Source organism: Micromonospora sp. HM5-17, assembly GCF_003762835.1.
In the GTDB taxonomy this organism is placed as follows: Bacteria; Actinomycetota; Actinomycetes; order Mycobacteriales; family Micromonosporaceae; genus Plantactinospora.
Window position 1 is genome coordinate 115,344 of the sequence record NZ_RJWA01000003.1, and the last position, 57,671, is coordinate 173,014.

The 57,671-nt window shown below is 72.4% G+C and carries 43 protein-coding genes and 4 pseudogenes (2 of these 47 cut by a window edge); 19 read left to right on the top strand and 28 right to left on the bottom strand.

Going from position 1 to position 57,671, the window contains the following annotated elements; translation table 11 throughout:
* On the top strand, window positions 1–742 hold the 3' portion of the coding sequence (locus EF879_RS09940; RefSeq protein ID WP_123557162.1) for a VWA domain-containing protein. The gene continues 551 nt to the left of window position 1, outside the view; only the last 742 of its 1,293 coding nucleotides appear in the window; its start codon lies beyond the left edge, outside the window; its stop codon occupies window positions 740–742.
* Window positions 739–3,132 carry a CHAT domain-containing protein gene (locus tag EF879_RS09945; RefSeq protein ID WP_123557164.1) on the top strand — a complete coding sequence of 798 codons (2,394 nt, stop codon included), beginning with the start codon at window positions 739–741 and terminating at the stop codon, window positions 3,130–3,132. Before EF879_RS09940 ends, EF879_RS09945 begins: the two co-directional genes overlap by 4 nt.
* On the opposite strand, the gene EF879_RS09950 is transcribed toward EF879_RS09945, so the two are convergent.
* Both EF879_RS09950 and EF879_RS09955 read right to left on the bottom strand, forming a co-directional pair.
* The gene (locus EF879_RS09950) at window positions 3,120–4,607 is read right to left on the bottom strand and encodes a CATRA conflict system CASPASE/TPR repeat-associated protein (RefSeq protein WP_123557166.1); all 1,488 of its coding nucleotides are present in this window, start codon (window positions 4,605–4,607) and stop codon (window positions 3,120–3,122) included. The genes EF879_RS09945 and EF879_RS09950 overlap by 13 nt on opposite strands.
* Window positions 4,597–5,001: a CATRA system-associated protein gene (locus tag EF879_RS09955; RefSeq protein WP_123557168.1), complete on the bottom strand. Its 405-nt coding sequence runs from the start codon at window positions 4,999–5,001 to the stop codon at window positions 4,597–4,599. The genes EF879_RS09950 and EF879_RS09955 overlap by 11 nt, the downstream gene beginning before the upstream one ends.
* A 245-nt stretch (window positions 5,002–5,246) precedes the next feature.
* On the opposite strand from EF879_RS09955, the gene EF879_RS09960 reads away from it, so the two are divergent.
* Window positions 5,247–6,602, top strand: a complete 1,356-nt coding sequence (locus EF879_RS09960) for a hypothetical protein (protein WP_123557170.1) — start codon at window positions 5,247–5,249, stop codon at window positions 6,600–6,602.
* A gap of 441 nt (window positions 6,603–7,043) precedes the next feature.
* On the top strand, window positions 7,044–8,087 hold the full coding sequence (locus tag EF879_RS09965; protein WP_123557172.1) for a LacI family DNA-binding transcriptional regulator: 1,044 nt from the start codon (window positions 7,044–7,046) through the stop codon (window positions 8,085–8,087).
* Window positions 8,088–8,185: 98 nt separating this feature from the next.
* Here EF879_RS09965 and EF879_RS09970 read toward each other — a convergent pair whose 3' ends face one another.
* On the bottom strand, window positions 8,186–9,214 hold the full coding sequence (locus tag EF879_RS09970; protein ID WP_233604362.1) for an alpha/beta fold hydrolase: 1,029 nt from the start codon (window positions 9,212–9,214) through the stop codon (window positions 8,186–8,188).
* Between the two features lie 76 nt (window positions 9,215–9,290).
* Here EF879_RS09970 and EF879_RS09975 point away from each other — a divergent pair, with 76 nt between their 5' ends.
* Window positions 9,291–10,196, top strand: coding sequence for an AraC family transcriptional regulator (locus tag EF879_RS09975; RefSeq protein WP_123557174.1), 906 nt, complete (start codon window positions 9,291–9,293; stop codon window positions 10,194–10,196).
* A 160-nt stretch (window positions 10,197–10,356) separates the two neighbouring features.
* Here EF879_RS09975 and EF879_RS28075 read toward each other — a convergent pair.
* Both EF879_RS28075 and EF879_RS09990 read right to left on the bottom strand, forming a co-directional pair.
* A pseudogene (locus EF879_RS28075) lies at window positions 10,357–10,488 on the bottom strand (DUF397 domain-containing protein); the annotation flags it as partial.
* Window positions 10,489–10,841: 353 nt separating this feature from the next.
* Window positions 10,842–11,900 (bottom strand): LacI family DNA-binding transcriptional regulator, encoded by a 1,059-nt coding sequence (locus EF879_RS09990; protein WP_233604363.1) that lies wholly within the window; start codon window positions 11,898–11,900, stop codon window positions 10,842–10,844.
* Between the two features lie 103 nt (window positions 11,901–12,003).
* On the opposite strand from EF879_RS09990, the gene EF879_RS09995 reads away from it, so the two are divergent.
* Window positions 12,004–13,215 (top strand): MFS transporter, encoded by a 1,212-nt coding sequence (locus EF879_RS09995; RefSeq protein WP_233604364.1) that lies wholly within the window; start codon window positions 12,004–12,006, stop codon window positions 13,213–13,215.
* 165 nt (window positions 13,216–13,380) lie between these two features.
* Here the strand turns inward: EF879_RS09995 and EF879_RS10000 are convergent, their stop codons facing one another.
* The 3 genes from EF879_RS10000 to EF879_RS10010 form a co-directional block, all read right to left on the bottom strand.
* Window positions 13,381–16,218: a cation-translocating P-type ATPase gene (locus EF879_RS10000; RefSeq protein ID WP_123557182.1), complete on the bottom strand. Its 2,838-nt coding sequence runs from the start codon at window positions 16,216–16,218 to the stop codon at window positions 13,381–13,383.
* A gap of 169 nt (window positions 16,219–16,387) precedes the next feature.
* Window positions 16,388–19,225 (bottom strand): adenylate/guanylate cyclase domain-containing protein, encoded by a 2,838-nt coding sequence (locus tag EF879_RS10005; RefSeq protein WP_123557184.1) that lies wholly within the window; start codon window positions 19,223–19,225, stop codon window positions 16,388–16,390.
* Window positions 19,226–19,514: 289 nt separating this feature from the next.
* The gene (locus EF879_RS10010; RefSeq protein WP_123557186.1) at window positions 19,515–19,733 is read right to left on the bottom strand and encodes a zinc ribbon domain-containing protein; all 219 of its coding nucleotides are present in this window, start codon (window positions 19,731–19,733) and stop codon (window positions 19,515–19,517) included.
* A gap of 38 nt (window positions 19,734–19,771) precedes the next feature.
* On the opposite strand from EF879_RS10010, the gene EF879_RS10015 reads away from it, so the two are divergent.
* Window positions 19,772–21,127: a lytic transglycosylase domain-containing protein gene (locus EF879_RS10015; RefSeq protein ID WP_123557188.1), complete on the top strand. Its 1,356-nt coding sequence runs from the start codon at window positions 19,772–19,774 to the stop codon at window positions 21,125–21,127.
* 72 nt (window positions 21,128–21,199) lie between these two features.
* On the top strand, window positions 21,200–22,249 hold the full coding sequence (locus EF879_RS10020; RefSeq protein ID WP_123557190.1) for a GNAT family N-acetyltransferase: 1,050 nt from the start codon (window positions 21,200–21,202) through the stop codon (window positions 22,247–22,249).
* 54 nt (window positions 22,250–22,303) lie between these two features.
* Here EF879_RS10020 and hemB read toward each other — a convergent pair whose 3' ends face one another.
* The 5 genes and pseudogenes from hemB to EF879_RS10045 all read right to left on the bottom strand — a co-directional run.
* Window positions 22,304–23,287 (bottom strand): porphobilinogen synthase, encoded by a 984-nt coding sequence (gene hemB / locus EF879_RS10025; protein ID WP_123557191.1) that lies wholly within the window; start codon window positions 23,285–23,287, stop codon window positions 22,304–22,306.
* A 94-nt stretch (window positions 23,288–23,381) separates the two neighbouring features.
* The gene (locus tag EF879_RS10030; protein ID WP_123557193.1) at window positions 23,382–24,962 is read right to left on the bottom strand and encodes a uroporphyrinogen-III synthase; all 1,581 of its coding nucleotides are present in this window, start codon (window positions 24,960–24,962) and stop codon (window positions 23,382–23,384) included.
* Window positions 24,959–25,957: a hydroxymethylbilane synthase gene (hemC, locus tag EF879_RS10035; protein WP_123557195.1), complete on the bottom strand. Its 999-nt coding sequence runs from the start codon at window positions 25,955–25,957 to the stop codon at window positions 24,959–24,961. The genes EF879_RS10030 and hemC overlap by 4 nt, the downstream gene beginning before the upstream one ends.
* A 164-nt stretch (window positions 25,958–26,121) precedes the next feature.
* Window positions 26,122–27,420 (bottom strand): annotated as a pseudogene (locus EF879_RS10040) (glutamyl-tRNA reductase); the annotation flags it as partial.
* 62 nt (window positions 27,421–27,482) lie between these two features.
* Window positions 27,483–28,292, bottom strand: a pseudogene (locus EF879_RS10045) (redox-sensing transcriptional repressor Rex); the annotation flags it as partial.
* Window positions 28,293–28,814: 522 nt separating this feature from the next.
* Here EF879_RS10045 and EF879_RS10050 point away from each other — a divergent pair.
* Both EF879_RS10050 and EF879_RS10055 read left to right on the top strand, forming a co-directional pair.
* Window positions 28,815–30,119, top strand: coding sequence for a sensor histidine kinase (locus tag EF879_RS10050; RefSeq protein ID WP_123557199.1), 1,305 nt, complete (start codon window positions 28,815–28,817; stop codon window positions 30,117–30,119).
* Window positions 30,120–30,184: 65 nt separating this feature from the next.
* On the top strand, window positions 30,185–30,850 hold the full coding sequence (locus EF879_RS10055) for a response regulator transcription factor (RefSeq protein WP_123557201.1): 666 nt from the start codon (window positions 30,185–30,187) through the stop codon (window positions 30,848–30,850).
* 33 nt (window positions 30,851–30,883) lie between these two features.
* On the opposite strand, the gene EF879_RS10060 is transcribed toward EF879_RS10055, so the two are convergent.
* Both EF879_RS10060 and EF879_RS10065 read right to left on the bottom strand, forming a co-directional pair.
* Window positions 30,884–31,534: an HAD family hydrolase gene (locus tag EF879_RS10060; RefSeq protein WP_123557203.1), complete on the bottom strand. Its 651-nt coding sequence runs from the start codon at window positions 31,532–31,534 to the stop codon at window positions 30,884–30,886.
* Between the two features lie 218 nt (window positions 31,535–31,752).
* Complete coding sequence (locus tag EF879_RS10065) at window positions 31,753–32,010, bottom strand: glutaredoxin family protein (RefSeq protein WP_123557204.1); 258 nt, start codon at window positions 32,008–32,010, stop codon at window positions 31,753–31,755.
* Between the two features lie 1,106 nt (window positions 32,011–33,116).
* Here EF879_RS10065 and EF879_RS10070 point away from each other — a divergent pair.
* The 3 genes and pseudogenes from EF879_RS10070 to EF879_RS10080 all read left to right on the top strand — a co-directional run bounded on the left by EF879_RS10070 (window position 33,117) and on the right by EF879_RS10080 (window position 36,360).
* Entirely contained in the window at window positions 33,117–34,040 is a 924-nt protein-coding gene (locus EF879_RS10070) for an ECF subfamily RNA polymerase sigma factor, BldN family (RefSeq protein ID WP_233604421.1), read from the top strand.
* A 248-nt stretch (window positions 34,041–34,288) separates the two neighbouring features.
* Window positions 34,289–35,176 (top strand): annotated as a pseudogene (locus tag EF879_RS10075) (DUF5667 domain-containing protein); the annotation flags it as partial.
* A gap of 296 nt (window positions 35,177–35,472) precedes the next feature.
* Entirely contained in the window at window positions 35,473–36,360 is an 888-nt protein-coding gene (locus EF879_RS10080) for an HAD family phosphatase (protein WP_123557209.1), read from the top strand.
* A 45-nt stretch (window positions 36,361–36,405) separates the two neighbouring features.
* Here EF879_RS10080 and EF879_RS10085 read toward each other — a convergent pair whose 3' ends face one another.
* From EF879_RS10085 to EF879_RS10110, 6 genes are all read right to left on the bottom strand, one after another.
* Entirely contained in the window at window positions 36,406–37,353 is a 948-nt protein-coding gene (locus tag EF879_RS10085; protein WP_123557211.1) for a lysophospholipid acyltransferase family protein, read from the bottom strand.
* On the bottom strand, window positions 37,346–38,446 hold the full coding sequence (locus EF879_RS10090) for an NAD-dependent epimerase/dehydratase family protein (RefSeq protein WP_123557213.1): 1,101 nt from the start codon (window positions 38,444–38,446) through the stop codon (window positions 37,346–37,348). Before EF879_RS10090 ends, EF879_RS10085 begins: the two co-directional genes overlap by 8 nt.
* A 123-nt stretch (window positions 38,447–38,569) precedes the next feature.
* Window positions 38,570–38,671: a 30S ribosomal protein bS22 gene (locus EF879_RS10095; RefSeq protein WP_007465623.1), complete on the bottom strand. Its 102-nt coding sequence runs from the start codon at window positions 38,669–38,671 to the stop codon at window positions 38,570–38,572.
* A 240-nt stretch (window positions 38,672–38,911) separates the two neighbouring features.
* On the bottom strand, window positions 38,912–39,124 hold the full coding sequence (locus EF879_RS10100; protein WP_123557215.1) for a helix-turn-helix domain-containing protein: 213 nt from the start codon (window positions 39,122–39,124) through the stop codon (window positions 38,912–38,914).
* Window positions 39,125–39,462: 338 nt separating this feature from the next.
* Window positions 39,463–40,812, bottom strand: coding sequence for a basic secretory family protein (locus tag EF879_RS10105; protein WP_233604365.1), 1,350 nt, complete (start codon window positions 40,810–40,812; stop codon window positions 39,463–39,465).
* 348 nt (window positions 40,813–41,160) lie between these two features.
* The gene (locus EF879_RS10110; protein ID WP_123557217.1) at window positions 41,161–41,889 is read right to left on the bottom strand and encodes a permease prefix domain 1-containing protein; all 729 of its coding nucleotides are present in this window, start codon (window positions 41,887–41,889) and stop codon (window positions 41,161–41,163) included.
* Between the two features lie 531 nt (window positions 41,890–42,420).
* Between EF879_RS10110 and EF879_RS10115 the strand changes: the two genes are divergently transcribed.
* Window positions 42,421–44,292: a hypothetical protein gene (locus tag EF879_RS10115; protein WP_233604366.1), complete on the top strand. Its 1,872-nt coding sequence runs from the start codon at window positions 42,421–42,423 to the stop codon at window positions 44,290–44,292.
* A gap of 261 nt (window positions 44,293–44,553) precedes the next feature.
* On the opposite strand, the gene EF879_RS10120 is transcribed toward EF879_RS10115, so the two are convergent.
* The gene (locus EF879_RS10120; protein ID WP_123557221.1) at window positions 44,554–45,474 is read right to left on the bottom strand and encodes a proline dehydrogenase family protein; all 921 of its coding nucleotides are present in this window, start codon (window positions 45,472–45,474) and stop codon (window positions 44,554–44,556) included.
* Between the two features lie 238 nt (window positions 45,475–45,712).
* On the opposite strand from EF879_RS10120, the gene EF879_RS10125 reads away from it, so the two are divergent.
* Genes EF879_RS10125 through EF879_RS10135 form a run of 3 tightly spaced genes read left to right on the top strand, consistent with a single transcriptional unit; the run spans window position 45,713 to window position 47,736 of the window.
* Window positions 45,713–45,949 (top strand): hypothetical protein, encoded by a 237-nt coding sequence (locus EF879_RS10125; RefSeq protein WP_233604367.1) that lies wholly within the window; start codon window positions 45,713–45,715, stop codon window positions 45,947–45,949.
* A 2-nt stretch (window positions 45,950–45,951) separates the two neighbouring features.
* Window positions 45,952–47,136 carry a glutathionylspermidine synthase family protein gene (locus EF879_RS10130; RefSeq protein WP_123557225.1) on the top strand — a complete coding sequence of 395 codons (1,185 nt, stop codon included), beginning with the start codon at window positions 45,952–45,954 and terminating at the stop codon, window positions 47,134–47,136.
* 18 nt (window positions 47,137–47,154) lie between these two features.
* Window positions 47,155–47,736, top strand: coding sequence for a CGNR zinc finger domain-containing protein (locus tag EF879_RS10135; protein WP_123557227.1), 582 nt, complete (start codon window positions 47,155–47,157; stop codon window positions 47,734–47,736).
* A gap of 210 nt (window positions 47,737–47,946) precedes the next feature.
* Here EF879_RS10135 and EF879_RS10140 read toward each other — a convergent pair whose 3' ends face one another.
* The 3 genes from EF879_RS10140 to EF879_RS10150 form a co-directional block, all read right to left on the bottom strand.
* Entirely contained in the window at window positions 47,947–49,311 is a 1,365-nt protein-coding gene (locus tag EF879_RS10140) for a DUF2079 domain-containing protein (protein ID WP_158624149.1), read from the bottom strand.
* Window positions 49,312–49,668: 357 nt separating this feature from the next.
* On the bottom strand, window positions 49,669–51,336 hold the full coding sequence (locus EF879_RS10145; RefSeq protein ID WP_123557231.1) for a glycoside hydrolase family 10 protein: 1,668 nt from the start codon (window positions 51,334–51,336) through the stop codon (window positions 49,669–49,671).
* 273 nt (window positions 51,337–51,609) lie between these two features.
* Entirely contained in the window at window positions 51,610–51,855 is a 246-nt protein-coding gene (locus EF879_RS10150) for a hypothetical protein (protein ID WP_123557233.1), read from the bottom strand.
* Window positions 51,856–52,149: 294 nt separating this feature from the next.
* On the opposite strand from EF879_RS10150, the gene EF879_RS10155 reads away from it, so the two are divergent.
* The gene (locus EF879_RS10155) at window positions 52,150–53,175 is read left to right on the top strand and encodes a TrkA family potassium uptake protein (protein ID WP_123557235.1); all 1,026 of its coding nucleotides are present in this window, start codon (window positions 52,150–52,152) and stop codon (window positions 53,173–53,175) included.
* Between the two features lie 201 nt (window positions 53,176–53,376).
* On the opposite strand, the gene EF879_RS10160 is transcribed toward EF879_RS10155, so the two are convergent.
* Window positions 53,377–54,444 (bottom strand): 2-oxoacid:ferredoxin oxidoreductase subunit beta, encoded by a 1,068-nt coding sequence (locus EF879_RS10160; protein WP_123557237.1) that lies wholly within the window; start codon window positions 54,442–54,444, stop codon window positions 53,377–53,379.
* A complete protein-coding gene (locus EF879_RS10165) occupies window positions 54,437–56,284 on the bottom strand; it encodes a 2-oxoacid:acceptor oxidoreductase subunit alpha (RefSeq protein WP_123557239.1) in 1,848 nt (615 codons plus the stop codon). The genes EF879_RS10160 and EF879_RS10165 overlap by 8 nt, the downstream gene beginning before the upstream one ends.
* 342 nt (window positions 56,285–56,626) lie before the next feature.
* Between EF879_RS10165 and ndhC the strand changes: the two genes are divergently transcribed.
* Window positions 56,627–57,007 (top strand): NADH-quinone oxidoreductase subunit A, encoded by a 381-nt coding sequence (ndhC, locus tag EF879_RS10170; RefSeq protein WP_123557241.1) that lies wholly within the window; start codon window positions 56,627–56,629, stop codon window positions 57,005–57,007.
* A gap of 34 nt (window positions 57,008–57,041) precedes the next feature.
* Here the strand turns inward: ndhC and folP are convergent, their stop codons facing one another.
* Window positions 57,042–57,671: the 3' portion of a dihydropteroate synthase gene (gene folP / locus EF879_RS10175; protein WP_123557243.1), read on the bottom strand. The gene runs 240 nt beyond the window's last position; only the last 630 of its 870 coding nucleotides appear in the window; its start codon lies beyond the right edge, outside the window; its stop codon occupies window positions 57,042–57,044.

The following is a 57,671-nucleotide window of genomic DNA, read 5'->3' on the forward strand; positions in this document are numbered from 1 at the left end:
GCTGGCCCGACGGGATCTGCGTACCCTCACCGACGCCGAACGCGCCGAGATCCTCGCGCTGATCGCCCGGCTGGCCCGAACCCGCCCGGACCACCCGTCCCGTCGGCACCGCCCGGGCGGGCGACGACGGCTCGACCCGGCCGGCACGCTCCGGACGATGCTGCGCGACGGCGGCGAGCCAGCGCACCCGCGGTACCGGCGCCGGAAGGTCAGGCCCCGGCGGCTCACCCTGCTGGTCGACGTCAGCGAGTCGATGACCGGCTACCGCGAGGCGCTGCTGCGGTTCGCCCACGCCGCGCTGGTCGCCGCCCCGACCACGACCGAGGTCTTCACCCTCGGCACCCGGTGCACCCGGGTCACCCGGGCGCTCGCCGTTCGCGACCCGCGGCGGGCCATGGCGGCGTTGGCCGAGGTGGAGCCGTACCAGGGTGGCGGGACCCGACTCGGCCGGTGTCTACGGGAGTTTCTCCGCGCGTACGGCGGAGACCGTCGGGTCCGTTCCGCGACGGTCGTGATCGCCTCCGACGGGCACGACTCGGGTCCGGCGGCGCTGCTGGCCGGCCAGGTCGAGCGGCTGTCCCGGCTGGCGTACCGGTTGATCTGGGTGAACCCGCAGCAGGGCTGGCCCGGCTTCCGACCGATGGCGCCCGGGCTGGTGGCCAGCCTGCGGTACGTCGACGACGCGCTGCCCGGGCACAGTTTCGCGGCCCTGCGGGACCTGGCGGAGGTAATGCGACGATGACCGAACGGACGGTACGGCCATCGGACGCCGACGCGGCGAGCGCCGCGTCCGTGGACGTCGACCGGGCGCTGGCCCGGGACGACCTGTTGCAGTTGGCCCGAGACGCGGAGCAGGCGGTCGGCATCGTCCGCCAGCGGGAGAGCCTGGCGCGGCGGGCCGAGAACGAGCCGGACGTCTTCGGGCTGGCGCTGCGCCACTACCTGGCGGAGACCTCGTCCCGCCGACGCGCGATCCGCGCCCAGGCGTGGTCGTACGCGGCGACCATCGTCTGCTTCTGCGAACGGCTCGGCATCCCGGTCTCCAGCCCGCACCCGGCCGAGGAGATGTACGCGTTCGCCGCCGAGGAGCTCGACGGCGCCCCGGGCGGGGTGCTCGGGGGTGACGGGCTCGACCACGACCTGACGCTCGGGGTCTTCAACACCTACCAGCGGGCCCGGAACCTCCGCCTGCACGGCCGGTACGCCGAGGCACTCCAACTCGTCGTGGTCCCGGCCGAGGAGCTGTTCGGCACCGGGGCCGAACCGCACCTCGCGCACTACCTCTACGAGACCGGCGCCTGCCTGATCGCCGCCGGTCAGGCCGCGCAGGTCCCGAGCGCGCTCGGGGAGCGGGACCGGTACTGGACCGAGACCCGCGCGGCCGGCTTCTCGACCCGGCACCGCCTGGACCTGGTCCGGGGCCTGGCCGCCTGGCGACAGGGCGACCACCCGACGGCGCTGCGCGGGCTGCGGTCGGCACTGCGGCAGCTCCGCGCCGCCGCGCACCCACCGGACCCGGTGACCGGGGTGCTGCGGTCCTGGCTGGACGAGGCGCGGGCGGTACATCTCCTGTCGGTGACCCTCAGCCTCGCCGAACTGCTCGCCGCCGTCGGGCGGGACGGCGACGAGCCGGACGATCCCGGGGCGTCGGCGGATGCGGACCGGAGGCGCGAGGCGATCATCCTCGGCGGACAGGCACTCGCCATCGCCGAGCGGATTCGCGGGCGGTGGCGGGTCATCGCCCGATCCCGGGCGCCGCTGGCCGTGGTGTTTCGCCGGGTGTACGGCGACATCGCCCTGCTCGCGGCGCGGGTGCCCGGTCAGCCGGCGGCCCGGCTCGGGCTGCGGGTCGCGCTGTCGGCGAAGCAGACCGGATTCGCCAGCCGGATCCGGGAGGGCCGACTGCTGATGAGCCCGCACCTCGGCGGCCTGCTCGACGAGGTGATCAACGCCGAGGACCCGCCGGTGGCGTCGTTCGCCGCCGGTGACGAGGCGGCCCGGGAGGAACGGCTCGAACACCTGCGGTTCCGGCTTGAGGAGGAGGTGTCGCCGATGCTCGCCGACACCGTCCTGCCGGCACGGGTTCGGCTCCGTCGGCTGCTCAGGACCCTCGGCCGACGCCACGCCCTCGACGTCGTCGCGCTGCCGGACACGCTCGGCGGCGGGCGGACGAACTGGTTCCGTTCGCTGGTCCGGCCGGACCGGCGCATCAGCTTCGAACGGTTCACGACCGGAGCGGCGTACCAGGCGTTCTTCGAGGGGAGCGCCGACCAGCCGCCGTGGCTGGGCCGGCTGCGCGAGGCCGCGGAGGGGGCGGGCCCGGACTGGTACGGGCTGGCCCGTGAGATCCTTCCGGCCGCGCTCGTCGAGGACGCGTTGGCGGCCACCGTGGACCGCCCGATCGAGCTGCTGATCTCGGCGCACTCGGCGTTGAGCCTGCTGCCCTGGGCGGCGCTGCGGCTCGACCCCGACACGGCGCTGGTCGAACGAGCCGTCATCGCCCAGTGCCCGGTCCTGACCTGTCTCTCCGACCGGCGGCTGCCGCCGGTGACGGGATCGGCGCTGGTCCGGCTCGTCTCCACCGCCGAGCAGGGGGTCGATGTCGTCCAGGAGCGACTCGCCTGGGACCTGCCGGAGGAGCATGGCCGGGTGCCGTTGAGCCGGTGCGTGATCGGACCGGACAGCGCGCCCGTTCCGATCGGCGGCGACCTGCCGAGCGCGCTGGCCGACGCCCCGGACGACGTACGGTTTCTGCACGTCGCCTCGCACGGCGGCGGCCGGGGACTGGCACAGTACCTGCTGTTGCCCGAGCGGCTGCTGGCCGCGCAGGCACTGGCGATGACCTGGCCGACCTCGGTGCTGATCGCCTCCTGCCACGTGGGCCGGCTGGTCAACCCGGAGGACGCCGAGCCGTTGAACTTCGTGATGGCCCTGCTCACCGGCGGATCGCGGTGTGTGGTCGCCGCCATCGACGAGGTTCCGGACGTCCGGACCAGCCGGATGACCGCCCAGATCGTGGACGCCGTCCGGGAGGGGCCGGTCCGGCTCGACGTCGCGCTGCGCGAGGTGCAGTTGGCGTACCCGAAGGAGGCCGCGCCGACCTGGGCGCTGCTGGCCGCCTACGTCCGCTGACCCGCCCGCGCGGCGGCCCGGATGCTCCGGTCCCGCAGCAGCGCCACTCCCACGGCGGCCAGGCCGACGGCGAGGCTGACGGCCAGGGTCCAGCCGACCGGGAGCAGGTGCCCGTACGCCAGGCGGGCCACCCCGGTGCCGCCGAGCCAGCCGGCGCTGGCGCCGGTGAGAAAGGCCGTGACGAAGTCGACGGTACGCAGCGGAAGGTCCTGCGGGACGCGGCGCGACCAGCGCAGGACGGCGGTCGGCAGCGCGAGCGCCAGGCAGCCCAGGAAGATGATGAGCGGGGTCTGCAGCGACGCCGGGATCGGCAGTTTCGCCTCGAAGGCCTGGACGGCGGCGAGGATCATCAGGATCGCGCCGACGACCGAGGCCTGGACGAGGAGCAGTTGCTGCTGCGCCGCGCCGAGCCCGCGCTGCACGACCGAGGCGGTGAGCGCCGAGACCCGCTCCGCCTGGTCCCGCGCGATCTCCAGCTCGGTGATGTCGTCGGAGACCTGCTCGCGCAGTGCCTCGCCGAGAATCTGGTCGTCGGCGAGCGGTCCCTGCCAGCCGGGGGCGAGTGGCGCCAGCCGGCGGAGGTTGCCGAGGACGGCGTCGGCGTTGCGGGCGACCTTGCGGAGCCGGGCGTGCGTGGTGATCACCCCGGTCGAGTTCACCTGGAGGTGGGTGAGTTCGATGTCGGCGGTGACCAGGTCGGCGGCGGCGACCGGGGTGGTCCGGTGCAGCGCCAGGAGTCGGTCCACCGCGCTGTCGGTCCCGTGGCGAAGCTGCCGGATGGCGGACCCGCTGGCGTGGTAGATCCGACGTTGCTGGCGGAGCTTCGCGGCGTCGAGCAGGTAGTGCACGAACGGCCCGAGCCGGCCCCCGCCGGGGGTCCAGGAGAAGGCGTCCAGCTCGACCTCGGCCGAGGCCGCGCCGACGAGGACGAGTCGCCGCTGGTGGGGCCGGGTCGGTGGTGCCTCCCACAGCAGGAAGCCGTGGGTGGTCAGGGACGGCCGCCGGATCCAGGTGCCGTCTCCGGCGTCGGGGACCTCGGCGGCGAGCACCGGGGCGAGGGCCTCGGCGGTGGCCCGGTCCACGGCACCGTCGACGAGCCCGAGGTAGACCCGGGCGCCGCCGAGGTCGGTGGGGGGAGACGCCGGTTCGGTACGGTCGAGTTCGGCCTCGATCGAGGCCCAGCCGCGGGCGTTGTCGTTCGGGGCGAGCAGCACGGTCAGGCAGGCCGCGTCGCCGGAGCTGGAGAGCACGGCCTGGTACAGGGCGTCACCCTCGACGGCCCGGTGCGCGTGGCCGAGCACGGTGAGGCTGCCGGTCCCGACCCCGTCGCCGAGGGGGAGCGCGTCGACGTCGACCGCGGATCGCATCCCCAGCGTGGTGGTGACCCCGTGCCACGCCGCGCGGAGTCGCGGCGGTAGCACGGGACCGTCCAGTGGGGCGAACTCGTGCGCCAGCAGCCAGGGCCTAATGAGCATGACTGGGGCCCCGGCCGGATCCGTCGTACCGGGGGTGGTCACCCCTCGCCGGTGGGGCGGGGCCGCCGGAGGTGTCGGATCCGCTGCCGTCGAGCCAGGCGAGCTGCTCCACGATCACCGGGACCAGCTCGACGACCCTGGTGTACAGCGGCTCCGGCACGCCGACCCGGCGCGGGTCGTCGATTCGGGTGACCACCCGCGAACCCGGCTCGACGTCCTCGATCTGCCGCAGGACGGCGTCGATCCCCCGCTCGTCCCGTGCGGCCAGGTGCCGGGCCAGCTCCTCGACCGCCCGGCTGGTGCGCTCCCACTGCGCCAGGGTGAGCCGCCAGTTGGCGCACTCCGTCAGCAGTCGTCGCAGCGTCAGCAGGTTCCGGTAGAGCTGGTTCGGCATCCGGGCCCTCCACAGTGACCGTCATCGCCGGCTCAACGGTACGGAACAGCGGCAACCCGGTCCGCCGCCGTCGTCCGGGCCGGACTGGTCGCGTGGCCGTACGGTGAACCGTCCCCCGGCGGCTCGGCGGTCCGCGGGGTTGGACACGTCGCGTCAGCGTCACGCCGCTCAGGGTTGACGAGGTTCAATGGACAACAAGGCATCCGATTTGGTCTGGGCGTTTCTCGACGAGGGGCGGGCCCGACATGCTGAGCGCCGACGAACTGCGCAGCTACGCGCGGAGCATCCGCGACGAGGAGTTGGTCGTCGACGAGCGGCTGCTCGCGATGATCGAGTCCGACGTGGCCGCGTACCGGGAGTTCCTGCGGGAGCCGCGACCGCAGCTTCCGCCGCCCGAGATCGCGGATCTGCTGCCGCTGATGGGCTGGCTGCTGCTGGAGGCGTCGCTGGCGCCGCTGTGGATCGTGGAGGCGGGGTACGAGAGTCTCGACGGTGAGCGGCGGGCGCGCAGCGAGGCCGCCGCCGCGCTGATCGACCGGGCGGCCGACGCCGCCCGTGCGCTGCCCTGGCCGGAGTTCGCCCCGCGTGCCCTGGGAGCGATCCGTGCCCAGGCCCTGGTGGCGTCGAAGCGGGACACCGAGAGCGGCTACGACGACGCCTGGATCCTGCACCAGGAGGCGGCGAGGAAGCACGCGAGCTTCCTGGACAGCCACGGGTCGGACCCGTCCCGCGAGCGGTACGTCCGGGATCTCGGGGAGGTCCTGCTGCAACTGGCGCTCGCCGAGACCGGTACGGCGTGCCGCACCGCCGAGCGGGTGCTGAGCCGGTGGGCCGAGGGAAAGGAGGCCGGCACCTGGGACGAGCAGGACAGCGCGCAATGGACCCAGCGGATGTTCCGGCGGCTCGCCGAGGGGGTGGAGACCGGGATGCGGGCCCTGGACGTGGCGGCTGGGATCGCGCAGCGGTGGGGCTTCACGGACCGGGTGACCGAGGAACGGCTGGCCCTCCCGACAAGCCATCGCCTGCCGGCGATCATGACCGCTCGGGCCAACCTGCTGATGCTCTCGATGTGTCCGGAGATGGCGGACCTGGGCCGGATGCCGGACGGCTTCGACACCTGGGCGGAGGCTCGGGGCGACCTGATCGCGCGCTTCCAGGAGTGCTACCGGCACATCGAGCGCCCGGTGCTGCGCGAGGACGGCCGTCCCTGGCCGATGCGGCCCGAGCACGAGCGCTCGATGGTGCAGCTCCGGCTCCACCTGGCGCTGGCCGTACCGGGGCACGACTTTCCGGCCGAACTGGTCTTCGACCCGTGCGTCGGGATCAACCCGCTGACCGAGGAGGCGGTCGAGGCGATGTCGGGCTGGCTCGCCACACCGGACGCGACGGGGACGCGGCGCGGCGACGCCAATGTCATCGGCTCCGCCACCAAGCCGAGCTTCCTGCGCTCGATGGCGGCGCTCCGCACGACGTACGGCGGGACGGGCGGCGGGTACGTCGAGTGGCGCCGCGCGTGGTTCGTTCTTGACCGCCACGCCGACGAGCCGGGGCGCCGGGAGCGGGTCGAGCGGGCGCTCGCCGAGGCCGACGCCGCTTCCTGACCGGTCCCTGACCCACCGCCTCCGCCACCGCGTGTCTACGTCAGCACCGGTAACGGTCTCCGTGAGTGGTCGGCCGCCCCGGCCGGGTCGGGCACGCGGCGACGCCGCAGCGCCGGGCCGGGAGGTCGGTCGACGGCACGGCAGTGGCGCGGGTGCCCGCCGTCGAACCGCACGACGTGCGCCCGCGCCACCGGCCCGGTTTCCTGGACCGCTCAGCCAGGTGACCGAGGTTCGCGCCGCGGCTTCGGCCGGTCCGGAGACCGGAGTGGACCCGGCGAACATACTGATATCTATCGACGTCATCGTACTGGGCGCGTCGAGGATCGCAACGGTATGTTTCGATCTTTCGGGTGGTGGGGGACTGTGCGGTGTCGGTCGGGGTGATGGATCCGGCACTGACGGATATGGATCGGTGGCCGCCTGTCTGCGTACACTGCCGCCGTGACGGGGAAGGTCTCGGGCGGCTCGCGACGGGGGCGTCGGCGCGGTGAGCCGACCGTCGCCACCATCGCCGAGCTGGCCGGGGTCTCCAAACCGACCGTGTCGAAGGTACTGAACGGCCGGTCAGGAGTGGCGCTGGAGACCCGCCGCCGGGTGGAGGCGCTGCTGCGCGAGCACGGGTACCGGCGCCCGGAGGCCGTACCGGCCACGGCCAGCATCGAGGTGGTCTTCTACAAGCTGGAGAGCCACCTGGCGATCGAGATCATGCGCGGCGTCGAGCAGGTGGCCCGCCGGCACGAACTCGCCGTCGGCTTCACCGAGGTCGACGGACGGACATCGCCGGGCCGGTCCTGGACGGAACAGCTCCTGGCGCGGCGGCCGGTCGGCGTGATCGCCGTCTACGCGAGGTTCACCCCGGAGCAGCACGCCCAGCTCGCCACCGGTGGGATCCCGCTGGTCGCCCTCGACCCGACCGGGGAACCGCTGCACAGCACGCCGTCGGTCGGGGCGACGAACTGGAACGGCGGGATCGCCGCCACCCGGCACCTGCTCGACCTCGGCCACCGCCGGATCGCGGTCCTCAGCGGACCCCTCGACTACCTGGCGGCCCGGGCGCGGCTGGAGGGCTGCCGCGCGGCACTCGACGTCGCCGGAGTTCCGCTGGACGAGCGGCTGGTGCGCAGCGGGCGGTTCTACTTCGAGGACGGCCGTGACTTCGGCCGCGAGCTGTTGAGCCTGCCGGACCGACCCACCGCCGTGGTCTGCGGCAACGACCTTCAGGCGCTCGGCGTCTACGCGGCGGCCTGGCAGCTCGGCCTCCGCATCCCGCAGGACCTGAGCGTGATCGGTTTCGACGACATCGAGAACACCCACTGGTGCTGCCCGCCGATGACCACGGTGCGGCAGCCGTTCGCCGAGATGGGGGCCACCGCCGCCAGCATGGTCCTCCAACTCGCGGCGGGGGAGAGCCTCGTCCAGCACCGGGTCGAGCTGGCCACCACCCTCGTCGTACGCGGCAGCACCGCGCCCCCGGCCCGGGCCTGACCGGACGGACCGGGAGCGCCGCGCGCGACGGGGGTCTCAGGTCGGGGCGGCCGGCCTGCGGGCCAGGACGTACGCCTGCGGGACGCGAGCCGGCCCGCTCAGTCCGGCGCCGGGGCGTGGAGCGCGGTGAAGTCGAGGAGCAGCTCGGCGGTCCGCGGCGGGTCCTCCAGCATGGGGGAGTGTCCCACCCCGGCCAGCAGTTCGACCCGCGCCCCCGGGACGGTGCGGTACTCGGCGGCGGCGGAGGAGCGCCACCGCTGGTCCTCCACGCCGAAGATCACCAGCAGCGGCGTGCCGAGGGCCGCGAGCCGGGCCGGGAGCGTGCGCTGCGCCAGGTAGTCGTCGGCGGCCCGCGAGGTCGCGGTGAGCGCGGTGTACGTCATGGCGCGTACGTCGTCGACGAGCTGCTGGGGGATCTCGTAGCCGGGCCGGCTGAATCCGGTGGCCAGGCCCTGCCGGACGACCGTGTCGGTCCGGAACCGCCACAGCAGCTGCCCGACGACCGGGACGAACAGGAGCCGGCCGACGAAGCCGTCCGAGATGAAGGCGTCGAGCCGGGGTCCGGAGTCGATGAGTGCGAGCGCGGTCACGAGGTCGCGTCGTTGCTCGGCGAGCGCGGTGGCGACCGAGCCGCCGGTGGAGTGGCCGATCATGATGGCCCGCCGTACGCCGAGCCGGTCCAGCGCCGCGCCGACCCGCCGTCCCTGTTCCGGGATCGTGTAGTTCCCGCCGGCCGGCTTGGCCGACCGGCCGTGCCCGAGCAGGTCGATCCGGATGACGCGGTGGGACCTCGCCAGGAACGGGACCAGCGGGTCCCACCAGTGGACCGATCCGGCGAGGCCGTGGATCAGCACGAGTGCCGGGGCGTCGCGGGGGCCGTCCTGGCGTACGTGGACGGTCCCGCCGTCGAGGGCCAGGAGCGAGTCTCCGGTGGCCTCGGCGTCCTGCCGGGACACCGCCACGGCGTTCGTCAGGAGCAACCCGGCGACCGTGAGGAGGACGGCCGAGGCGACGAGGCGGCGCGGGCGGCGGCGTCCGCCGCGCTCGCCGGTCGGCTTCCCCGTGGGGAGCCGCGGGCCGGTGTCGGCCATCTGGCGGGGTTCGTCGACCGCGTGGACATCAACCATGGAGCCACTGTCGCCGGTCGCGTGCCCGGACGGCTTGGACGAATGTTCCGGTCGCCGGCCCGCCTAGCATGGGGGGATGCGGTCCACCGGTCCCGAACGTGCCGCCGCGGCGGTGTGGGAGGTCGTACCGCCCGCACGGGCCAGCCGGGTGAGCGGGGTCAGCATGGCCGGGTTCCGTGACCGTGGCACACCCTCGGCCGGTCAGCGGGCGGTGCCGCACCCGGGCGTGACGATCGCCCTGGAGTGCGGCGCCGGCCCGCTCGTCGTGACCGACGGCACCGGGCGGGAGCGGCGCGGCAGTCTCGTCGCCGGGCTCGGCTTCGGACCGGGCGCGGTCTGGGTGCGGGGCGGAAGCTTCGAGGCCGTACAGGTGCGGCTCTCGCCGGTGGTCGCCGGCGCGGTTCTCGGCGTCTCCCCGGCCGAGCTGGACGGCGCGGTGGTGGCGCTCGACGACCTGTGGGGCCGGGAGGCGTCCCGGCTCCGTGAACGGCTCGGCGATGCCGCCTCGTGGGAGGAGCGGTTCGGGTTGACGGAGGCGGTGCTGGCCCGCCGGCGCCAGGTAGGGGCGTCGGTGGACCCGGAGGTGGCCTGGGCCTGGCGCCGGATCGTCGTCACCCGAGGCATGGTCCGGGTCGACAGGCTGGCGGCCGAGGTTGGTTGGAGCCGCAGGCGTCTCTGGTCCCGGTTCCAGTCGCAGCTCGGCCTGCCGCCCAAGCGCGCCGCGAGGCTGGTCCGCTTCGACCACGCCGCTCACCGGCTGGCCGCGGGTGACGGCGTGGCCCGGGTCGCGGCGGAGAGCGGCTACGCCGACCAGTCCCACCTGCATCGGGACGTCGTGGCGTTCACCGGGGTGACCCCGGTGGCCCTGGCCCGGGAGCCGTGGCTGGCGGTCGACGACATCGCGTGGCCCGGCCAGGGAAGACGGCCCGAACCGGCGCAGGTTGGCGGTCGTCCAGACCCGACGGCGTGCCGTGGCTGGTAGCACGGCGGGGTCGAAGGCCGGCGTCGCCGCCCTTCGACCCCTCAGCACGCCGGTACGACCTGATTCCGCGCCCCGGCCCTAGGCTAGGTGCGGGGCGGCGTCGGCCCGGGTCCGGAACCCCGGACATGCGGCACGACCCGCTGCCGGACGCCCGTTAGCGTCAGCCGCGCTTTGCCCGGATGACGAACGCGCGCCACGCCTCCGGCCCGAAGATCGGTATGGGGCCGGTCTGGTCCTTGCTGTCCCGGACCAGGACGCGGCCGGGAAGGTCGGCCACCTCGACACAGTCCCCCCGCTCTGGCCGCTCCGGCCGGACTTGTGCCCGCTAGGCCGCGTCGCGGCCCGGCCCGCCGACAACAGCGCCGCACCTTCAACCAGCCCGACTGACACCTGTCTCAAGCACTCACACAGGGTGTCCACATCTTAGGAGGAAGACCACACCCAGTCGGCCAACCGATGCAGGACGCCGGCCGTTCGTGACCGCACGACGTGGACGGCGACGATTCGGCTGCCGTTCCGGAGCGGCGGATCATCGACGACGGGCGCATCCGGACGTGCAGATCCGACGTGTTCGCGTACGGCGGCAAGAGCCAAGAGTGCTCCCAGGCACGTTTCCACGCGTCCTCCCCGGCGGTCGCGTCGTCGTCAGCGGACCGGGGCGGTCGAGCCCCGGACGACGAGTTCGGTGGTCAGCAGTACGGGGTTGGACGGCCTGTCGTCGCGTAGCAGCAGGTTGACCGCTTCGATGCCCTTGGCGGTGTGGGGCTGCCGGACGGTCGTCAGGGGTGGAGCGGCGGTGGCGGCCTCCGGGATGTCGTCGAATCCGACGACGGACAGGTCGTCGGGCACCGCGAAACCCTGAGCGACGGCGGCCCTGATGGCGCCCAGGGCCAGCCGGTCGCTCATGGCGAGGATGGCGGTGGGCGGCGTCGGCAGCGCGAGCAGCGCGGCGGCCGCCGCAGCGCCGTCGCGTTCCTGGACGCCGGCGGCCGAAACGACCACGGTCGTGCCGCCGGCGTCGAGCGCGGGCGCCAGGCCGTCGCGGTAGCCGTCCAACCGGGCCCGGTTCGCGACGTACGCGGTGGCCGCGGCCAGTCCGGCCGCGGCGATGCCCGGCGAGGACCCGGGGCCCAGAGCGAAGCTGATCACGCCGAACCGTCGATGGCCGAGGCCGACGAGGTGGGTGGCGGCGGAGCGGGCGGCGGCTCGGTCGTCGATACCGACGTACGGCTGACCCTCGGCGACCGGCGCGTCGAGGCCGACGACCGGCAGCCGACGGGCCCGTAGCAACTCCCGGCGCTCGGGTTCCAGCGGGTCGCAGAACGCTACGAAACCGTCCACCAACGCCGAGGAGACGATGTCCGGCTGGCCCGGTTCAGCCCGGGGCACGAGGACCAGCGACGAGCCCTGCTCAGCACAGGCCCGGGCGACGCCGGCCATGGTGAGGCGCGCCGCGGCGTCCTCGAACAGGTAGTTGAGCGGCTCGTGCACGATGAACCCGACGGCGCCGGTGCGCCCGCGACGGAAGGTGCTCGCCAGCGGATCGGGCCCCGGATAACCGGCCTCCCGGGCCGCCGCCAGGATCCGCTGTCGCAGGTCGGGGCTGAGCTGGTCGGGTCGGTTGAACGCGTTACTGACCGTCGCTTGACTCACGCCGAGGGCGCGGGCGAGATCGGTCATGCGTGGTCGTGGATCGGTGGGCATCTGATCACTCTCTGAACTTGTGCGGCCCTCCTGATACGTATAAGTTTACCGCGTGGCCGTGGCGATGGGGAGAGCGACGGGGGGCGTACGGTTCGTCGACTGGATGCGTCCAGGCATCGCGTTCGCCGTCAACGGTGCCCTCTACGGCAGTCTGCTGGCCCGATTTCCGGAGATCGCCGACCGGGTGTCGGCCAGCGAGAGCCAGTTCGGGGTGGCACTGTTCGCTGCCGCCATCGGCGGGCTGTTGGGCTCGCTGGCGGCGCCGAGGTTGACCCGTGCCGTCGGCGATCTCCGGGCGGCCCTCGTCGCTGGCACCGGTTACGCGGCACTAGCCGTGGCCGTCGCCTGGGCACCCGATCTGACCCTGCTCGGCTGCGCGCTGCTTCTTGTCGGGATCCTCGACGGGGCACACGACGTGACGATGAACGCCGCCGCCGTGCGGGCCCAGCAACAACTCTCCACCGTGCTGATGGGCCGCCTGCACGCCACCTGGTCGCTGTCGCTCGTCGGCGCCGGGGCGCTCGGTGCCGCCGCCGCGGGGCTGGCGGTGCCGGTGCCGCTGCACATCAACCTGGTCGCGGTCGCCGCGATCGCCCTGCAGTTGATCGTGGCCGGGCGACGGGAGTCGGTGCCGGCCGGGCGCAGCACGGTGCCGGTGGCCGCGGTGCCGCCAGAGTCAGCGGAGTCGGCGGAGCGGGATCCGGCGTCAGCCGTTCGGCCGGTGCGCCTGCGCCACGTCCTGCCGGTGCTCGGTCTGGCGGCGCTCGCGGCGAGCTACGTCGAGAGTCCGGGACAGGAGTGGACCGGGTTGCTCCTCAGCCGCGGTCTGCACGCCGAGGCTCAGGTCGCCGCGTCGGCGCCCGTGCTGTTCGCCGCCGGGCTGGTGGCGTCCCGGCTGGCGCTCGACAGTGCCCAGCGACGCTTGGGCTCACGCGCGGTGGCCATCGCGAGCGGAGTGACCATGCTGCTGGCGGTACTCGCCGGGACGCTGTTCACCGCCGTCCAGGCGGCGCCGGTCTGGGCCTTGGCCGCCATCGCCGTCGCGGGCGTCGGTGCTGGTCCGGTCTTCCCGCTGCTGTTCGGAGCCGCGGACCACCTCTCGGTGCGCCACGGCATACCCGCTGCCCGGACCGCGTCGATCGTGTCGGCGCTGTCCCGGATCGGCGCCATCTCCGCCCCGGTCGTGGTGGGACCGCTCACCGAGACGCTGGGGATGGCGATGGTCTTCGCCGTCATGGCGACCGGAGCGCTACTGGTGTTGCTCGCTCTCCCCCGCGCCGCCGGTGACCCGCCAGCGGTACGCAACGGCCGATGACCGAGACGAACGGAGATCGACGATGGATTACTGCCGACTCGGCGGGACCGGCATGACCGTCTCTCGGCTGTGCCTCGGCGGCATGAGCTTCCGGGAGCCTGGTCGGGGTGCCGGCCCGGACCACTCGCGGTCGGCGGTGTATTGATCATCGCCCCATCCGACACGTCAGTGTCGCCGCATGCCACGAACTGCTCGTCGTTCCGCCGGCAGAGGTCGGCCCACCATCTGTCGCAGGACGAGCTTTCGCACCTCCTCCGCGCAGAGCACGAGGCTGCCGAGGAGCGCGCAGAGTGCCCACTGCCCCGGGGTGAGCGGCGCGGTCTCGAACGCCCGGTTGAGCAGGGGAACGTGTACGACCGCCACCTGGAGCAGCAGCGAGACGGCGATGGCCGCCCAGAGCAACCTGTTGCTGAACATGGTCGGGAAGGCGCTGTGCCGCGCCGACCGGGAGTTGAAGCAGTTGCAGAGCTGCGCCAGTACCAGCGTGGTGAACGCGGCGGTCCGGGCCTCGGCCTGGGACTCCGTACCCTCGATGAGTCCGCCCGGATGGTGGATGTCGAACGCCAGCAGCGCCACCACCGCCATGACCAGACCGACGAAGCCGACCGCCCACCACATCGCACGGTTGAGGACCCGTTCGGTTGGTGGTCGCGGCGGATGGCGCATCACGTCGTCCGGCGGCGGGTCCACCCCCAGGGCCAGCGCCGGTCCGGTGTCGGTCAGCAGGTTGATCCAGAGGATCTGGGTGGCCAGCAGCGGTGCCGCGATCTCCTCTCCCTGGGCCAGGCCGATCACACCGGCCAGCACCACGCCGAGGAGCATGGTGAGGACCTCACCGATGTTCGACGACAGGAGATAGCGAAGGAACGTACGGATGTTGGTGAAGATTCCGCGCCCCTCGCGGACCGCCCGAACGATGGTGGCGAAGTTGTCGTCGACGAGGATCATCCGCGCGGCTTCCTTCGTGACGTCGGTGCCCGTCACGCCCATCGCGATGCCGATGTCCGCCGTCTTCAACGCGGGCGCGTCGTTCACCCCGTCGCCGGTGGTGGCGACGATGTTCCCCTCTGCCTGGAGGGCGTCGACGAGCCGCAGCTTCTGCTCCGGCGTCACCCGGGCGTAGACGGATCGGTCCCGGACGACCTGGCGAAGACCTCGTTCGTCGAGGTCGGCCAGTTCGGCGCCGGTCACCGCCGGTTCGCCCGCGGTGACGATGCCGAGCTCCGCGGCGATCCGCGCCGCCGTACGGGGATGGTCGCCCGTGATCATGATGACCCGTACGCCGGCCTGCCGTACCTCGGCGACGGCCGCCCGTGCCTCGGGGCGGGGTGGATCGAGCATCCCCACCACACCGGCGAAGACGAGATCCCGCTCCAGGGTCTCCGGCTTCTCCGGCGGGCGGGTCGCCTCGAGCGGCTGGTACGCGACCGCCAGGGTACGCAGCGCCTCGTCGGCGAACCGTTCCACGACGGCGTGGATCTCCCGGCGACGTTCGTCGGTCAGCGGCCGCACGTGCCCGGCCGCCCGCTCGCGGGTGCAGCGGGCCAGCACCTCGTCCGGCGCGCCCTTGGTCACCACGACGAGCCGGCCATCGCGCTCCGCGTCCGCCTCGAGGGTGCTCATCATCCTGCGTTCGGAGGTGAACGGCACGTCGGCCAGCCGCTGGAACCGGTCGCGTCGGATCTCGGTCAGGCCCTCGATCTTGCGCTCGGCCACCAGGAACGCCGCCTCGGTCGGGTCCCCCCGGACCACCCACGCGCCGTTCTCCCGCTCGATGGCGGCGTCGTTGGCCAGGCTGCCCCCGCCGAGCACGATCCGTACCTCGTCCAGCAGGACGCCCTCGTCGACCGGGCGCCCGTCGACGGTCACCGCCCCCTCGGCCTGGTAGCCCGTACCGGTCAGCGCCACCTCGCCGGAGGCGGTGACCACCCGGCGGATGGTCATCTCGTTGCGGGTCAGGGTGCCGGTCTTGTCCGAGCAGATCACCGTCGTCGAGCCGAGGGTTTCCACCGAGGAGAGCTGCTTGACGATCGCCCGCTGCCGGGCCATCCGCTGCACACCGAGGGCCAGTACGACCGAGAGGATCGCGGGCAGGCCCTCGGGTACGGCGGCCACCGCGAGCGCCACGCCGACGAGGAGCACGTCCACCACGTCGCGAGCGCTCCGGATGTCCTCGGTGAGGAAGATGGCACCGACCACCAGCACGGCGGTCACCACGACCGCCAGGCCGAGCAGCCGGCCCACCTGCGTGATCTCCCGCTGCAGCGGGGTGCGTTCCTCCCTGGTCTCGGTCAGCAGCCGGGCCACCCGGCCCATCTCGGTGGCCATGCCGGTGGCGGTCACCACCGCCCGCCCGCGTCCCTGGGTCACCGCCGTGCCGTGGAACACCATGTTGGTCCGGTCGGCCAACGGCGTCGGACCGGGCAGGGGGTCGCTGTGCTTGGCCGACGACTCGCTCTCCCCGGTCAACGCGGCCTCGGCGATCTGGAGCGACGACGCCTCGACCAGCCGGCCGTCCGCACTCACCGCGTCGCCCTCGGCGAGCACGAGGACGTCTCCCGGCACCACCTCGACCGCGGGAATCGTGAGTTCCCTGCCGTCCCGGACCACCGTGGCGTGTGGTGCCGCGATCCGACGTAACGCGGTCACCGCCGCCTCGGCACGGGACTCCTGGATGAAGCCGAGGACGGCGTTGCCCAGCAGGATGGCGATGATCACCAGGACCTCGAACGGTGGGCCCTTGGCCCCTTCGACCAGCCAGACCACGGCAGAGATCGCGGCGGCGCCGAGGAGCAGGTAGACCACCGGGTCGGCGAACTGGCCGAGGAAACTGCGCCACCCGGAGACCCGTGCCCGCGGCGTGAGCTCGTTGCGCCCCGACCGGCTCAGCCGGGCGGCAGCCTCCGCCCCGGTGAGCCCTCGTCGCGCATCCGTGCCGAACCTGGCCGCGACCTCCGTGACGTCGAGCAACGAGGGATCGTCGCCGGGGCCGGGCCTCGCCATGCCATCATTCTTCTCGGTCAAACAGGGTTCGGCAGCCGAAGCGGTGACTCGCCCGAATCAGACATTTCCGGCGCTACGCCGATCGGCTGACCCGAGAACCCGGGCCGGTACCGCCGGCCCGAACTCCGCGCCCCGGACGAGAGCGCGGAGGTCGGGCGTCTGGTTGTGCCTACTCCAGGGCTTCCCGGGAGACACCGTCGATGGTCCGGCGGGGACGTGGCGGCTGGCGCGGCGGGTCGACCTCGGAGAACCGGGTCGAGCCGGCGGAAAGGTCCGGGTGCTCCACCTCCAGGGCGATCGCCGCCGCCTCCTCCAGGGTCAGCTCGGCCCCGGCGGCGTACGCGGCGTCGAAGGCCGCGTCCCCGAGCGACGCCCGCAGCGCGGCCTGCTCCTGCATCCAGTACGCGCCGAAGGTGCCCGGCGCGAAGTGCATCGTCGAGCGGGTGAGCTGTGCCGCGCCGAAGAGCCGGGCCGCCGTCCTCGGGTCGCCGCCCCGCGCGCAGCGCACCGCGATCGCGTTCACGGTGTCGCAGGCGCGGGCGAGATAGCCGTAGCTCATCCGGGACCGCAACGCGACCACCAGGTGGTCATGCGCGGCGACCAGATCGCCCCGGGCCAGCGCCACCATGCCGAGCAGCATGTCGACCCGGCGTTTGCCCCGCTCGGTCGGCTGCGCCGCCTCCAACGGCCGGGCCGCCGCCAGCAGCTCGGCCGCCTCGTCGAGCGCCCGCCGCCGCCACAGCAGCTCGGCGAGGCTGTAGATGGCGAGCAGCGCGTCCCCGGCGACCCCCTCGGCCTCGGCCCGCGCGATCACCTCCCGGCAGACCCGCTCGGCCTCGGCGAGCTGGCCCATGTCCACCAGCGGGGCGGCACGTCCAGCCAGCACCCGGACCAGTAGTCCGGCGTCGCCAACCCGTCGGGCGACCGACTCGGCCTGTTGCGAGAAGCGCAGCTCCTCGGCGAACTCGCCGTCCGCGCCGGCGTGCCGGGAGTGCATGAGGTACGTCGCGGCCAGCTCCGCCTCGGGGATCTGCTCGCCGGTTTCGGCGATCCGGCTGTAGAGCCGGAACAGCCAGAGCCGTCCCTCCCGGGCCAGCCCGCGCTCCCGCCACCACTCGTCGAGCCCGCTGGCCAGTTGCAGCCCCTGCCGGGCGCTGCCGCCGGTCACCGTCCAGCGCAGTGCGGCGCGCAGCTCGTCGGCGAGCGGGTCGAGGGCGTACAGCGACAGCGTCACGGGTCGCCCGTCCGGCCCCAGGTACGCCCGCTGCACCGCGTGCAGCGACCAGGCCACGTGCCGGTCCCGAGCGGTTTGCTCCTCTCCCGCGTCGACCAGCCGACGTGCCGCGTACGCCCGGATCGGGTCCAGCATCCGGTACGTGCTGCCGGAGACGTTCGGCTCGGCCTGGATCATCGACTTGTCGACCAGCACCGAGAGCGGATCGAGCGCGTCGTCGTCGATGAACCACTCCACGGTGGCAAGGTCGACCGGCCCGGAGAAGACCGCCAGCCAGCGCAGCAGCCGCGCGGCCCGGGGGCCGAGGGTCCGGTACGACCAGGTGACCGTCGCCTGCATGGTGACGTGCCGCTGCGTGGCCGTCCGCTGTGCGGCCCGGACCTCGGCTGGCGGTGCCGTGCCCTTCGCCGCCGCCGCCAGGTCCACCGTGTCGGCCTGGTTGGCGATCCACCGCCCGTTCGGCGTCGGGGCCGGCTCCGCGTCGTCGTGCCCGGCGTCCAGCGCCCCGAGCACGTCGTCCAGCCGCTCGGCGAGCTGGCTGGCGCTCAGCACCCGCAGCCGGGCGGCGGCGAGTTCGATCGCCAGCGGCAGCCCGTCGAGCCGGGTCACCACCCGTTGCAGGTCGGCCGACTCGGCGGGGCTGGCGCGCCGGCCGCCCCGGGCCGCGGCCGTGCGGTCCAGCAGCAGCGTCACCGCCTCGCTCGGGCCGCCGCCGGGCGCCGGGTCGACGGAGAGCGGCGGGATCCGCCAGACCACCTCGCCCGGCAGGCCGAGCGACTCGCGGCTGGTGGCGAGGACGCGTACCCCGCTGCCCCCGGAAAGAAGCCTGGAGATCACCTCGGCGCAGGCACCGGGCTGGGCGTCGCAGGTGTCGAGCAGGACCAGCATCCGTCGGGAGGCGGTGAACTCGACCAGGGTCTCCAGCATCGGCCGGCCCGGTTCGGGACGCAGCCCGAGCACCGCGGCGACCGCGAACGCGACCAGGCCCGGGTCGGTCACGGTGGCGATGTCGACGAACCAGACCCCGTCCGGGTAGGACTCGACCAGGTCGCCGGCCAGCTCGACGGCGAGCCGGGTCTTGCCGGCGCCGCCGGCCCCGACCACCGTCACCAGCCGGTGCTCCCGGATCAGCCGGTCCAGCTCGGCCCGCTCGGCGTTGCGGCCGACGAACGAGGTGACCTGGGTCGGCAGGTTGTGGGGGATCGCGTCGGCGGTCCGCGGCCGCGGGAACTGGCGTTCCAGCCCGGGGGCGACGAGCTGGAAGAGGCGTTCCCGGTCGTCGAAGCCGCGCAGCCGGTGCAGACCGAGGTCGAGCAGCGTGGCGCCGGGAGGCAGCGGCGCGGCGTGTCGGGCGGTTGCGCCGGAGCAGAGCACCTGGCCCCCGTGCGCGGCGGCGGCGATCCGCGCGGCCCGGTGTACCTCGGCGCTGGCGTACTCGCCGGCGTGCGGCTCGGCGTGGCCGGTGTGCAGCCCCATCCGGACCTTGGGCGTGGCCTCGGGGGTCGGCCAGTCGTGGCTGTTCAGGGCCCGCTGGGCGGCCAGTGAGGCGTCGAGCGCGGCCGAGGCGTCGGCGAAGGCGATGAAGAACGAGTCGCCCTCGGTGAAGAGCTCGGTGCCGTCACTGGCCGCCAGGGTGGCGCGCAGCAGGCGTCGGTGTTCGCTGAGGACCGGACGGTAGCCGGGGCCGAGCATCTGGGCCAGTCTCGTGGAGCCCTCGATGTCGGTGAACATGAACGTGACCAGCCCACTTGGCAGGTGGATCCGTGCTGACATGCCTGGAACCTCCCGCCCCCTGGAAGTCGCGTTCATGCTGTCGCATATTTATGTCCCGGCCCATCGTAGGAACGGACGGGCGAGTCCGTACCAAGGTGCTAACCGCCACGTGCACCGCGAAAACGACATCCCGGTCGTGAGTGTTCCTCACTGAACCTTCTTCGTCTCTCCTGCGGTCCGGCGGTCCCGCATGGTCGGATGCGTGGGGTGGGTGCCGCGCAGTCCGTGAGAAAGGTTCACTGTCCGGTGGGGAGGGGGCCCGTCCCGGACAGACCGACGGCCGGCGGGATCAGCAGCCGCAGGCGCCGCCGCAGCACCCGCCGCCGCCCGACGCGGCCGGGGCCGTGCTCGACCCGTCGCCGCGGCCCGTCACCGCGACCGTCGACAGTAGCTTGACCGTGTCGTCGTGGCCCTGCGGACACAGCGCCGGCGCCGAGGATTCGACCATCGGCCGGTTGATCTCGAACGTGTCGCCGCACGCGCGGCATCGGAACTCGTACCGGGGCATGTAACCAGGGTACGACCAGACCTGACGTTCGTCGGTCGATGGGTAATACTCGACGGGTGGCGGATCCGGAGATCTCGACCCCCCGACCCCTGCGTCCCGCCGCGCCCGCACTGGCCGGACCATTGGCCAGCTCGGGTGCCGCTCCGGATTCGGCGTTCGCGCCGGAACCGGTGACCGTGCCACGTCCCCGTACCGCCCCGGACGGTGCCTCGGCCACGTCCCCGGCCGACACGCCCGAGTCCGCCTCGCCGGCGACTCCGGTCGACGCCGGGACGGTGCCGGCCGATGGCCAGGCGGCACCCGGCGCGGGCTCCGACGGACCGGATACGTCGGATAGTTCGGGTGGGTCGGACAACACCGACGGATCAGGCGACACAGGCGAACCGAGTGACGCAGGCGGATCGGGCGACACCGGTGGATCGGGAGGCGCCTCGTCGACGACGGCGACCCCCGTCGACCTCGACGTGCCACCGTCCGGGCGGACGCGGCGGTTCCGCGTCCGCTTCGCGCACGCGGCCCGGCGCTGGCCGTCGCCCCGGAGGGCGGCCGTCGGCGCCGCCCGGGCGGTTCGGGACTGGTCCCGGCGCCCGAGCGGCCGGCTCACCCTTCCCGCGCTGCTGCTCTTCACCCTCGTCGCGGGGACGGGGACCGCGGGAGCCGTCCTGGTGCCGGCGGCGGGGCGTACCCCCGAGGCGGGCGCGACGACGAGCCCGGCGGCGCCGTCGCCGCAGGCCACCCTCCCCACCGCCGCGCCCGGCGGGTTGCCGGCCTCGCCCTCGCCCAACAGCACGACCCCGCCGACACACCCCTGGACGGGTGACGGGCCCACCCACACCCTGGCCGGCTGGGCCGCCCAGATCGGGGGGCGGCTGGGCATCCCGCAGGTGGCGATGCAGGCGTACGGCTACGCCGAGCTGCAGCTCAGCCAGACCACCCCCGGCTGTCAACTGCGCTGGACCACCCTCGCCGCGATCGGGTTCGTGGAGTCCGCCCACGGAACCGTGAACGGCTCCCGGCTCACCGCGAGCGGGGTGGCCGAACCGGAGATCTTCGGGCCCGCGCTGGACGGCAACGGCGACCGAAAGCGCATCACGGACACCGACGACGGTCGGCTCGACAAGGACACGACGTACGACCGGGCGGTCGGCCCGATGCAGTTCATCCCGACGACCTGGGCGACGTACGGGGCCGACGCCGACCTCGACGGGGTGAAGAACCCGCAGGACATCGACGATGCGGCGCTGGCCGCCGGTAACTATCTGTGTAAGGACGGGCGCAACCTGTCCGTCGGCTCGGACTGGTGGAACGCCATTCTCTCCTACAACAACGTGCAGTCCTACGCTCAGTCGGTCTTCGACAAGGCCAACCAGTACGGGGTGGACAGCAGAACCTAGCGTAATGGTCCCCGCACATTGCAGAACTGGGCACTTTCGCGCGGCTCCGGTTGACGGCAAGCTAGACGGGTGATGGTGCGCGAGTGGGATCCTCGGACCGCTCCGGCCGCCGAGATCGAGTCGTTCCTGGACACGATCAACGCGGCCTTCGCGGCCGACCTGCCAGACGACCCGCTGTGGGAGAACGGCATGCTCCGGGAGTACCTCAGCGAGGTCATGCCCGGGGAACGCCGGATCTCCTGGATCATCCAGGACGAGCCGTCTCCGGACGGGAAGCCCGGCCGCATCATCGGGCACACCCACGTCCTGCTCCTCGGTGACATCGGCGTGGTGGAGGTGCTGGTGCACCCGAGCGCCCGCCGGCGTGGTCTCGGGCGCAAGCTGATCGCCACGGCGGCCCGCCGCACGTACCAGGAGGGCTTCCGGTTCATCGGGGTCGAGGTGGTCGGCGACACCCCGGCGGTCGGCTTCTACGAGGCGCTCGGCTTCACCCAGGAGTACATCGAGACCCGCAGCGTGCTTCGCCTGTCCACCGTGGACTGGAACGCGCTGGCCGAGATGTCCCGGGGCATCGCTCCCGGCTACCGCCTGGAGTTCTTCCCGGGTGGACCGCCGGAGGAGCTCATCGAGGCGTACGCGATGGCGAAGGCCGAGGCCCGGGTCGACGACGGCGACCTGGACCTGCGGCCGAGTTCGTGTGACCCGCAGCGGCTGCGGGACAGCCTGAACTGTCTACACCGGCGCGGCATGAAGCCGTACATCGTGACGGCGATCGAGGAGAAGACCGGCGTGGTGGCCGGGCTCACCGAGGTCGTCGTGCCGGCCCAGCACCCGACCCGGGCCGACCAGTACGACACCATCGTCGGCCAGGCCCACCAGGGCCGCGGTATCGACCGGGCGATGAAGGCGCGGATGCTCTTCGAGCTGCGTACGGCGGAGCCGAAGCTCGCCGAGGTGCAGACCTGGAATGCCCAGACCAACGAGGCGATGCGGGCGGTCAACGCCGACCTCGGGTTCCAGGCCGACCGGCAGTGGTTCGAGTACGGTGTCGACGTCGCGGAGCTGGTGCACCGTCTCGACGCCGCCAACCACGCGAACAGGTCGGCGAGGCCGACCGCCTGACCGGGGCGCGAACGGCCTCCGGACCCGCCCGGACCGCTCCGGTCGTGTGTCGGCTCAGTACCGGTCGCGGAGCATCCGGGCGGCCTCGACCGCCCAGTAGGTGAGGATGACCTGGGCGCCCGCCCGGCGGATCGAGGTCAGCGTCTCCAGGATCGCCCGGTCCCGGTCGATCCAGCCGTTCGCGGCGGCCGCCTCGACCATCGCGTACTCGCCGGAGATCTGGTACGCCGCGACCGGGACGTCGACCTCGGCCCGGACCGCCGCGACCACGTCGAGGTACGGCAGGGCGGGCTTGACCATCACCAGGTCGGCCCCCTCGGCGACGTCGAGACGGACCTCCCGAAGCGACTCCCGCAGGTTCGCCGGGTCCTGCTGGTAGGTGCGCCGGTCGCCCTGGAGCGACGACTCCACCGCGTCCCGGAAGGGGCCGTAGAACGACGAGGCGTACTTCACCGCGTACGCCAGGATCCCGGTGTCGGTGTGCCCGGCGGCGTCCAGGGCCCGCCGGATCGCCCCGACCTGGCCGTCCATCATCCCGGAGGGGCCGAGGAGGTGCGCCCCGGCCTCCGCCTGGGCGACGGCCATCTCGGCGTACGCGGTCAGGGTGGCGTCGTTGTCGACGGTCCCGTCCGGCGCGAGCAGCCCACAGTGCCCGTGCGAGGTGAACTCGTCGAGGCAGAGGTCGCTCATCACCACGGTGGCGTCGCCGACCTCGGCGACCACGTCCCGGATCGCCACGTTGAGGATGCCGTCCGGGTCGATCCCGCCGGAACCGGTCTCGTCCTTCCGCTCCGGCACGCCGAACAGCATGATGCCGCCGATCCCGGCGTGTACCGCCTCGGCCGCTGCCTTGCGCAGCGATTCCCGGGAGTGCTGCACCACGCCCGGCATCGAGGCGATCGGCCGAGGCTCCGTCAAACCCTCCTTGACGAACATCGGCAGCACCAGCTCGGACGGGGCGAGCCGGGTCTCCTCAACGAGCCGGCGAATCGCGGCGGAACGCCGCAGCCGGCGCGGACGGACCTCCGGGTAGGACATGGGGACTCCTCCGTGGCGCTGTCGGAAACCGGGACGGATCGCCACGACGCCGGGCACCGACGCCGGGCTATCCCGCCCGGGCGGGCGGAGCGGACTACCGGAACCGCAACGCGGTCGGGCCCTGCACCTTCGAGCCCCGCCGCTGCTTCGCCGGCATCGCGGCCAGTTTCTCCCGCAATTCCACAGCGTACGCCGCGAGCGCCTCGACCAACTCCGGTACCGAGGCGTGGGCCGGCTGAGCGTCCACCCGAAGGCCGAACTCGGTCGCGGTCTCGGCGGTCTTCGGGCCGATCACCGCCACCACGGTCCGGGCGTGCGGCTTGCCGGCGATGCCGACCAGGTTCCGCACCGTCGAGGAGGAGGTGAAGAGGACCGCGTCGAACCCTCCGGACTTGATCGCGTCGCGGATCTCGGCCGGCGGCGGCGCGGCCCGGACGGTCCGGTACGCGGTGACGTCGTCGACCTCCCAACCCCGTTCGGTCAGCCCGGCGGCCAGCGTCTCGGTGGCGATGTCGGCCCGGGGCAGCAACACCCGGCCGACCGGGTCCAGGACCTCGTCGTGTGGCGAGAACTCGGCCAGCAGGCCCTCCGAGGTCTGCTCCCCGGACGGGATCAACTCGGGCTGGATGCCGAAGGCGCGAACGGCGTCGGCGGTCGCCTCGCCGATACAGGCGATCTTGACGCCCCCGAAGTGCCGGGCGTCCAGGCCGTGCTCGGCGAACTTTTCCCAGACGGCCCGGACGGCGTTCACCGAGGTGAAGATCACCCATGCGTAGCGGCCGTCGACCAGGCCCTTCACCGCCCGCTCCATCTGGGCCGGGGTCCGGGGCGGTTCGACCGCGATGGTCGGTACCTCGCACGGAATGGCGCCGTACTCGCGCAGCCGGGCGCTCATCACCCCGGCCTGCTCCTTGGTCCGCGGGACCAGCACCTTCCAGCCGTACAGTGGGCGGTTCTCCCACCAGCTCAGCTTGTCCCGGTGCGCGACGCCGGCGCCGAGGGTGAGGACCACCCGGCCGGTGAAGCCGAGCGCGGCGGCGACGAAGCTGTCCACGGTCGAGGTGGTGGTGTACTGGGTCTCGCCGGTGCCGTCGCCGGTCACCGCCACCGGGGTGGCGCCGTCGACGCCGACCGCGAGCAGCCCGTCCCGGACCGCGGCGAGGTCGCCGGCGTCGACCGCCAGGGCCAGCGAGCCCCGGTTGACCGCCGCGGCGAGCGCCTCGAAGTCCACCGCGGTGACGTCGTCGATGTCGGCGGCGGTACGGATCCCGTGCAGCGGGACGCCGGCGTACGTGGCGACCCCCTCGGCCTGCCCGACGCCGGGCACCACCTCGAACGGTACGGCGGTCCGGGCGACCGCCTGCACCTCGGTGACCACCGCCTCGTGACCGAACGGGTCACCGGCGATCAGGTGTACCGCGCTCAGCCCGGAGCGGGCTGCCGAGAGCAGGACCTTCGCCACGTCGCCCGGCGCTCCCTCGGCCGGGCTGAACTGGGCGTCCTCCTTCGCGTCCGCCCTGACGGCGGCGAGCAGCGCCTCCGGGACGCTGCGGTCGTATATCACCTGGTCGGCGTGGACCAGCGCGTCGTACGCCCGTCGGGTCAGCAGACCCGGGTCGCCGGGTCCGGCCCCGACGAACGCGATGCGGCCTGCGGGCTTACGGGTGCCGATCATGTCTGTGCTCCAAAATGCTGGGTCCCCGGCCCCGAATCGGTGGGCGTGCCGAGGATCGAGTCGGCGCCGAGGTCGAGGAGGTCGGCGGCGAGGGCCTTGCCGATCTCCGTCGCCTCGGCGGGCGTACCGGTGCGGGACAGCCGGAGGTCGCGGGTACCGTCCGGGCTGATCACCGCCCCGCGCAGGTAGATCTCGTCGCCGCCGCCGGCTCCGGAGGCGTCCGGTTCGCCTTCGGCGACGACCGCGAACGCGGCGACCGGGGCACTGCACCCGGCCTCCAGGGTGGCGAGAAACGCCCGCTCCGCGGTGACCGCGGCCCGGGTGGGGGGATGGTCGAGCACGGCCAGCAGCTCGACCAGCTCCGAGTCGTCGGCCCGGCACTCTACCGCCAACGCGCCCTGAGCGGGCGCGGGCAGCATCATCATCGGGTCGAGAGTCTCGGTGATCTCCTCGGCGCGGCCGAGCCGGATCAGCCCGGCCCGGGCCAGCACCACGGCGTCGAGGTCCGCTTCGGGGCCGCGTACCCGGGCCAGCCGGGTGTCGACGTTGCCCCGGATCGGCACCACCGTCAGGTGCAGGCCGAGCGCGTGCAACTGGGCGATCCGGCGCAGCGCCCCGGTGCCGACGGTGGCCCCGGGCGGCAGCTCGGCCAGGGTACGGCCGTCCCGGGTGACCAGGGCGTCCCGCGGATCCTCCCGAGGGGGTACGGCGGCGATGTGCAGCCCCTCCTGACCGGCGGTGGGGAGGTCCTTGTACGAGTGGACCGCGAAGTCGATCTCCTTGGCGGCCAGGGCGTCGCGCAGCGCCGAGACGAAGACACCGACGCCGAGACGGTGCACCGGGGCGTTCGACCGGTCGCCGGCCGTCACGACCTCGACCAGCTCGACCGGACGGCCGGTGGCGGCCGTCAGCGCCTCGGCGACCTTCCGGGACTGGGCGAGCGCCAGCGCGCTGCCGCGGGTGCCGAGCCGCAGCACTCCCGTGCTCCCGCTCATCGTTCTCCTCCGGGGTGCTGTCGGGGTACGGCGGGCCGGGCGGCGGGGCCGGTGGCGCCCACCGGTCCGGAGGCCGGACCGCCGGCCTTCGGCGGGCGGGCCGACGCTTCGGCGAGCCCGGACGCGGCCAGTCCGGATGCGGCGAGCCCGGACGCGGCCAGGGTGGGGACGGTGTCGGCCGGCGAGGCGGCCGGCACCTCCAGGTCGAAGAGTTCGCGCAGCAGCGCGGCGTACTGGTCGCCGCCGGGTTCGGCGGCGAGCTGGCGTACCCGCACGGTCGGCGAGTGCAGCAACCGCTGTACGACCCGGTGCACCGTGTGGCTCACCTCGGCGCGCTGCTCGTCGGTCAGCTCGGGCCGGCGGTGGGCGAGGCGGCGCAGCTCGGCGGTGACCACCTCGTCGGCCCGGGCCCGCAGGGCGGCGACGGTCGGCGCCACGTCGGCGCCGCGCAGCCAGGAGAGGAACGACTCCACCTCGGTGGTGACGATCTGGGTGACGGCCGCGGTGTCGGCGGCGGCCGGGCCGGTCGGCTGGGCCGCGGCCAGGCCGTCGATGTCGATCACCACGGCGCCGGGGAGCTCGGCGACCGCTGGTTCGACGTCCCGGGGCACCGCGAGGTCAAGCAGGACCAGTGGGGCGCTCCGCCGACCGGCGCGCTCGGCCAGGGCCCGGGCGACCGTCTCCCGGGTGAGGACCGGTTCGATCGAGGCGGTGGCGGCGACTACTATGTCCACTGTGGAGAGTGCGTCGACGAGTTCGGCGATCGGCACGGCGGTGGCGCCGTACGCCTCGGCCAGCCGGTGTGCCCGGTCGGCGCCCCGGTTGCTGACCGTCACCGGGCCGGCGCCGCGCCGCGCGAGGGTGGCGACCGCCAGCGCACCCATCGAGCCCGCCCCGACCACCAGGGCGGGCCGCCCCTCGATGCCGTCGGGGAAGTGGGTCGCGGCCAGGTCGAGCGCGGCGGTGACCACACTCTGCCCGGCCCGGTCGATGTCGGTCTCGGCGTGAGCGCGCTTTCCCACCCGCAGGGCCTGCTGCATCAGCTCGTGCAGCAGCCGTCCGGGTGCGTCGGCCTCGCTCGCCACGTGGTAGGCGTCCCGGAGTTGGCCGAGGATCTGCGCCTCGCCGACCACCATCGAGTCGAGCCCGGCCGCCACCCGGAAGACGTGCTCGACGGCGGCGCCGTCGTAGTGGACGTACAGGTGGTTGGCGAGATCGGCCGGAGTGGAGCCGGCGTGCCCGGCGAGAACGGCGCAGATGTCGCCCAGCCCGCCGTGAAAGCCGGAGACGGCGGCGTAGACCTCGACCCGGTTGCAGGTCGAGACGACGACCGCCTCGCCGACGTACGGCTGTTGGAGCAGGCGACGGAGGATCGCCGGCAGGTCTCCGGAGGCGACCGACAGCCGCTCCAGGACGGCGACCGGTGCGGTGCGGTGCGAGGCACCGACGACGAGCAGGTTCATGAGCCGATCGCCTCCGTGTTGGTGGACCGGAGCGGCCCGGTGGGGGTGGCCGTGGGCGTGCTGGTGGGGGTGGCCTCGGAGGTGCCGGCCGCCGCGAGCCCGCCGGGCAGCGCGGTCAGTCCGGTGGCCGGCGGGGCCGGGGACGTCTCCGAGCCCGGCTCGGGCGGCTCCGCCGCGGTCGGCAGGCCGGTCAGCGCCGCCTTGCGGTGTTCGTGGAAGGAGAGGATCTGGAGCTCGATGGCGAGGTCGACCTTGCGTACGTCGACGCCGTCCGGCACCGACAACACACAGGGCGCGAAGTTCAGGATGCTGGTCACGCCGGCGTCGACGAGTTGGTCGGCGACGCTCTGCGCGGCGGTGGCGGGAGTGGCGATCACGCCGATCGTGATCGCCTCCTCGGCGACCACCCGGGGCAGGTCGTCGATGTGTCGGACGACGAGGCCGTTGATCTCCTCGCCGATCCGGGCCGGGTCCGCGTCGAAGAGGGCGGCGATCCGGAAGCCGCGGCTGGCGAAGCCCGCGTACCCGGCGAGGGCGTGACCGAGGTTACCCACCCCGACCAGGGCGACCGCCCGGCGTTGGGTCAGCCCGAGCACGAACTCGATCTGGTCGATCAACAGGGCGACGTCGTACCCCACGCCCCGGGTGCCGTACGACCCGAGCTGGGAGAGGTCCTTACGGAGCTTGGCGGAGTTCACCCCGGCCGCCGAAGCCAACTCCTCGCTGGAGACCGTGTCGTTACCGGTTTCGGCGAGGTGGTGCAGGGCACGGAGGTACTCGGGGAGCCGGGCGACCGTCGCCTCAGGGAGATCCGGGAGCGCCGGCACGGCATCGGCGCGGCCGGGCGTGCCTGCAGGGCGGTGCTGACTCATGCGACTCCGTGCCATGCGATCCTCGACCAGCCGGAGCGGCCGGTCGTACCGGGGCACCCGCTGGCGACCGCTGTGACCGGTTGTGCTAGCAGGGCTCGTCGGAGTAATAGAGTAGGCGCTTGTGAAGACACGCACAAATCGCGATCTTGGTAGATCGCGATAACACCTCACCTGGGCCTCCCAATACCCGATCAGATCCTCGCGCCTCGCCGACCCGCTCAGCGATTATTGCCTAAGTCCGACTTATCTGCCCAACTCGCCGCGGTGGCCGGCCTGGTCACCGCCCTCGTCGACGCCGCCGGGCGGATCGCAACCGGCGTGGCAATCATCGGAGCCGACAGATTCCGGCCTCCCGCGGATCCCTCCTTCCCGGCGATTCCGCCGCCCGACGCATTTCACCAGGGAGGGCGGGAATGCGAGGAATCCCCCGGCGAGCCACGGCCGTGGGTGGGGGCAGCCCTACCGTGGATTGGCCAGCCGATGGGATGGGAGCCGACCACGCCGATGCCTAGCGTCGAGGACATGACCACTACCGCCGCCGTCGGCGTCCCGGCCGAACCGACCGCCGGGCGCGGCACACTACGCCAGCTCGCCATCGACTCGGGTTACGTACTCCTCGGCTTCCCCCTCGCCCTGGTGAGCTTCGTCATGGTCGCCTTCGGGTCCGCCCTCGGACTCGGGCTGGCGGTGACGGTGATGGGGCTGCCGATCCTCGCCGGTACGCTCTACGCCGCCCGCCGCCTCGCCGACATCGAACGGGGTCGGATGTCGGTGGTGCTCCGGCAGCCCCGGGTACGGCCCACGTACCGGACCGCCGGCCCGAACGCCGGCACCTGGCGGCGTATCCTGACGCCGATCGGCGACGCCCAGTCCTGGCTCGACCTGGCACACGGCTTCGCCGCGCTCGTCGTCTCGGTGCCGGCCTTCGGCATCACGTTGCTCTGGTGGACCGGCGCCGTCGGCGGCTCGCTCTACTGGGCGTACGACTGGGCGATCCCGAGCAGCCCGGACGGCCAGGGGCTGCCCGACCTGCTCGGCCTCGGCGACTCCGCCGTCGCCCGGATCGGGCTCAACACCGCCCTCGGCGTCTTCTTCCTGATCACCCTGCCGCTGGTGGTCCGCGGCTGCGCCCTGATGCGGGCGGGACTCGCCCGCACCCTGCTCGCCGGCGTCGCCGAGATGCGCAACCGGATCACCGTGCTGGAGGAGCAGAGGCGGGCCGCCGTCTCGGCGGAGGCGACCGCGCTGCGCCGCCTGGAGCGGGACATCCACGACGGGCCACAACAGCGGCTGGTCCGGCTCGCCATGGATCTCAGCCGGGCCCAGCACCAGCTCGCCACCGATCCGGAGGCGGCCCGGCAGACCCTCGACGAGGCGCTGACCCAGACCCGGGAGACCCTCGCCGAGCTGCGCGCCCTGTCCCGGGGCATCGCGCCGCCGATCCTGGTCGACCGGGGGCTGCCCAGCGCCCTGGCCGCGCTCGCCGGGCGTGGCGTGATCCCGATCGAACTCACCGTCGACCCGGAGCTCGGCACCCCGGGCGGGCGGCTCGACCCGGCGGTGGAGTCGACCGCGTACTTCGTGGTCGCCGAGGCGCTGGCGAACGTCGCCAAGCACAGCCGGGCCCGCGAGTGCTGGGTCACGGTGGTCCGGGAGCAGGGGACGTTGCGGATCACCGTGCTGGACGACGGCGAGGGCGGTGCGCACGTCGCCAAGGGCCACGGCCTCGCCGGGCTCGCCGACCGGGTACGCGCCAACGGGGGCACCTTCACCGTGCTCAGCCCGGTGGGTGGGCCAACCGAGATCCGGGCCGAACTGCCGTGCTGAGGCGGGACTGCCGTGCTGAGGCGGGCGCTGGCGGCGCCGACGGCGCCGGGATGGTAGACAGCGGTATGCGCGTGGTAATCGCCGACGACGCCGTCCTGCTCCGGGAGGGCCTGGTCCGGCTGCTGAACGAGCACGGCCACGAGGTCGTCGCCGCGGTCGGTGACGGTGAGGCGCTGGTGGAGGCCATCGTCACGCACCGCCCCGACGTCTCCATCGTCGACGTACGGATGCCGCCGTCGCATACCGACGAGGGCCTGCGGGCGGCGGTGGAGGCCCGGCGGCGGGTGCCGCGGACGCCGATCCTGGTGCTCTCCCAGTACGTCGAGGTGTCGTACGCCGACGACCTGCTCGCCACGGTCCGCCCGACCGGCACCTCCAGCGGCGGGGGAATCGGATACCTGCTCAAGGACCGGGTCTCGGCGATCGACGAGTTTCTCGACGCGGTCAACCGGGTCGCCGCCGGCGGTACGGTCCTCGATCCCGAGGTCGTCGGTCAGCTCCTCGTCCGGCGTCGTCGCGACGACCCGCTGCGCCAGCTGACCCCCCGGGAACGCGAGGTGCTCGGACTGATGGCCGAGGGCCGGTCCAACACGGCGATCGCCCGGGCGCTGGTGGTGAGCGACGGCGCCGTCGAGAAGCACGTCCGCAACATCTTCACCAAGCTCTGCCTCCCGCCGGACGAGGAGCAGCACCGCCGGGTGCTGGCGGTCCTCGCGTACCTGCGCGCCTGACCGGCGTCGGCCCGGGCGACCGGCGGGTACCGCTCAGTCCAGTTCGGCCGCCAGTGCGACCGCCTCGGTCAGCGAGTCCGCCACCGGCCAGCCGGAGGCCCGGAGCCGGGCCGGGTCGGTGATGCCGCCCGTGTAGAGGACGCAGCGGGCGCCGACGTACGCGGCGGCCTCGGCGTCGTCGATCGAGTCGCCGATCAGCACGGTCGACCGCCCCTCGACGCCGACGGCGGCCAGGTGTCGGGCGAGGTGGCTCGCCTTCCGCCCTCCGCCAACCCCGGCGCGCAGCCCGTCGATCCGCCGGAAGTGCGGGGTGAGGCCGTACCGGTCGACGGTCGGGACGAGCTCGTCGTGGAACCACATCGACAGCAGGGACTGGGATCCGTGCCAGGACCGCAGCGCAACGGCGGCGTCGGCGGTCAGGGTGCACTCCGCCAGCCCGAGCCGGTACGCCTCGTGGAAGAGCTTGTCGAGCCGGGCGAACTCCTCGGCGTCCAGCATCCGACCGAGGACCTCGGCGTAGTAGTCCATGATCGGGCGGCGGTACTGCGTCCGGTGCTCCTCCACGGTGATCACCGGCCCGCCGACGGCGGCCAGCACGGCGTTCGTGGCGGAGACGACCAGGTGCAGGTCGTCGAGGAGGGTGCCGTTCCAGTCCCAGACCAGGTGGTCGCGTCCACGGGGCATCCGAGCACGATACGTCGCCACGCGCGACCGGCGGGGCATCGACCAAGCCGCTATGTGACAGATCACCGGGCCGGCGAACCCCTCGGCGCCGGCCCGGCCACGCGCGGCCACCACGCCGGCCACCCGCGGCCACCGGGCCCGCCTCCGGCGGGCGCGGCCAGCCCGCCCGGCCTCGGCTCACCCGCCACGGCACCGGGTCGACGGTTGGCGGGCCGCGGTCAGCCGCGCGGCGCGGTGAGGTCGCGGATCAACCGCTCCTCCTCGACCCGCCAGTAGCCGTGCTCCCGGCCGTCGAGCAGGATGACCGGAAGCCGGTCGCCATAGTCCCGCTCCAGCTCCAGGTCGCCGGTGACGTCCACCTCGGTCCACCGGTCGCCGGTAACCGCCACCACCCGCGCCATCGCCTCCCGGGCAACCTCGCAGAGGTGACAGCCGGGTCGGGTGATCAGGGTCAGTCGCGGCTCATCCGTCCCCACTGCCCGTTTCCTCCCGGAATGTCGACGTCGTACCCTGCCGATCGCCGAGGACGGCAGGGGCGCCACGAACTCTATCCCGCTCGGACGCGGGTACCGGGGCAGGTGCCGGGAGGGACGTCAGCCGGGCCCGTCGGCCCGCCGGTGGCGCCCTGAGGCGTGGCGCAGCACGGCGCGGGATCTGGGCGCCCGGGCCGCCGGCCGGCGCCCATTCGGACCGACGGGGGCCGGCGGCGGGTGGTGTGCACCTCGGACAGTGCCGACGGGCCGCCAGCCTCCCCTGCCGGCCACGTCCCGTGCCGGCTCCCGTTCTGACCTCGTTCCGATCAGGACGGACGTGCCGGAGTCGGAGTGTCACCGCGACGTTGTCGGCGAACTGGTCGAGCTCGGAACTGGAGCCTGTTCGGGGCCGCCGTCTGTCCCGGCTGGAGACGTGGAAGTTGCGACCCGCTGGGGCGCGTTCGTGGAAGTTGCTCGACTTCGCCGGCGGTGCGCGGTACGGTCCACGAGACCGTAACGGCATTCGCGATTTCCCGCGTCTGCTTGGCACGGTCCACAGACACCCGAGCCGACGCCTATTAGCACAAACCGCAGCGGCACGCCAAGCGCGCGCCGCCTATTGGCGTTTCTTGGTGTTTTCCCTGCTCAGGGCGGTCCCGAGTCGACTGTCTGGCATCCGACAACGCACAACTGGTGCGGCCCGAACGGGTGGCTTTCGGGAAATACTTTGGCTCTGTGTAACGGACTCGCCGCACATGGGTGACGTTGGCCCCTATCATCACTCGGGTCGGCTCACCCCTTTTGCCGTGAGTCGACACCCCTCAGCCCGAGGAGGCCGCCGTGCCTGTAAGAGCACAGCACCAGCAGCTGTGGGGCGTGTGCCGTGGTACGGCGCACCCCGGATCTGCCGTGCCGGATCGCGCCGTCCGTGGCGCACGTACGGCCACCACCGTGGCCGGGCCCGGGCTACGGGTCCCGCGGTCGCGGGCGGCCGGGGAGGTCCAGTGAGCACCTACGGATACGTCGACGGGGAGCCTGTCGGCCAGATGCGGAACGCCCGGCACGCCCTCACCGAAGGCCTGACCCGGCTTGGCCTGGCCGTGAACGACATGCTGAGCCTCGCCGTGCGGGGCGACGGGGGGTCGAAGCGGACCAGGAGTCGTCCGCACCATCCGAACGAGACGCCGGCCCGGCAGGGCGGGCCGGGTGGGAACAGCCGGCAGGTGGGTGGGCGGGTGGCCAGCCCGGCCCGCCCCCCGATGCCGGCGCAGCCCGGTGCCGGGCAGCCGCCGGGCGGTGGCGTTCCCGAGCCGGACGACGTACCCCCGGGGTCGGAGGGTGAGCGTCCCGAGTCGATCAACCCGAACACCGAGACGGCCGTCCTGCCGGTGGTCCCCGCTGGGGCGTCCACATCGGGCCGCCCCGGCGGCGCCGCGCCCGGCCACCCCGACCGGCCGGACCCGTCCGACCCGGCCCGCGAGGTCTGGGCCCTGGTGGAACGCGCGCAGGCGGGCGAGCCCGAGGCGTTCGGCCTGATCTACGACCGGTACGTAGACACTGTCTTCCGGTTCGTCTACTTCCGGGTCGGCAACCGGCAACTCGCCGAGGACCTCACCTCGGACACCTTCCTCCGCGCTTTGAAGCGGATCGGCAGCTTCACCTGGCAGGGCCGGGACCTCGGTGCCTGGCTGGTGACGATCGCCCGGAACCTGGTGGCGGACCACTTCAAGTCCGGCCGTTACCGGCTTGAGGTTACAACGGGTGACGTGTTAGACGCGGATCGTGAGGATCGTGGCCCGGAGGGGAGCCCCGAGGCGGCCGTGGTCGAGCACATCACCAATGTCGCGTTGCTGACCGCCGTCAAGCAGCTCAACCCCGAGCAGCAGGAGTGCATCGTGCTCCGGTTCCTCCAGGGCTTCTCCGTGGCCGAGACCGCCCAGGCGATGGGGAAGAACGAGGGAGCGATAAAGGCGTTGCAGTATCGGGCGGTCCGGGCGCTCGCCCGGCTGCTGCCGGACGGGTTCCAGCCGTGAGGCGGGTTCACCACTCCGGCCGGGCGGCCGTGATCCCCTTCACTCTTCGTAATTTCTCCACGCGGCGGGCCGTAACCGGCCCGCCCCACCGAACGTTTGTCCCGGTGCGACCGGTGGATGCCCGGGCCCCGCCCGGACCGGCCGGTCGGACAGCTGCTCCGACCGTCGTAGTCTGGCTCTGACCCAGCGCCATCGTCGCACCGGGACGGCGACGACGCCGACCGAAGCGTCGCGACCAGCGAAGGGAGGTGTCGGCCGTGGGTTGGAACGCGTTCTACCGTCAGCGGGCGGAGCGCTTCGCGCAGCTGCTCGAGGAAGCCAACGGTGGCCGCCGCCACCACGTCCGGTCCCGCGTCGACAGCGACCTCGCCCAACCGCTGGCGATCGGGCAACGGCTCCGGAGCATGCAGTCCGCGGTCGAGGTTGATCCCGACTTCCGTGCCAGCCTGCGGGCGATGCTGGTCGCCACCGCCGAACGGGAGGGGATCGGCGCCACCGCCAGTGACGGACCGCTCGGTGACGAGGAGATCGCTCCCGCCGCCGCGGCGCGGGGATTCCGCGCCACCCGTCCGTCGGCGCCCCGGACCCGGGCCCGGGCGCGGGGTGCCATCGTCGTCGGCGTCGCCGTCGGCGCGATCGCGGTCTCCGGGATGGCCGCCGCCAGCGAGCACGCCGTCCCCGGGGACGCGCTCTACGGCATGAAGCGGCACACCGAGCGGGCCCAGCTCGCCCTGGCCAGCTCCGATCTCAGCCGGGGTCAGCTCTTCCTCGACTTCGCCCGAACCAGACTCGCCGAGGCCACCGCGCTGGGTAGTCGAAGCGTCGGGTTCTCGGCCGTCCTCGACGACATGGACGCCGACACCCGGCAGGGGATCCGGCTGTTGACCACCGCCGCGGCGCAGCGCCGGGATCCGGCGGCGCTGGACGCCGTCGACGCCTTCCTCGCCGACCAGCGTCCGCGCCTCGTGGCGCTGGGGGACCGCGCCAGCCGGGCCGGGCGGGACCGAACCGCCGAGTCGATCACCCTGCTCGACACCGTCCAGCGCAGGGCGGACGCGCTCCGTGCGGCCCTGGCCTGCGGGGTCGGGACGACGGGTCGGGCCGACTCCTTCGGCCCGCTGCCCCGAACCTGCCCGGTCGGCCGGGGTCCGGGCACCACCACTCCGGCGAACCCGTCGGCCTCCGAGGGGACCGGCGTCCGTACCCCGACCGAGTCGCCGCGTACGCCGGAACGGACCGCTCCATTCGACGTACCCGAGCCGACTCCCAGCTCCGACCAGCCACCGGTCCGGGAGAAGCCGACCGGTTCACCGGCACACCGCAGCGGCGGCTGACCGGGCCGCGCCTGTACGGCCGCTCGGGCGACCACGGGTACGGCGCCGCCGGCCTTCGCTACCCTCGCTGATGTACGCGCGAGCGAGGAGGTCCCTGCGTGGCCCGCACCCGCAAGGTGACGGTCGGCACCGGAGCGACGGTCAGCACCGACGAGGACGGACACACCACGGGCTGGGCGGCCACCGGAGCGGCGGGTGTCCCGCCCGCCCCGGCCGATCCCCGGGCCGCCGCCTTCTTCGACGTCGACAACACGATCATGCAGGGCGCGTCGATCTACTGGCTCGCCCGTGGCCTGGCCGCGCGGAACTACTTCACCACCAGGGACCTCGCCCGGTTCGCCTGGCAACAGCTGCGGTTCCGGGTCCTCGCCACCGAGCACGCCGGCAGCATGTCGCGGGCGAAGGAGGTGGCGCTGGCCTTCGTCGCCGGCTGGCGGGTCGAGGACGTCGAACGACTCACCGAGGAGATCTTCGACGAGCTGATGGCGCCGCGGATCTGGCGGGGGACCCGGGCCCTGGCCGAACAGCATCTGGCCGACGGCCAACGGGTCTGGCTGGTCACCGCCGCCCCGGTGGAGATCGGCCGGGTCATCGCCGCCCGGCTCGGGCTGACCGGCGCGATCGGTACGGTCGCCGAGATCCGCGACGGGGTGTACACCGGGCGGCTGGTCGGCGACCTGATGCACGGCACGGCCAAGGCGGACGCGGTGACCCAGCTCGCCGCCGCGGAGGGGCTGGACCTGTCCCGCTGTGCCGCCTACAGCGACTCGAGCAACGACCTGCCGATGCTGTCGACGGTCGGCCGGGCGGTGGCGATCAACCCGGACAGCGCGCTGCGCCGTACCGCCCGGGAGCGGGGCTGGGCAGTCTACGACTTCCGGACCGGCCGCAGGGCGGCCCGGATCGCCGTACCGTCGGCCGCGGGGCTGCTCGCCGGCGTCGTCACCGCGGGCCTGGCGTTGCGCCGCCGGCGGCGGACCGAGTGAGCCACCGACCGGCTCGGCCACCGGCCGGCCCGGCCGCCGGGGCGGTCAGGGGCCGAACGGATCGGGGCGCCGTTCCAGCAGCTCGTGCAGCTTCTGCTGGATCGTCTCCCGCACCTGATCCGCGAGGTTGAAGACGACCAGCGGATCGTCGGCGGAATCGACCAGGTGGGCGGTGGGGATCGGTGGGCAGAACTCGATCAGCCACTTGCTGGGCAGCGGCACCACCCCGAGCGGGCCGAGCCACGGGAACGTCGGCGTCACCGGGAAGTACGGCAGCTTCAGCAGCCGGGCGAGCGGCGTGATGTTGGCGAGCATCGGGTACGTCTCCTCGGCACCAACGATCGCCACCGGGATGATCGGCGCTCCGGTACGGAGTGCGGCGGAGACGAAGCCGCCTCGCCCGAACCGCTGCAGCTTGTAGCGCTCCGAGTAGAGCTTGCCGACCCCCTTGAAGCCCTCCGGGAAGACGCCGACCAACTCGCCCCGGCCGAGCAACCGCTCCGCGTCCGGGTTGCAGGCCATGGTGCCACCGGTCTTGCGGACCAGTTCGGAGACGAACGGCATCCGGAAGACCAGGTCGGCGCCGAGCAGTCGCAGGTAGCGGTGGGTGGGGTGGACGTCGTGCAACACCGCCGCCAGGACCAGCGCGTCCAGCGCCACCGTGCCGGAGTGGTTGCCGACCACCAGACCGGAGCCCTCGACCGGCAGGTGCTCGGCGCCGGTCACCTCGGTGCGGAACCAGTCGCGGTAGAGCACCCGCAGCAGCGGCTGGAAGACCTGCTCGGTCAGCTCCGGGTCGAAGCCGAACTCGTCGATCTCGTAGCGGCCGGAGAGCCGGCGGCGCAGGAACGCCAACCCGGCGGCGACCCGCCGGTCCCAGACGTCGCCCGGTTCGTCGGCGACGGCCGGCTCGCGCGGGCCGGGCCGGGCCGGGCGGCCGACCGGGTCGACCCGGTGCACGTTGGCCTCGGCTCCGGCCGGCTCCTCAGCCATCGATCCGCCCGCCTCGCTGGCCGACCCGCTCCCGTACCGCGGCCCGGGTCCGCCGGATGCCGTCCAGGATCGCCTGTTCGGCGCGGTGCAGCCGCTCGGGGCCGAGCGGGGCCGGGTCCCGGTGCCCCTGGACGAAGTCGTCGAAGGCCGCGGCGGTGGAGCGCGGGGTGAATCCGTACTCGCGGGTCAACCTGGTGGTGTCGACAACCCGGCCGTGCACGAAGAGGTCGACCTGGTCGAGGCCGTACCGCCCGAAGCCGAGCGCCCGGGCGATCCCGGCGGCCCCGGAGAGCCCCGGCTCCACCACCGGGACGGCGATCCGGCCGGCCCGGCGGATCGCCTGCGAGAGCGCGAGCACCCCCGGCCCGGCGACGTTGTACGTCCCGGGGTGGTCGGAGACGACCGAGCGGTAGAGGATCTCCAGCGCGTCGTCGACGTGCACGAACTGCAACCGCGGGTCGCGCCCGAGCACGGTCGGTACGACCGGCTGGGCGAAGTAGCGGGTCAGCGTGGTGTTCGCCCGCGAGCCGATGAACGGCGCGAACCGCAGCACCGTGGCGACGACGTCCGGACGGCGTCGCCGGAAGCCACGGACGTACCCCTCGATGTCAAGGATGTCCCGGGCGAAGCCGCCACGTGGCACCGCGCGTGGCTCGGTGTCCTCGGTGAAGACCGCCGGATCCCGGAACGACGCGCCGTAGGCGGCGGTCGAGGAGCGGACGACCAGCTTGCGCAGCCGGGGCGCCCGCTGGCAGGCGGCGAGCAGCTGCATCGTGCCGATGACGTTCTGCTCCTTCATCGCCGCCCGGCCGCCCTGGTGTGGGTCGGGCGCGGTGATCAGGTTGAGGTGCACGACGGCGTCCGCGCCGAGGTCGTCGACGACGCTGCCCACGGCTTCGGCGTCGGCCCGCACCCGCTCCACGCCGTCGAGCAGCGAAGCGAGTTCGGGGGCCGGGTCCAGCGCGTCGAGCCCGATCACCCGGTCGATCCGGTCGTCGGCGACGAGCCGGGCCGCGACGTGCGCGCCGAGGAAACGGCTCACCCCCGTCACCACGACGACCCCCGGCACACCAGGGGTGCTCCCGGGGGTCACCTCGTGCTCCGTCCACGCGGACCCGGGACCGGCCCGGACCGCCGCGACGTCGTCACGTGGGGCCTCCTCCAGGTCGACAGCTGACCGGCGTCACCGTTGGCCGGGCCGAGGCCCGGCCAACGGTCACTTGCCGAGACGGCGACGCTGGACGCGGGTCTTGCGCAGCAGCTTGCGGTGCTTCTTCTTCGCCATGCGCTTGCGGCGCTTCTTGACCACCGAGCCCATACGACAGCCCTTCTGATGCATGCGGGTCGGACCGGAGCCACCCCGCGGGTGTAGCCGGTAACCGAGCGGGACAACGGACCGGGCCGGCACGGTCTGGCGCCTTCCACACCGGCACATGGCCACGGGCCGCAGTCCAGCGTAGTCCTCGGCTGTCGGCCGGCCGAACGCGCCCCCGGGTTACCGGTCCGGGTCGTCGGACCCGTCCGTGGGCCGGGGCCGGTGCTTCGGCTCGGTCAGTCGTCAGGCGGTCTGCTGAAAGGCGCCGCGCAGGTACTCGTGGACGGCGTGCTCGGGTACCCGGAACGACCGCCCGACCCGGACCGCGGTCAACTCGCCGGAGTGTACGAGTCGGTAGACGGTCATCTTCGACACCCGCATGAGCGTCGCCACCTCGGCGACGGTCAGGAACCTGACCTCCGGCAACCGGCCGTCGGACTGTGGTGATCCTGCCATGGCTCACCAACCCATCCCATTCCCCGGCGCGTACCGCCCGGTCGGAGGCTTCCGCGCCGCGACGGCTACGCGCGTGTTACCAGTACGGTAACGGGACGGCTGTGACCGGCGCGATCCCTTCGGGCATTTGATCATAAACGCCGGTCGCCGTGGCGGGCGGGAAACGGCGTTCCGGCGCCCCGGCTGGCTCGGCCGGGTGCGGCGTCCGGTGGCTCCGGCGGCGCCACCGGAGCCACCGGACGGGTGCCCCGTTCGCTTCCGGACGCGAGGGCGGGGCTCCGCGCTGGGAGCGGGATCTACTATCTCAGGCCGCCAACCCGGCGGCGGCACGACCCTGGTCAGGTGGCGGTCTTGCGGACGTACGCGACGCACTCGTCGTGCAGCGTCGACCAGTCCGCCCCGAACGCCTCGCGGGCGGCGTCCTCCTCGGATCTGCCGTCGTGGACCACGAGCGCGAAGAAGCGGAGCACCTGCGCCTCCCCGAACCGGTCGGTCAGGTGCCGCACGGCGAGGAAGCCGACTCCGTAGGCGGCCCCCACGCGCCAGTCGGGGGCGTTCCCGGTCGGCATCACGTCGTCGAGTTCGCCGTTCCAGCCGCCGTCGACGAGGCGCTCGACCAGGGGGAGTGAGGCGTAGCGGCTGACCGGCCGTCCGGCCGCCGCCGCGTTCTCCGCGAGCCCTTCCACCAGCCACCACGCGTCGCCGTCGGTCCGGGTGGTCCCGGAGAGCGAGGCGGCGTGGGTCAGCTCGTGGCGGAGCAGTTCGCCGTGGTCGCCGTCGCGGAGGCTGGTGGAGTTGAGGACCACGTCGTACTGGCCGGCGCCGAGCGAGACGGCGTAGCCGGCGGTCCACTCCGCCCGGTCTCCGCCGTACCACCGGTTCCACTCGTTCGGGCCCGCGTAGAAGATCCGGTATCGATCGGGCGGCGAGCCGTCCGCGGCGTACCGGTCCGCGACCCGGGCCGCCTGCTCCCCCTCGCGCAGCAGCTCCGGCAGCCGGTCCCGGAAGGCCCGCGGAGCGGCGACCAGCACCCGCTCGCCGACCGAGGCGACCAGTTCGTCGGTTTCCCACGGCCGCGGCCGGTCACCATAGCCCGCCGGCTCCTCGACGTTGATCAGCCGCAGCTGTCCGGCGGCGTTCCGCCAGCGCAGGCCAAGAGAAATCTCGATCGGCTCGCACTCCGGCAGCACGAAGCAGTGGCGGATCCGGATCTCGGACCGCCACTCGCCGGGCTCGTGCAGCCGGACGAGCTTGCCGCGCATCTCCGGCTGCCACCGGGTGACCTTCATCGCGCGGAGGGTCCGGAACTGGCGACGCAGGTCGCGTGCCATCGGCGAGTTCGGCTCGGCGACCGCGAGGTAGCCGCTCTCGTCGCCGGCGAGCAGCGCGCTCGCCTGCCTGGCGAGGAGTTCGGTCACCCGCTCGCCGAGCCAGTCCCGCTCGACCGTGGGCGGGTCACCCGGCTTGGGGCTCGGCGCTCCGGAACCGGCGCCGGTACCGGGGGCGGGGGCGAACCGGTCGAAGGCGAGCACCCCACCGACGACCGGCGCCCCGCAGCAGAGCAGCGCCAGAACCATCCCCAGGCTGACCCACGGCCACAGCCGGGCGTCCCGGCGTGGGCGGCGGACGGCCCCGGACGGTCCGTAGCCGGGCAGCGGGTAGGCGGTGACCGGGACAGCGGTCACCACCGGCGGTTGGTGGGTGGCGACCGGGTCGGCGTGTCCCGCAACGGTCGGCACCGAGCCGGGGGCCACCGGGTCGGCCGCGCCTGACGACCGGCTCGCCTCCGCGCCACCGGGAGCTGCCCACCCGGGTTGCTCCGGGCCGCCTCCGCCTGGTTGGCCGACGGGCCAGCCGTCGTGGCCGCCCGTCCCGGGCCGTCCGGCGGAATGCGGATGCCCGGGGGCCATGTCGTCACCGCCCGCGCGGCGGGAGTCGGTGTCCCCGTCAGTCACGGCCGGGAGCGTACGACCCCGCGTCCAATAACGCGAAACCGGAGACGGTCGGGCGGCGCAGCCGGAACCACCACGTCACCGTCAGCCCACGCGGCGGGCCGGAAGCGGCTTCGGGCCGAGGATCCCGTCAGCTCCACAGTGGATCCCGGAGTCGGTGGAGCCGGCGGCCACGAGCCAGGACCGCCCGGCCGAGGCGAGTACGAGCGCGGACGGCACCACCGCCCCCGACACGCCGGCGAGGGTCACCATGGGGCCGGCCGAGGACGGCAGCACGGCCAGCAGGACCCCACACGTCAGGGTGAGGGTGACGACCACCGCGGTGAACAGGGCGGTCACCCGTACCACCACGGGACCGACCCAGGCATGCCGCAGGCCGTGACGCAGCAGGACGATCGGGATCAGGGCGGCGAGGAGGGCCAGGCCGCCGAACACGTCCGTCGCCCGGGCCAGCCACAGGTAGCCGGCGTCCGGCTCGCCCGCGCCCCAGAACGCCCGCCAGCCCCCGAGCCGGCCGACCAGCGCCGCCGCGCCGTACTGTGCGGCGAGGACGACCAGGAGCAGCAGCGCCGTGCGCCGGCCGTGGATCATGGCCAGCACCTCCTGAAGGCCCGCCGCGATCCGGCGGGCCGAGCCGAACTCCCGGACGGCCGCCTTTCGCGCCTCTGCCGGGGCGAGTCCGCCCTGCTGATGACTGTCCGCGGCGTCGAGCAGGGCGGCCCGGATCTCCGCCAGCATGTCCGCGCGGACCCGGGCCGAGCCCCGCAGCTCGGCGCCCACCGCCGAGACGTAGTCGTCGATAGCGTCCGGCACCCGACCAGTCTTCCGGATAGTGCGCGGCGCCGCCATCGGGAGGATCCCTGACCTGGCCTCGGGGGTTTGACGTCGAGACCGCCAGGATGTACTGGATGTACGAATTACTCCGGATTGAGTTACTTGCTCGATAAAGAGCGTTACGTGCAATCGAGTGCTGGTCTGTTTTTCAGTGCCCAGACTGTGAATGCTCCCGGTCTGATCGTCATAGATCCGGGTTGGCCCTCTTCGCGCCTACCGAGGAGTGATTCCCGCTGAATCGTGGGGTTTCTTCACATAGGCCCGCGATGACACGGAACCTCGCCGTACGGTGGCCTTCAGTGGTGACAAACCCATTTGTTGCCCTCCGCGCCCCTGTTGGTGCGGGCGTGTCTGTATCCGAAAGGCAGGGAGCTCATGTCCGAACTCCATGGGAACCACGTGGATCCCGGTCAGCCCAGAACGCGCCCAACAAGGCGACGGTCCCGGTGGTTCTTAGCCGGCGGAATCGTTGCGGGAAGCCTCGTGGCCGGCGCCGCCGGCATCACGGGCGTGGCCAGCATGGCTGGCAACCCGGGCCTGACGAATCTTGACCTGGGGAAGCTGTCGATTGTCGCCTCGGACAGCGGCAAGGACGACAAGGGCAAGGACCCGGGCAAGGCCGACGAGCGCAAGCCCGAGGCCGAGAAGAAGGACGAGAAGAAGGACGAGAACCGCGGCTGGCAGGAGAAGTGCGGGCCCGGCTCCTACGACGGCTCGAGCAACTCCGGTTCGGAGGGCTCGGGCTGGCACGGCCAGAACTCCGGCTCGAGCAGCTCCGGCTCCGAGGGCTCCGGCTGGCAGGGCCAGGGTCAGAGCTCGGCGGGCCAGGGCGGCTCGGGCGGGCCGACGCCGACGCCGAAGCCGAGTGAGTCGAAGACCGCCAAGCCCGAGGAGTCGAAGGACTCGAAGGGGAAGGCGGAGGAGCACAAGGACGCCAAGGACGCGAAGTCCGAGGACGCCAAGGGCGGCGACCGTTCGGGGTCGAACGGTTCGGGCTGGCAGGGCCAGAACTCGGGCTCGGACCGCTCCGGTTCGGAGGGCTCCGGCTGGCACGGCGAGAAGTCCGGAGGCGACTCGGAGGGCTCCGGCTGGCATGGCTCGGAATGCCGCTCTGAGGAGCGGCGGGACTCCGGTGAGCACCGGGAGAAGTCCGTGCCGTGCGACCCGGACAAGCTGATCGCGGCGTTGGTCCACGCCAACGCCGAGGGTGGTGGGCACCTGCGGCTCGCTCCGAAGTGCACCTACGTCCTCACCATCTCCGATGAGGAGAAGAAGCACCACAAGAAGGTGCACGACGAGACGAAGGTCGTGCTGAACGGCGCGCAGACCCTGCTCGGCGAGCGGGCTGACCAGCGGATCGCGCCGGGCGGCGAGGAGCACAGGGGTCACACGGGCCTACCGGTGATCACCGCTCCGATCACCATCGAGGGTGAGGGCGCCACGATCACCCGGGCCGCCAACGCCAAGGACTTCCGCATCCTGACCGTCGGCGACGGCGGTGAGCTGACCCTGAGCGACGTGACCATCAAGAACGGTCGCGGCAACGGGGGTGGCGGCCTCCTCGTCGAGAACGGCGGCACCGCCAAGCTCAAGGACACCACGTTCGTCCGGAACTCGGCGGTCCACGGCGGGGACGGTGGCGCGATCCTCAACAAGGGTGAGACCGAGATCAGCTACAGCCAGATCAACGACAACAACACCGACGACAAGGGTTCCGGTGGCGGTATCGCCAACACCGGGGATCTGACCCTCGAACGGGTCCAGGTCGCCAACAACAACACCCACGGCTTCGGTGGTGGCGTCGTGAACGCCTTCGGCGTTGCCCGGATCAGCAAGGCCGAGATCCACGGCAACCGCGCCGGAGTCGGTGGCGGCATCGCCAGCATCTTCGGCCGGACCACGGTCGAGGAGAGCAAGGTCACCTTCAACACCGCGAAGGTCGGCGGCGGCATCGCCACCGCGAAGAGCACGGTGCACGTGAGCAAGTCCGAGGTCGGCCGGAACAGCGCAAGCCTGGACGGTGGCGGCTTCTTCGCCCAGGAAGGCTCCCTCGTCGTCGAGCAGAGCAGGGTCGAGGCCAACACCGCGCGGGGCAACGGTGGCGGGATCTTCGCCAAGGACTCGGACACCACGGTCCGGGAGAGCGAGATCAGCTTCAACGACGCCATCGGCAACGACTCTCGGGGCGGCGGAATCTTCGCCAAGGGGGGCAAACTCTCCCTGGTGAAGAGCAAGGTGGTGGAGAACAACTCCACCAAGCAGCCCGGCGGTGTCTTCGCCGAGCAGGCCAGGGTGACGGTGGACGACGAGACCACCATCATCAAGAACCGGCCCACCAACTGCCTGGGTAGCCCGGAGCACGTCGAGAACTGCTTCGGCTGACCCGACGGGTCAGGTCGGCACGAGCCGGCGGTTGGTGCCGGTGACCGGCGACGGTCATCGGCACCAACCACGGCACGGGGCGCATCCGCCCAGGGGAGACGGTCCGACGGACCGGGATCCCCGAGGGCGGGTGCGCCCCATCCGCCGGTCAGCCCGCGGGCAGCTCGGCGAGCGCGCGTACGGTCCACCCCGCCAGCCCCGCCCCGGACGGACCATGCTCCGTTCCCGCTCTCCGGGCGGCTGATCCGTCGGGCCCGTGACCTACCCGCGGCTGACCAGGGCACGGAGGAAGAAGGCGACGTTCGCCGGTCGTTCGGCGAGCCGGCGCATCAGGTAGCCGTACCAGTCGGTGCCGTACGGCAGGTAGACCCGGACCGTGTGCCCGGCCTCGACCAGCCGCGCCTGCTCCTCCGGGCGTACGCCGTAGAGCATCTGGAACTCGAACTCGTCCGGAGCCCGGTCGAACCACCGGGCCCGATCCTCGGCGATGGCGATCAGCCGAGGGTCGTGGGTGGCGATCATCGGGTAGCCGGGGCCGGAGAGTAGGATGTTCAGGCACCGGACGTACGACTTGTTCACTTCCTGCGCGGGCTGGTACGCCACCGACTCCGGTTCCTTGTACGCCCCCTTGCAGAGCCGCACCCGGGAGCCGGCGGTGGCCAGGTCCCGGCAGTCCGCCTCGGTCCGCCGCAGGTACGCCTGGAGCACCGCGCCGGTGCGCGGGAAGTCCTTACGCAGCTCGGTCAGGATGTCCAGGGTCGAGTCGGTGGTGGTGTGGTCCTCCATGTCCAGGGTGACCGTGGTGCCGGCCGCCTCGGCCGCGGCGCAGATCGCCCGCGCGTTGTCCCGGGCCAGCCGCTCGTCGAACCGCTGCCCGAGCGCGGAGAGCTTCACGCTGACCTCGGCCGGCGGGGTCAGCCCAGCCTCGGCGAGACTGCCGAGCAGGTGCAGGTACTCGTCGCGCACCGCGACGGCCTGCTCCTCGGTGAGCGTGTCCTCGCCCAGGTAGTCGATGGAGACGGCCAATCCGTCGGAGACGAGCTGGCGGGTGGCGCGCAGCGCGTCCTCGGAGGTGGTGCCAGCGACGAACCGTCGTACGACGTCCCGGGTGAACGGGGCCGTCTCGACGAGCCGCTCGATCCGGGGTGACCTGGAGGCGGCGAGGATGACCGAACGGAGCATGTGCCGAGCGTAACGCCAGCCGATCCCTCGTACACGGCGACCGGAGGTCGCCCACCGACCGCCCGGCGCGGGTGGGAGCCTGTCAGGCGACGCCCCCACGACACCACGTATGCCCGCGGTGGCGGCGATCGGTTACAACGATCTCGTGAATACAGTGTCGCGACGTCGCCTTCGGTCCGCGAGCGTGCAGCTGGGCGCGCTCACCGCTCTCGCGCTTACCCTCACTGCGTGCAACCAGGTGGACGACGATGATGACTGCGACTCGCGGTCGGGCCAGGAAACCCGCTCCCTCGCCACCGTCACCGCCACACCCCTCGCCACCGCCACACCCCTCGTGACCGCCACCCCCACGCCCCTCGCCACCCCCACCCCCACCCGGGGGGTGCAGGCGGGGTTCAACCGGACAGATCCCGAGCCGAGCGCGGTGCCCAGCCAGGGCGGTTTCGGCACCTACCAGGCCTCCTGCGGCGGTTGACGGTGCGGCGGGAGCACTGCACGCCCCGGCCGCACTGGCAGGCCACGGTTCGCGAGCAGGGCCTGGTCTACGCCGAGACCGAGCTGCCGGACGGCGGTCTCATGTCGTACTGGGACGAGAGCGCCTGCTACGCCTTCGACCTCGCCGAGGTGTTCCGCCTGGAGGAGGCGACCGAGGAGCTGCACCGGATGTCGGTGGCCGCGGCCGAGTACGTGGTGGCGAAGAACCGGTTCGCCGAGTTCGGCATCCCGGCCTGGGCCGCGGAGGCGATCCGCCGGTCGCTGCGGGAGCAGCCGCCGACCCTCTACGGTCGTTTCGATCTCTGGTACGACGGCTCGTGGCCGCCGAAGCTGCTGGAGTACAACGCGGACACCCCGACCGCACTCGTCGAGGCGTCCGTGATCCAGTGGTACTGGCTGGAGGAGACCCGCCCCGCCCTCGACCAGTGGAACAGCCTGCATGAGCGGCTGGTCGAGGCGTGGCGGCGGATCGGCGCCGGCCTGTACGACCCGCGGGTGCACGTGGCCTGGTCGGACGAGGAGGAGACCGGCGAGGACCAGATGACCGTCGGATATCTCGCCGAGACCGCCCGACAGGCCGGGCTGGAGCCGGTGCTGCTGCCGATGCTCGCCATCGGCTGGGACGGCCGGCGGTTCGTGGTGCCGGCCGGATCCCCCGACGGGACGGACACCCCGATACTGACCTGCTTCAAGCTCTATCCGTGGGAGTGGATGCTCGCCGAGCCGTACGGGCGGCTGGCGCTGGATCCGGGGACCCCGACGACCTGGATCGAGCCGGTCTGGAAGATGTTGCTGTCCAACAAGGCACTGTTGGCGATTCTCTGGGAACTTTATCCCGGCCACCCGTACCTGCTGCCCGCCTACCTCGACTCGCCCCGGGGAATGCGGGAATACGTGGCAAAGCCACTGCTGGGCCGGGAGGGCGCGTCGGTGCGAATCGTCACCGGTGCGGGCGAGATCAATAACCCCGGCACGTACGGTGCCGAGGGCTGGTGTTACCAGGAATTCCGCCCGCTCCCCTCATTCGAGGGCAATCGGATGGTGCTGGGAAGCTGGATCGTGGCGGGTGAGTCCGCCGGAGCCGGCATCCGGGAGAGCACGAGCTTGATCACCGATGGCTACGCGCGGTTCCTTCCGCACTACGTGGACGAGCCACGGGAGCCCTGAGTCGTCTACGGTTGTCGGGTGAACTTCGACGCGTACGCCCGGACCGGGGTTGATCTCGTCAACGCGCGACTCGACAACCTCGACGACCTGCGGGCCGTTTTCAACGACGAGCACGGCTGGATGCGCGATGAGGTGACGGAACGGGACGTCGTCGCGTTCCGCAAGGCGCAGCGACGGCTGCGGGAGGTGTTCGAACTCGGTGCCTCCGGTCGGGACGCCGAGGCGGTGGCCGAGCTGAATGCGCTCTTGGAGAGCTATCCGGTACAGCCGCGGATTTCCGGGCACGATGCCAAAGACTGGCACATGCACGTGACCAGCCGGGGCGCTTCGGTCAGCGCCGAGTTCCTGGCCGGTGCGGTCTGGGGCCTGGCGGTCTGGCTCTGCGAGTACGGCAGCGCCCGGTTCGGAATCTGTGCGGACGACCGGTGCGGCAACGTCTATCTCGACACCTCGTCCAACTGCTGCCGGCGGTTCTGTTCGGAGCGCTGCGCGACGCGCTCGCACGTGGCGGCGCACCGGGCGCGGAAGCGGGCGGCGGTCGAGGCGAAGTCGATGGTGGACGAAACCGCCGAGCCCAAGACCCCGGCCTCGGTCGGCTGAGATCGGGGCCGGAGCGGCTGACCGAGACCGGGGCGGCGGACCGCCCGGTCCCGGAGAGCTCTCGACCACGAGACCGAGCGGGCCGGACGGTGGCGCAACCTGGGGACGTCCGGCCCGGCTCGGGGATGCGGGTCGAGAAGAGTCCTGCCCGTCCTGCCGCGACCATCACCGGCGCTTCTGCTCCACGCCCTGGTCGCGCAGGTCGGAGAGCTACCGCGTCAGCCGGTAGACGCTCACCTGTTCACTCCGGTCCGCGAGTTGGTAGCCGAGGACCGGCAGCTGGCGTATCGCGGCGAGTTGTTGGTCGACCGGCGCGAGTCCCGGTTCGGGGGGATCGACGACCGCCACCCAGTCGGGGCAGAACTGCTGGGTGGGAAAGGCGGGGAAGAGGTAGACCTCCGTACGGTTGGTGAGCTGGGGCGCCAAGGAGTTCTCGGCGGCGACCGTCGTCCGGTCCGGAATGGTCGCCAGCGTTCTCCGTTCCGCCGACGACAGCACGGGTCGCCAGATCACGCCTCGGAAGAGGTGACCGATGGGAGACTGTACGGACAGCAGCACGGCGAAAACGACGCACCATGCGCCGATCGTCCGGTACATCTGCCCGGAGTATCGCGGCAGGGCGGCGGTGATCGCGGCGTGGACGCGCGGCGCGGCCGCCGCGGCGGCGGCGAAGACGACCGGCATGAGTATCGCGCTGTAGTGGAAGTCCGTCCCCCAGTACGCCGGATTGGTCGCCCAGAATCGCCAGGCGATCGTGGGAAGCGCGATGATGAGCATCGGGGACCGCAGGGCCAGGAAAGCCGTCGGAGCGAGCAGTAGCACGACGGTCTCGAGTTTCTGGACGGGCATGACGAACCGGACCAGGGGATTCCCCACCGTGCCGGCTGCCTGACCCAGGTAGGTGTTCTGGCCGTACGCGTTGAAGTGTGGGATCACGACCAGCATCGTCAGGGCGCAGGCGGCCACTCCGACCAGGGCGAGCAGTGCGCCCATCTTCCTGGGCCCGCGCAGCGCGATGTACAGGCCGATCGCCGCCACCGTGAGGCCGAGGTCTTCCTTGACGAGGAGCAGCGGAATGGCGTAGGCGCACGCCTGCCACCACTCACGTCGGTACAGCCGTTCCAGGCAGAAGGCCACGAACACCACCGCCAGGCAGGTCTCGTGGAAGTCGAAGGCCACCGCGCTCTGGATCCCCCAGGACAGCGCGTACGCCGCGCCGAGAATGCCACCGAGGCCCCACCCGCAGGCGCTGACCGCCAGCCGGGTTATCGGTACGACAGAGAGGGCAAACGCCGCGGCCTGGACAGTGAGGAGCGTGATGGGACTCGGGAAGAGGAGATAGACCGGGCCGATGGCCGCCAGTATCGGGCTGAAGTGGTCGCCCAGGATGTTGACGCCCGGCCCCTTGAGTTCGCTGACCGGGACGTTGAGGTGGGCGTAGTTGCGGACGACCTGTTCGAAGATGCCGAGATCGAACCCCGTCGTACGCCCGGTGAGATGGCGGACGACCGACAGCAGCTCGTAGAGGAGGAACGCGAACCCCGCCAACAGGTACGGCATGGCCAGCCGGCCCACCAGCGATGACCTGCACCGCGCTGCCGGTTTCCGTGACGCGCCGGGGCCGGGGCGCTGCTCCGGTGCATCGGCTTCGGGTTGGGGCCGAGGGCTCCTGTCTGATTCCAGTTCGTCAGGTCGCATCGATCCATGATGCGTCGTTCGGCCCGTCGTATCCCCGCTTCGGACGATCGCAGCAGTATCTGGGTAGATGCCGGGGTCGGGCCGGGATCGTCAGGACTGTCGGAGGGTGACCGGGCGAGACCGAGGGCCGCGAGCGCGGCGAGCCGACGGCCAGTGCGCGGGGGGCCGTGACGACGTCACGGCCCCCCGGCGACGGGTGCTCCGGGGCGTCGACCGCCCTGGAGCACCCCCGGATCAGCGGAGCACGAGGTACGGCGGGCTCGGCTGGCTCTCGTTGGCCAGCCGGTCGAGTGCGGTCACGTAGTAGCTGTACCGCTTGCCGGGCTTGGCCGTCCGGTCCAGGTACGACTGCACCGCCCCGTCGGTCGCCCGGACCGTGCCGATCAGGTGGCTGGCGTCAGCGAAACCGCAGGCGCCAGGCAGGCTCACCCCGTCGAACCGGTAGATCGCGTACGCCGTGGCGTCGCCGAACGGCCCGAATCCGTCGACCAGCTGCCGCCAGCGCAGCGCGATCCCGTCGGCCTTCCGGGTCGCCCCGGTGATGATCGGGAACATCAGCGGCTTCGCCGGCAGGTGCGACATCGCCGGCACCAGGGCCGGCCGCGAGTAGTGCTCGGCGGCGTAGATGTCGGTGGCGCCGAGCTTGTTGGCGCGGACCTGGGTGGCGCTGAAGTGCACGTTCCCGTCGACCTCCGGGTAGTCCCGGTTGAGGGTCAGGTGCCGGGACATCTCGGCCGGGTCCTGCCACGCCGCCGGCTGGGCGGGATCACCGATCTTGTAATCGGCCTGCCCGATGTAGAGCTGTACCCGGGTGCCGGCCACCACGTCGGCCCACCAGGGGACCAGCTTGGCGTAGTCGGCCACTGTCAGGCCGATGTTCCAGTAGATCTGCGGGACGATGTAGTCGATCCACTCCTCCCGCACCCACTTGCGGGTATCGGCGAAGTTGGCGTCGTACGACTGGGTGCCGTTGGTGTCGGAGCCGCGCGGGTCGGCCGCCTTGTTCCGCCAGATGCCGAACGGGCTCACCCCGAACTTCACCCACGGCTTGATCGACTTGATCTTCTGGCCCATCTCGCGGATCAGCAGGTCGATGTTGTGCCGCCGCCAGTCGGCCTTGCTGGCGAAGCCGGCGCCGTACCGCTCGAAGGTGGCCTGGTCGTCGAAGTCCTGCCCGGCCGCCGGGTACGGGTAGAAGTAGTCGTCGAAGTGCACGCCGTCGAGGTCGTACCGGCGGACCGCGTCCAGCATCGCGGTCTGCACGAACGCGCGGACCTCGGGAATGCCGGGGTTGTAGTAGAGCCGGGAGCCGGGGGCGTTGACCGGGTAGGCGACCGCCCACTCCGGATGCTGGCGGACCGGATGCCCGGGCGCGAGCTTCGTGATGTCGGCGCCGGCACCGTCCGGCATCGAGATCCGGTACGGGTTGAACCAGGCGTGGAACTCCAGGTTGCGCTTGTGCGCCTCGTCGATCAGGTACGCCAGCGGGTCCCAGCCCGGGTCCTGGCCGCGGACCCCGGTCAGGTACTCCGACCACGGCTCGTACGGCGACGGCCAGAACGCGTCGGCGGTCGGTCGCACCTGCACGATGACGGCGTTGTGGTGGAGCCGCTGGGCCAGGTCGAGCCAGCCCTGGTACTCGGCCTTCTGAGCGGCGATCCGGTCCGGGGCCGTGTACGAGCCCCGGGTCGGCCAGTCGATGTTGACCACGCTGGCGATCCACATCGCCCGGAACTGGCGCTTGGGGGTGGCGGGATTGGTCGGACAGCGTGCAGCGCCGGTGGCCGCCGCGGTGTCGGTCTCGGTGGTGGTGCCGGGCGCGGCGTTGGCGGGCGCCACGGCGAGGAGCGAGCCGAGCAGCGCGACGGCCAGCCCGGTGGCCGCGAGCCGATATGGCTTCATACGGTGCGTTCCCTTCGCTGGGGGGCTCCGGTTGCGGGGGTGGAGCGCGGCGGCGGGCGACCGTCGGCGGTTAATACCAACGTTCGATTACCGCTGGAAGGAAATTTTCACACCCTGGAGTACGCGTCAAGCGTTCGCCGAGCAGCCACCGGTACGTCGGACGACGTGTCACCGCTCCGGGCGCCCGGCGACGTCCCGACGGCGGTACCGGATCGCGGCCTCGCGGCCGGACCGGAGCGGCCCACGATCGGTCACCTCGACCCGGTGACCGGGCTATCCGGAGCGGGTGGGCAGCGCGGCGACCCGCACCAGCGCCTCAACCCGCCCTTGCGGCGTGTCGTTCCCGTCGACCTCCTCGCCGACGATCCAGATCCACTCGTCCTGGTAGTAGCGCGAGATGTCGTGCCGGACCTCCCCGACCCGCAGGCGCAGCGGGCGGCCCCCGTACCGCCAGTCCTCCTTGCGCAGCTCGACGAGGGTCCCCGGAGCCAGATCGGGAATCGCGGGCAGCGTGGTCACGGCACCTCCAGGCGCATGGGAGACGGGCGGACCCGGGCGATTCGGTCGTGGGCGTCCGCACCTGACGTGACAGGGTGCACATCCGGCGGTACCCAGCGCAACGAATTCGACCAAAATTTCCCCGGGATGCACCGCAAGCACCGAATGGCGTAACGAAAACCGGCGGCGGAGCGCCGTCGCCGTCGCCCTGCGGCGCAGTCCTCGCCCCGATCCTCGCCGAGGCCCGGCCCGGTGCAATGATCCGGGCTATGTTGTGGGCGTGCGGTCGGGGGCAGCGATGAGGCGGGGTAGGGCATGATCCACTTTCCCGCCATCTCCCAGAGCCCGCTGTGGGCGCTGGTCCGACGGCTACTCGCGGCGGTCGTTCTCGTGCTGCTGATCGTCGTCGTGGTCTACCTCGACCGGGACGGCTACCGCGACGTCAACGAGGACGGGCTGACCCTCCTCGACGCCTTCTACTACACCGTGGTCTCGCTCTCCACCACCGGCTACGGCGACATCACCCCGGCGAGCGAGAGCGCCCGGCTGGTCAACGTGCTGGTGATCACCCCGGCCCGGGTGCTCTTCCTGATCATCCTCGTCGGCACCACGCTGGAAGTCCTGACCGAGCAGTACCGCACCAACCTCCGTCTGACGCGGTGGAGGAAGACCGTGAAGGACCACGTCATCATCTGCGGCTACGGCACCAAGGGCCGTAGCGCGATCTCTGCCCTGCTCGAGACGGGCTTCGACAAGCAGCGGATCATCGTCGTCGAGCGGAACCCGAGTGTGATCCGGCAGGCCACCGCGGCCGGGCTGGTCGTGGTGGAGGGGAACGCCACCCGCTCCGCCGTGCTGAACGAGGCACACGTCAAGAGCGCGAAGTCGGTGATCATCGCGACCGACAGTGACGAGGTCTCGGTGCTGATCACTCTCACCGTGCGGCAGCTCACCGCCGGTCAGGTGCGGATCATCGCGTCCGCCCGGGAGGCGGAGAACGCGCCCCTGCTCCGGCAGAGCGGCGCGCACCACGTCATCGTCTCCTCCGCGACCGCCGGACGGCTGCTCGGCGTCTCCACCTCGGCGCCGCCGCTGATCGACGTCGTCGAGGACCTGCTGACCCCGGGGCAGGGCATGGCGCTCGCGATGCGCTCCGCCACCCGGGACGAGGTCGGAGTCTCGCCGCGACGACTGGATGCGCTGGTGATCGCGCTGGTCCGGCGCGGCAAGGTGATCTCGCTGTCGGAAAAGGCCGCGACCGCGATCGAAACCGGCGACATGCTGGTGTACGTCCGCGACGACCGGGTCAGCAGCGCCGCGAACTCCGAGCCGAGCCGCTGACCGCCCCGCCCCCGGTGCGGGACCGAGGGCGGGACTGGCCCGCACGTCGCCGTCCCGACCCCGTGCTGCCGCCCGACCCGCCCGCCGGCTCGACCCGCTCGCCGCCTCGGCGCTTCGCCGGCTCGCTGACGCGCGTCGGCCGGCCCACCCGCGCGGGTGGGCCGGCCGAGATCGTACGGGTGCGGAGGCGACGACGACCGGCTAGAGGATCGTCCAGGTGTCGCCGCTGTGGAGGAGCTCGGCAAGCTGCTCCTCCGGCGTCCCGGTCGCCTTGGCGCGGGCCGACTCGACCTGCTCCTGGACCAGGCGGTCATAGGTGGGGCGGGTGACGTTGCGGAAGATCCCGATCGGGGTGTTGCGCAGCGCGAATCCGGGGAGCCGGGAGAGCGCGAAGGCGTACGCCGGCTCCTCGACCGTCGCGTCGTGCACCACGATCTCCTCCGCCGGGACGTCCGCGGTCTGGCGTACCGCCAGGCCGAACCCACCCGGCGGGCGCACCACGCAGAACTGCCCCTGCGAGCCGAAGACGATCGGCTGGCCGTGCTCCAGCCGGATCAGGTAGTCGTCCCGGGTCTCCGGCTCCTTCAACGCATCGAAGGCGCCGTCGTTGAAGATGTTGCAGTTCTGGTAGATCTCCACGAACGCCGAGCCCTGGTGCTCGGCGGCGGCGCGCAGCACCGACTGGAGGTGCCTACGGTCCGAGTCGATGGTGCGGGCCACGAAGGTCGCCTCCGCGCCCAGGGCCAGCGACAGCGGGTTGAACGGCGAGTCCGCCGAGCCCAGCGGGGTCGACTTGGTGATCTTGCCGAGCTCGGAGGTCGGGGAGTACTGCCCCTTGGTCAGTCCGTAGATCCGGTTGTTGAAGAGCAGGATCTTGAGGTTGACGTTCCGGCGTAGCGCGTGGATCAGGTGGTTGCCGCCGATGGACAGTGCGTCACCGTCACCGGTCACCACCCAGATCGACAGGTCGGGCCGGGAGACCGCAAGGCCGGTGGCGATCGCCGGGGCGCGGCCGTGGATCGAGTGCAGCCCGTACGTGTTCATGTAGTACGGGAAGCGCGACGAGCAGCCGATGCCGGAGATGAAGACGATCCGCTCGCGCGGGATGTTCAGCTCGGGGAGGAATGACTGCACCGCGGCCAGGATCGCGTAGTCGCCGCAGCCGGGACACCAGCGCACCTCCTGGTCGGACTTGAAGTCCTTCGCGGTGAGCTTGAGGGCGACCGGCGTCGCGGTCGCGCCTCCGGTGGGCTCGGTGGCCTCAGGCATTCTTGACTACCTCTTCCAGCATCGTCTCCAGCTCGTGGGCCGTGAACGGCAGCCCCCGGACCTGGTTGTAGCTGATCGCGTCGACCAGGTATCGGGCCCGGATCACGTGGGCGAGCTGGCCGAGGTTCATCTCCGGGATCACCACCCGCTGGTAGCGGGCCAGCACCTCGCCGAGGTTGGCCGGCAGCGGCGCCAGGTGCCGCAGGTGGGCCTGGGCGACGGAGAGGCCGCGCTGGCGCAGGCCCCGGCAGGCGGCGCCGATCGGCCCGTACGTCGAGCCCCAGCCAAGGACCAGCACCCGGGCGTCGGAGTCCGGGTCGTCGACCTCGACGTCCGGCACCTTGATCGCCTCGATCCGGGCCGCCCGGGTCCGGACCATGAAGTCGTGGTTCGCCGGGTCGTACGAGATGTCGCCGGTCTTGCCGGCCTTCTCCAGGCCGCCGATCCGGTGCTCCAGCCCTGGCGTGCCGGGGATCGCCCACGGCCGGGCCAGCGTCTCCGGGTCCCGCAGGTACGGCAGGAACGTCTTGCCGTCCTCGCTGTTGGGCGTGGTGGCGAAGTCGACCCGCAGATCGGGCAGGGAGTCGATCTCGGGCAGCAGCCACGGCTCGGAGCCGTTGGCGACGTAGTTGTCGGACAGCAGGATCACCGGGGTGCGGTGGGTCAGCGCGATCCGGGCCGCCTCCAGAGCGGCGTAGAAGCAGTCGGCGGGCGACCTCGGCGCGATCACCGCGACCGGTGCCTCGCCGTGCCGTCCGAACAGCGCCATGTTGAGGTCGGCCTGCTCGGTCTTGGTCGGCATGCCGGTGGAGGGCCCGGCGCGCTGCACGTCGACGATCACCAGCGGCAGCTCCAGCGCCACGGCCAGGGAGATGGTCTCGCCCTTCAGCGCCACACCGGGCCCCGAGGTAGTGGTGACCCCGAGCGCGCCGCCGTACGACGCGCCGAGCGCCGCCCCGATCGCGGCGATCTCGTCCTCGGCCTGCATCGTGGTGACGCCGAACCGCTTGTGCTTGCTCAGCTCGTGCAGGATGTCCGACGCCGGGGTGATCGGGTACGCCCCCAGGAAGACGGGTAGTCCGGACCGGACCCCGGCGGCGACGATCCCGAGCGACAGCGCCGCGTTGCCGGTGATGTTGCGGTACGTCCCCGGCGGCATCTTCGCCGGCTTGACCTCGTACCGGACGGCGAAATCCTCGGTGGTCTCGCCGAAGTTCCAGCCGGCCTTGAAGGCGGCGATGTTGGCCGCGGCCAGCGCCGGCCGGGTGGCGAACTTGCGCTCCAGGAACCGGATGGTCGACTCGTACGGGCGCGAGTACATCCAGGAGAGCAGGCCGAGCGCGAACATGTTCTTGGCCCGCTCGGCGTCCTTCTTCGAGATGTCGTGCTCGGCGAGGGCGCGGACGGTCATCGAGGTCAGCGCCACCGGGTGGAGCGTGTAGCCGTCCAGCGAGCCGTCGTCGAGCGGGCTGGCCTGGTAGCCCACCTTGGTGAGGTTGCGCTTGGTGAACTCGTCGGTGTTGACGATGATGTCGGCGCCCCGTGGCAGGTCGGCGAGGTTGGCCTTGAGCGCGGCCGGGTTCATCGCGACCAGGACGTTCGGCGCGTCACCGGGGGTGAGGATGTCGTAGTCCGCGAAGTGCACCTGGAAGCTGGACACCCCGGGTAGGGTGCCGGCGGGGGCGCGGATCTCGGCGGGGAAGTTGGGCAGGGTCGAGATGTCGTTGCCCAGTTGGGCGGTCTCCGAGGTGAATCGGTCGCCGGTGAGCTGCATGCCGTCGCCGGAGTCGCCGGCAAACCGGATGACGACCCGATCCAGCTGCCGGACCTGCTTGCTCACAGTTGCACCTCACTTCGCTCGGCCCGGGCGGCGGGGCTGAGCGCCGGGGCGACCTCGCCTTGCTCGGCCACGTGTCCTCCTTGTGCGCCGGTGGCGGGTGCGGTGGTGGGGCCGGGCCCGCTCCAGTCCTTCCCTCGAAGCCTACGTCGATCGTTGGCCGATCCTGGCCCAAGGTCCGGCGGTTGGGACGCGGCGATGGGGTATTGGCGTGCTTTCGTCCCACCCGGAAACGTGCGTGGTAATCCAGATCACCGGACTTCGGGCGTCGGAATCGCCACGGGTGAAAACGGCACGGGGAATCCGCAACTGCCGTAGCGGCGCCACCGCCGGTAAGCTGCCGGAGTGACCGGTTACCTGGGGTCGTACGCGACGCTGGGGCTGCTGCTGCTCGCCAGCGTGCTGGTCTTCCTCGGCGCCTTCTCCGCCAACCGCCTGCTCCGCCCGGCTCGGCCCGCCGAGCCGCCCGGCAAGCGGGCCAGCTACGAATGCGGACTCGACCCGGTCGGCAGCGACTGGGCGCAGATGCAGATCCGCTACTACGTCTACGCCTACCTGTACGTGCTTTTCGCGGTCGAGGGGATATTCCTCTTCCCCTGGGCGGTGGTTTTCGACCGTCCCGGGTTCGGGATCACCACCGCGGTCGAGATGGGGATCTTCGTCGCCGTGCTCGCGCTCGGCATTCTCTACGCCTGGCGCAAGCGGATCCTCCGCTGGACGCCGTAGCCGGTCGACGCGGTTGCGGCGGAGGCGGACCCGGTCAGGCGAGGCCACGCCGGGTGACGGCGGGCGGGCGCTCGCCCCGGATCGACGCGACCATGTCGAGCACCCGTCGGGTCGGCCGGACCTGGTGGGCACGGAAGACCCGTGCGCCGAGCCAGGCCGAGACGGCGGTCGCGGCCAGCGTCCCCTCCAACCGCTCCTCGACCGGCAGGTCGAGGGTCTCCCCGACGAAGTCCTTGTTGGAGAGCGCCACCAGCACGGGCCACCCCGTCGCGGTCAGCTCGGGCAGTCGACGGGTGATCTCCAGCGAGTGCCAGGTGTTCTTGCCGAAGTCGTGCGCGGGGTCGATGAGGATGCCGTCGGGTCGTACCCCGAGCTGGACCGCCCGGTCGGCGAGCCGGGTGACCGTCTCGACCACGTCCGCCACCACGTCGGTGAAGGCCGCCCGGTGCGGGCGGGTCCGCGGGGCCAGCCCGCCGGCGTGCGAGCAGACCAGCCCGACGCCGGTGGCCGCGGCGACCTCGGCGAGCGCCGGGTCGGCGCCGGACCAGGTGTCGTTGAGCAGGTCGGCCCCGGCGGCGACCGCCTCGACGGCGACCGGTGCGCGCCAGGTGTCGATCGAGATCACCACGTCGGGGAAGGCGACCCGGACCGCGGCGATGATCTC

Coding starts and splice junctions, on each gene's coding strand:
- EF879_RS10070 (WP_233604421.1), top strand. CDS start 33,117: ATGCTGAGCCTCGCCGTGCGGGGCGACGGGGGGTCGAAGCGGACCAGG.
- EF879_RS09960 (WP_123557170.1), top strand. CDS start 5,247: ATGCTGAGCGCCGACGAACTGCGCAGCTACGCGCGGAGCATCCGCGAC.
- EF879_RS09950 (WP_123557166.1), bottom strand. CDS start 4,607: ATGCTCATTAGGCCCTGGCTGCTGGCGCACGAGTTCGCCCCACTGGAC.
- EF879_RS10020 (WP_123557190.1), top strand. CDS start 21,200: ATGGTGCGCGAGTGGGATCCTCGGACCGCTCCGGCCGCCGAGATCGAG.
- EF879_RS10095 (WP_007465623.1), bottom strand. CDS start 38,671: ATGGGCTCGGTGGTCAAGAAGCGCCGCAAGCGCATGGCGAAGAAGAAG.
- EF879_RS10060 (WP_123557203.1), bottom strand. CDS start 31,534: ATGCCCCGTGGACGCGACCACCTGGTCTGGGACTGGAACGGCACCCTC.
- EF879_RS10000 (WP_123557182.1), bottom strand. CDS start 16,218: ATGGCGAGGCCCGGCCCCGGCGACGATCCCTCGTTGCTCGACGTCACG.
- EF879_RS10155 (WP_123557235.1), top strand. CDS start 52,150: ATGATCCACTTTCCCGCCATCTCCCAGAGCCCGCTGTGGGCGCTGGTC.
- EF879_RS10145 (WP_123557231.1), bottom strand. CDS start 51,336: ATGAAGCCATATCGGCTCGCGGCCACCGGGCTGGCCGTCGCGCTGCTC.
- hemB (WP_123557191.1), bottom strand. CDS start 23,287: ATGTCCTACCCGGAGGTCCGTCCGCGCCGGCTGCGGCGTTCCGCCGCG.
- EF879_RS09990 (WP_233604363.1), bottom strand. CDS start 11,900: ATGCCCACCGATCCACGACCACGCATGACCGATCTCGCCCGCGCCCTC.
- EF879_RS09945 (WP_123557164.1), top strand. CDS start 739: ATGACCGAACGGACGGTACGGCCATCGGACGCCGACGCGGCGAGCGCC.
- EF879_RS09995 (WP_233604364.1), top strand. CDS start 12,004: ATGCGTCCAGGCATCGCGTTCGCCGTCAACGGTGCCCTCTACGGCAGT.
- EF879_RS09955 (WP_123557168.1), bottom strand. CDS start 5,001: ATGCCGAACCAGCTCTACCGGAACCTGCTGACGCTGCGACGACTGCTG.
- EF879_RS10010 (WP_123557186.1), bottom strand. CDS start 19,733: ATGCCCCGGTACGAGTTCCGATGCCGCGCGTGCGGCGACACGTTCGAG.
- EF879_RS09970 (WP_233604362.1), bottom strand. CDS start 9,214: ATGGTTGATGTCCACGCGGTCGACGAACCCCGCCAGATGGCCGACACC.
- hemC (WP_123557195.1), bottom strand. CDS start 25,957: ATGAGCGGGAGCACGGGAGTGCTGCGGCTCGGCACCCGCGGCAGCGCG.
- EF879_RS10050 (WP_123557199.1), top strand. CDS start 28,815: ATGACCACTACCGCCGCCGTCGGCGTCCCGGCCGAACCGACCGCCGGG.
- EF879_RS10030 (WP_123557193.1), bottom strand. CDS start 24,962: ATGATCGGCACCCGTAAGCCCGCAGGCCGCATCGCGTTCGTCGGGGCC.
- EF879_RS09975 (WP_123557174.1), top strand. CDS start 9,291: ATGCGGTCCACCGGTCCCGAACGTGCCGCCGCGGCGGTGTGGGAGGTC.
- EF879_RS10085 (WP_123557211.1), bottom strand. CDS start 37,353: ATGGCTGAGGAGCCGGCCGGAGCCGAGGCCAACGTGCACCGGGTCGAC.
- EF879_RS10055 (WP_123557201.1), top strand. CDS start 30,185: ATGCGCGTGGTAATCGCCGACGACGCCGTCCTGCTCCGGGAGGGCCTG.
- EF879_RS10160 (WP_123557237.1), bottom strand. CDS start 54,444: ATGCCTGAGGCCACCGAGCCCACCGGAGGCGCGACCGCGACGCCGGTC.
- EF879_RS10005 (WP_123557184.1), bottom strand. CDS start 19,225: ATGTCAGCACGGATCCACCTGCCAAGTGGGCTGGTCACGTTCATGTTC.
- EF879_RS10100 (WP_123557215.1), bottom strand. CDS start 39,124: ATGGCAGGATCACCACAGTCCGACGGCCGGTTGCCGGAGGTCAGGTTC.
- EF879_RS10015 (WP_123557188.1), top strand. CDS start 19,772: ATGGGTAATACTCGACGGGTGGCGGATCCGGAGATCTCGACCCCCCGA.
- EF879_RS10120 (WP_123557221.1), bottom strand. CDS start 45,474: ATGCTCCGTTCGGTCATCCTCGCCGCCTCCAGGTCACCCCGGATCGAG.